At 58.6% G+C, this 55,820-nt stretch carries 59 protein-coding genes, 1 tRNA gene and 1 pseudogene (2 of these 61 cut by a window edge); 30 read left to right on the top strand and 31 right to left on the bottom strand.

What is annotated here, in order from left to right; all coding sequences use genetic code 11:
* The 7 genes and pseudogenes from HL45_RS21565 to HL45_RS05720 all read right to left on the bottom strand — a co-directional run.
* Nucleotides 1–330, bottom strand: partial view of a S8 family serine peptidase gene (locus HL45_RS21565; RefSeq protein WP_267879584.1) — the 5' portion only. The gene continues 327 nt to the left of window position 1, outside the view; 330 of the gene's 657 nt are visible here — the first part of the coding sequence; its start codon is at nt 328–330; the stop codon falls past the left edge of the window.
* Nucleotides 327–485 (bottom strand): hypothetical protein, encoded by a 159-nt coding sequence (locus HL45_RS21775; RefSeq protein ID WP_267879596.1) that lies wholly within the window; start codon nt 483–485, stop codon nt 327–329. The genes HL45_RS21565 and HL45_RS21775 overlap by 4 nt, the downstream gene beginning before the upstream one ends.
* A 636-nt stretch (nt 486–1,121) precedes the next feature.
* Nucleotides 1,122–2,576, bottom strand: coding sequence for a S8 family peptidase (locus HL45_RS05740; protein WP_144240017.1), 1,455 nt, complete (start codon nt 2,574–2,576; stop codon nt 1,122–1,124).
* Nucleotides 2,577–2,684: 108 nt separating this feature from the next.
* Entirely contained in the window at nt 2,685–3,314 is a 630-nt protein-coding gene (locus tag HL45_RS05735) for a S8 family serine peptidase (RefSeq protein WP_049970195.1), read from the bottom strand.
* Nucleotides 3,277–3,561, bottom strand: a pseudogene (locus HL45_RS21560) (hypothetical protein); the annotation flags it as partial. The gene HL45_RS05735 and the pseudogene HL45_RS21560, both read right to left, overlap by 38 nt.
* Nucleotides 3,562–3,813: 252 nt before the next feature.
* Nucleotides 3,814–4,167, bottom strand: coding sequence for a DUF7344 domain-containing protein (locus tag HL45_RS05725; protein WP_233274697.1), 354 nt, complete (start codon nt 4,165–4,167; stop codon nt 3,814–3,816).
* 69 nt (nt 4,168–4,236) lie between these two features.
* Entirely contained in the window at nt 4,237–5,391 is a 1,155-nt protein-coding gene (locus tag HL45_RS05720) for an acyl-CoA dehydrogenase family protein (RefSeq protein ID WP_049970193.1), read from the bottom strand.
* A gap of 115 nt (nt 5,392–5,506) precedes the next feature.
* Between HL45_RS05720 and HL45_RS05715 the strand changes: the two genes are divergently transcribed.
* The 5 genes from HL45_RS05715 (at nt 5,507) to HL45_RS05700 (ending at nt 9,960) form a co-directional block, all read left to right on the top strand.
* Nucleotides 5,507–7,471, top strand: coding sequence for a 3-hydroxyacyl-CoA dehydrogenase/enoyl-CoA hydratase family protein (locus tag HL45_RS05715; protein WP_049970192.1), 1,965 nt, complete (start codon nt 5,507–5,509; stop codon nt 7,469–7,471).
* A 134-nt stretch (nt 7,472–7,605) separates the two neighbouring features.
* Nucleotides 7,606–7,680: transfer RNA gene (locus HL45_RS05710), tRNA-Glu, on the top strand.
* A 264-nt stretch (nt 7,681–7,944) separates the two neighbouring features.
* The gene (locus HL45_RS05705; protein ID WP_049970191.1) at nt 7,945–8,325 is read left to right on the top strand and encodes a hypothetical protein; all 381 of its coding nucleotides are present in this window, start codon (nt 7,945–7,947) and stop codon (nt 8,323–8,325) included.
* A gap of 39 nt (nt 8,326–8,364) precedes the next feature.
* The gene (locus HL45_RS21135; RefSeq protein ID WP_162833853.1) at nt 8,365–8,535 is read left to right on the top strand and encodes a hypothetical protein; all 171 of its coding nucleotides are present in this window, start codon (nt 8,365–8,367) and stop codon (nt 8,533–8,535) included.
* A 228-nt stretch (nt 8,536–8,763) separates the two neighbouring features.
* Complete coding sequence (locus HL45_RS05700; protein WP_049970190.1) at nt 8,764–9,960, top strand: DUF7504 family protein; 1,197 nt, start codon at nt 8,764–8,766, stop codon at nt 9,958–9,960.
* Between the two features lie 6 nt (nt 9,961–9,966).
* Here the strand turns inward: HL45_RS05700 and HL45_RS05695 are convergent, their stop codons facing one another.
* The 4 genes from HL45_RS05695 to HL45_RS05680 are packed head-to-tail and all read right to left on the bottom strand — an operon-like array spanning nt 9,967 to nt 17,612.
* Nucleotides 9,967–11,955 (bottom strand): SpoVR family protein, encoded by a 1,989-nt coding sequence (locus HL45_RS05695; protein WP_049970189.1) that lies wholly within the window; start codon nt 11,953–11,955, stop codon nt 9,967–9,969.
* Nucleotides 11,952–13,259 (bottom strand): YeaH/YhbH family protein, encoded by a 1,308-nt coding sequence (locus HL45_RS05690; protein WP_049970188.1) that lies wholly within the window; start codon nt 13,257–13,259, stop codon nt 11,952–11,954. Before HL45_RS05690 ends, HL45_RS05695 begins: the two co-directional genes overlap by 4 nt.
* Entirely contained in the window at nt 13,250–15,535 is a 2,286-nt protein-coding gene (locus tag HL45_RS05685; protein ID WP_049970187.1) for a PrkA family serine protein kinase, read from the bottom strand. Before HL45_RS05685 ends, HL45_RS05690 begins: the two co-directional genes overlap by 10 nt.
* Nucleotides 15,536–15,539: 4 nt before the next feature.
* Nucleotides 15,540–17,612, bottom strand: coding sequence for a PrkA family serine protein kinase (locus HL45_RS05680; protein ID WP_049971914.1), 2,073 nt, complete (start codon nt 17,610–17,612; stop codon nt 15,540–15,542).
* A gap of 531 nt (nt 17,613–18,143) precedes the next feature.
* Here HL45_RS05680 and HL45_RS05675 point away from each other — a divergent pair.
* Together HL45_RS05675 and HL45_RS05670 are read left to right on the top strand one after the other, a co-directional pair.
* Nucleotides 18,144–18,527: a DUF5820 family protein gene (locus HL45_RS05675; RefSeq protein ID WP_049970186.1), complete on the top strand. Its 384-nt coding sequence runs from the start codon at nt 18,144–18,146 to the stop codon at nt 18,525–18,527.
* Nucleotides 18,528–18,622: 95 nt separating this feature from the next.
* Nucleotides 18,623–19,072, top strand: a complete 450-nt coding sequence (locus HL45_RS05670) for a UPF0179 family protein (protein WP_049970185.1) — start codon at nt 18,623–18,625, stop codon at nt 19,070–19,072.
* On the opposite strand, the gene HL45_RS05665 is transcribed toward HL45_RS05670, so the two are convergent.
* The 3 genes from HL45_RS05665 to HL45_RS21770 all read right to left on the bottom strand — a co-directional run bounded on the left by HL45_RS05665 (nt 19,073) and on the right by HL45_RS21770 (nt 20,893).
* Complete coding sequence (locus HL45_RS05665) at nt 19,073–19,879, bottom strand: M14 family metallopeptidase (protein ID WP_049970184.1); 807 nt, start codon at nt 19,877–19,879, stop codon at nt 19,073–19,075.
* Nucleotides 19,880–19,994: 115 nt separating this feature from the next.
* On the bottom strand, nt 19,995–20,690 hold the full coding sequence (locus HL45_RS05660) for a LolA family protein (RefSeq protein ID WP_084156809.1): 696 nt from the start codon (nt 20,688–20,690) through the stop codon (nt 19,995–19,997).
* Nucleotides 20,691–20,761: 71 nt separating this feature from the next.
* Nucleotides 20,762–20,893, bottom strand: a complete 132-nt coding sequence (locus HL45_RS21770) for a hypothetical protein (protein ID WP_267879583.1) — start codon at nt 20,891–20,893, stop codon at nt 20,762–20,764.
* Nucleotides 20,894–21,123: 230 nt separating this feature from the next.
* Between HL45_RS21770 and HL45_RS05655 the strand changes: the two genes are divergently transcribed.
* The gene (locus tag HL45_RS05655; protein ID WP_144240015.1) at nt 21,124–21,363 is read left to right on the top strand and encodes a HalOD1 output domain-containing protein; all 240 of its coding nucleotides are present in this window, start codon (nt 21,124–21,126) and stop codon (nt 21,361–21,363) included.
* A 51-nt stretch (nt 21,364–21,414) separates the two neighbouring features.
* On the opposite strand, the gene HL45_RS05650 is transcribed toward HL45_RS05655, so the two are convergent.
* From HL45_RS05650 to HL45_RS05635, 4 genes are all read right to left on the bottom strand, one after another.
* Nucleotides 21,415–21,903 (bottom strand): DUF309 domain-containing protein, encoded by a 489-nt coding sequence (locus tag HL45_RS05650; protein WP_049970181.1) that lies wholly within the window; start codon nt 21,901–21,903, stop codon nt 21,415–21,417.
* 125 nt (nt 21,904–22,028) lie between these two features.
* Nucleotides 22,029–22,322: a DUF7116 family protein gene (locus HL45_RS05645; protein ID WP_084156808.1), complete on the bottom strand. Its 294-nt coding sequence runs from the start codon at nt 22,320–22,322 to the stop codon at nt 22,029–22,031.
* A gap of 168 nt (nt 22,323–22,490) precedes the next feature.
* Nucleotides 22,491–23,042 (bottom strand): hypothetical protein, encoded by a 552-nt coding sequence (locus HL45_RS05640; protein ID WP_049970179.1) that lies wholly within the window; start codon nt 23,040–23,042, stop codon nt 22,491–22,493.
* A 42-nt stretch (nt 23,043–23,084) separates the two neighbouring features.
* Nucleotides 23,085–23,324: a DUF5816 domain-containing protein gene (locus HL45_RS05635; RefSeq protein WP_049970178.1), complete on the bottom strand. Its 240-nt coding sequence runs from the start codon at nt 23,322–23,324 to the stop codon at nt 23,085–23,087.
* Between the two features lie 77 nt (nt 23,325–23,401).
* Between HL45_RS05635 and HL45_RS05630 the strand changes: the two genes are divergently transcribed.
* Nucleotides 23,402–24,757, top strand: a complete 1,356-nt coding sequence (locus tag HL45_RS05630) for a bifunctional metallophosphatase/5'-nucleotidase (RefSeq protein WP_049970177.1) — start codon at nt 23,402–23,404, stop codon at nt 24,755–24,757.
* Nucleotides 24,758–24,798: 41 nt separating this feature from the next.
* The gene (locus HL45_RS05625; protein WP_049970176.1) at nt 24,799–25,197 is read left to right on the top strand and encodes a universal stress protein; all 399 of its coding nucleotides are present in this window, start codon (nt 24,799–24,801) and stop codon (nt 25,195–25,197) included.
* A gap of 23 nt (nt 25,198–25,220) precedes the next feature.
* Here HL45_RS05625 and HL45_RS05620 read toward each other — a convergent pair whose 3' ends face one another.
* Entirely contained in the window at nt 25,221–26,210 is a 990-nt protein-coding gene (locus tag HL45_RS05620) for a mechanosensitive ion channel family protein (protein ID WP_049970175.1), read from the bottom strand.
* Between the two features lie 130 nt (nt 26,211–26,340).
* On the opposite strand from HL45_RS05620, the gene HL45_RS05615 reads away from it, so the two are divergent.
* Both HL45_RS05615 and trmB read left to right on the top strand, forming a co-directional pair.
* On the top strand, nt 26,341–27,087 hold the full coding sequence (locus tag HL45_RS05615; RefSeq protein ID WP_049970174.1) for a proteasome assembly chaperone family protein: 747 nt from the start codon (nt 26,341–26,343) through the stop codon (nt 27,085–27,087).
* Nucleotides 27,088–27,595: 508 nt separating this feature from the next.
* Nucleotides 27,596–28,657 (top strand): HTH-type sugar sensing transcriptional regulator TrmB, encoded by a 1,062-nt coding sequence (trmB, locus tag HL45_RS05610; RefSeq protein ID WP_049970173.1) that lies wholly within the window; start codon nt 27,596–27,598, stop codon nt 28,655–28,657.
* Between the two features lie 15 nt (nt 28,658–28,672).
* On the opposite strand, the gene HL45_RS05605 is transcribed toward trmB, so the two are convergent.
* The gene (locus HL45_RS05605; protein WP_049970172.1) at nt 28,673–29,476 is read right to left on the bottom strand and encodes a hypothetical protein; all 804 of its coding nucleotides are present in this window, start codon (nt 29,474–29,476) and stop codon (nt 28,673–28,675) included.
* Nucleotides 29,477–30,229: 753 nt separating this feature from the next.
* On the opposite strand from HL45_RS05605, the gene HL45_RS05600 reads away from it, so the two are divergent.
* From HL45_RS05600 to HL45_RS05570, 7 genes are all read left to right on the top strand, one after another.
* Complete coding sequence (locus HL45_RS05600) at nt 30,230–31,216, top strand: aldo/keto reductase (RefSeq protein ID WP_049970171.1); 987 nt, start codon at nt 30,230–30,232, stop codon at nt 31,214–31,216.
* 258 nt (nt 31,217–31,474) lie between these two features.
* Complete coding sequence (locus HL45_RS05595; protein ID WP_049970170.1) at nt 31,475–32,944, top strand: extracellular solute-binding protein; 1,470 nt, start codon at nt 31,475–31,477, stop codon at nt 32,942–32,944.
* A 12-nt stretch (nt 32,945–32,956) separates the two neighbouring features.
* The gene (locus HL45_RS05590; RefSeq protein WP_049970169.1) at nt 32,957–33,937 is read left to right on the top strand and encodes a carbohydrate ABC transporter permease; all 981 of its coding nucleotides are present in this window, start codon (nt 32,957–32,959) and stop codon (nt 33,935–33,937) included.
* Entirely contained in the window at nt 33,938–34,885 is a 948-nt protein-coding gene (locus HL45_RS05585) for a carbohydrate ABC transporter permease (protein WP_049970168.1), read from the top strand.
* 6 nt (nt 34,886–34,891) lie between these two features.
* Nucleotides 34,892–36,079, top strand: a complete 1,188-nt coding sequence (locus tag HL45_RS05580; protein ID WP_049970167.1) for an ABC transporter ATP-binding protein — start codon at nt 34,892–34,894, stop codon at nt 36,077–36,079.
* 1 nt (nt 36,080) lies between these two features.
* The gene (locus HL45_RS05575; RefSeq protein ID WP_049970166.1) at nt 36,081–36,284 is read left to right on the top strand and encodes a hypothetical protein; all 204 of its coding nucleotides are present in this window, start codon (nt 36,081–36,083) and stop codon (nt 36,282–36,284) included.
* Nucleotides 36,285–36,412: 128 nt separating this feature from the next.
* On the top strand, nt 36,413–37,480 hold the full coding sequence (locus tag HL45_RS05570; RefSeq protein ID WP_049970165.1) for a Gfo/Idh/MocA family protein: 1,068 nt from the start codon (nt 36,413–36,415) through the stop codon (nt 37,478–37,480).
* A 1-nt stretch (nt 37,481) separates the two neighbouring features.
* On the opposite strand, the gene HL45_RS05565 is transcribed toward HL45_RS05570, so the two are convergent.
* Nucleotides 37,482–38,492: a DUF2332 domain-containing protein gene (locus tag HL45_RS05565; RefSeq protein ID WP_049970164.1), complete on the bottom strand. Its 1,011-nt coding sequence runs from the start codon at nt 38,490–38,492 to the stop codon at nt 37,482–37,484.
* Nucleotides 38,493–38,568: 76 nt separating this feature from the next.
* On the opposite strand from HL45_RS05565, the gene HL45_RS05560 reads away from it, so the two are divergent.
* Nucleotides 38,569–39,540 carry a sugar phosphate isomerase/epimerase family protein gene (locus HL45_RS05560; RefSeq protein ID WP_049970163.1) on the top strand — a complete coding sequence of 324 codons (972 nt, stop codon included), beginning with the start codon at nt 38,569–38,571 and terminating at the stop codon, nt 39,538–39,540.
* A 14-nt stretch (nt 39,541–39,554) separates the two neighbouring features.
* Here HL45_RS05560 and HL45_RS05555 read toward each other — a convergent pair whose 3' ends face one another.
* Nucleotides 39,555–39,986: an NUDIX hydrolase gene (locus HL45_RS05555; protein WP_049970162.1), complete on the bottom strand. Its 432-nt coding sequence runs from the start codon at nt 39,984–39,986 to the stop codon at nt 39,555–39,557.
* 71 nt (nt 39,987–40,057) lie between these two features.
* Between HL45_RS05555 and HL45_RS20750 the strand changes: the two genes are divergently transcribed.
* Nucleotides 40,058–40,276 carry a hypothetical protein gene (locus tag HL45_RS20750; RefSeq protein WP_158413665.1) on the top strand — a complete coding sequence of 73 codons (219 nt, stop codon included), beginning with the start codon at nt 40,058–40,060 and terminating at the stop codon, nt 40,274–40,276.
* A gap of 374 nt (nt 40,277–40,650) precedes the next feature.
* The gene (locus HL45_RS05545) at nt 40,651–41,751 is read left to right on the top strand and encodes a Gfo/Idh/MocA family protein (RefSeq protein ID WP_049970160.1); all 1,101 of its coding nucleotides are present in this window, start codon (nt 40,651–40,653) and stop codon (nt 41,749–41,751) included.
* A gap of 33 nt (nt 41,752–41,784) precedes the next feature.
* Here the strand turns inward: HL45_RS05545 and HL45_RS05540 are convergent, their stop codons facing one another.
* Nucleotides 41,785–42,636, bottom strand: coding sequence for a translation initiation factor eIF-2B (locus tag HL45_RS05540; RefSeq protein WP_049970159.1), 852 nt, complete (start codon nt 42,634–42,636; stop codon nt 41,785–41,787).
* A 129-nt stretch (nt 42,637–42,765) separates the two neighbouring features.
* Here HL45_RS05540 and HL45_RS05535 point away from each other — a divergent pair, with 129 nt between their 5' ends.
* Nucleotides 42,766–43,071 carry a hypothetical protein gene (locus tag HL45_RS05535; protein WP_049971913.1) on the top strand — a complete coding sequence of 102 codons (306 nt, stop codon included), beginning with the start codon at nt 42,766–42,768 and terminating at the stop codon, nt 43,069–43,071.
* Between the two features lie 24 nt (nt 43,072–43,095).
* On the opposite strand, the gene HL45_RS05530 is transcribed toward HL45_RS05535, so the two are convergent.
* From HL45_RS05530 to HL45_RS05520, 3 genes are all read right to left on the bottom strand, one after another.
* On the bottom strand, nt 43,096–43,635 hold the full coding sequence (locus HL45_RS05530; RefSeq protein ID WP_049970158.1) for a hypothetical protein: 540 nt from the start codon (nt 43,633–43,635) through the stop codon (nt 43,096–43,098).
* Nucleotides 43,636–43,706: 71 nt separating this feature from the next.
* Nucleotides 43,707–45,164: an RtcB family protein gene (locus HL45_RS05525; RefSeq protein WP_049970157.1), complete on the bottom strand. Its 1,458-nt coding sequence runs from the start codon at nt 45,162–45,164 to the stop codon at nt 43,707–43,709.
* A gap of 107 nt (nt 45,165–45,271) precedes the next feature.
* Nucleotides 45,272–45,682 carry an archease gene (locus HL45_RS05520; RefSeq protein ID WP_049970156.1) on the bottom strand — a complete coding sequence of 137 codons (411 nt, stop codon included), beginning with the start codon at nt 45,680–45,682 and terminating at the stop codon, nt 45,272–45,274.
* A 104-nt stretch (nt 45,683–45,786) separates the two neighbouring features.
* On the opposite strand from HL45_RS05520, the gene HL45_RS05515 reads away from it, so the two are divergent.
* From HL45_RS05515 to HL45_RS05505, 3 genes are all read left to right on the top strand, one after another.
* Nucleotides 45,787–46,275, top strand: coding sequence for a GNAT family N-acetyltransferase (locus tag HL45_RS05515; protein WP_049970155.1), 489 nt, complete (start codon nt 45,787–45,789; stop codon nt 46,273–46,275).
* A 252-nt stretch (nt 46,276–46,527) separates the two neighbouring features.
* Nucleotides 46,528–47,700: a DNA primase small subunit PriS gene (priS, locus tag HL45_RS05510; RefSeq protein WP_049970154.1), complete on the top strand. Its 1,173-nt coding sequence runs from the start codon at nt 46,528–46,530 to the stop codon at nt 47,698–47,700.
* Complete coding sequence (locus HL45_RS05505) at nt 47,697–48,584, top strand: DNA replication complex subunit Gins51 (RefSeq protein WP_049970153.1); 888 nt, start codon at nt 47,697–47,699, stop codon at nt 48,582–48,584. The genes priS and HL45_RS05505 overlap by 4 nt, the downstream gene beginning before the upstream one ends.
* Before the next feature lie 18 nt (nt 48,585–48,602).
* Here the strand turns inward: HL45_RS05505 and HL45_RS05500 are convergent, their stop codons facing one another.
* A complete protein-coding gene (locus HL45_RS05500) occupies nt 48,603–48,785 on the bottom strand; it encodes a hypothetical protein (RefSeq protein WP_049970152.1) in 183 nt (60 codons plus the stop codon).
* 89 nt (nt 48,786–48,874) lie between these two features.
* On the opposite strand from HL45_RS05500, the gene HL45_RS05495 reads away from it, so the two are divergent.
* Nucleotides 48,875–49,891, top strand: coding sequence for a sodium:calcium antiporter (locus HL45_RS05495; protein ID WP_049970151.1), 1,017 nt, complete (start codon nt 48,875–48,877; stop codon nt 49,889–49,891).
* Nucleotides 49,892–50,189: 298 nt separating this feature from the next.
* On the opposite strand, the gene HL45_RS05490 is transcribed toward HL45_RS05495, so the two are convergent.
* Entirely contained in the window at nt 50,190–52,454 is a 2,265-nt protein-coding gene (locus HL45_RS05490) for a CDC48 family AAA ATPase (protein WP_049970150.1), read from the bottom strand.
* Nucleotides 52,451–52,693: a DUF7127 family protein gene (locus HL45_RS05485; RefSeq protein WP_049970149.1), complete on the bottom strand. Its 243-nt coding sequence runs from the start codon at nt 52,691–52,693 to the stop codon at nt 52,451–52,453. Before HL45_RS05485 ends, HL45_RS05490 begins: the two co-directional genes overlap by 4 nt.
* A gap of 171 nt (nt 52,694–52,864) precedes the next feature.
* Here HL45_RS05485 and HL45_RS05480 point away from each other — a divergent pair, with 171 nt between their 5' ends.
* Nucleotides 52,865–53,641 carry an alpha/beta fold hydrolase gene (locus HL45_RS05480; RefSeq protein WP_049971912.1) on the top strand — a complete coding sequence of 259 codons (777 nt, stop codon included), beginning with the start codon at nt 52,865–52,867 and terminating at the stop codon, nt 53,639–53,641.
* 29 nt (nt 53,642–53,670) lie between these two features.
* Here the strand turns inward: HL45_RS05480 and panB are convergent, their stop codons facing one another.
* Nucleotides 53,671–54,480, bottom strand: coding sequence for a 3-methyl-2-oxobutanoate hydroxymethyltransferase (panB, locus tag HL45_RS05475; protein ID WP_049970148.1), 810 nt, complete (start codon nt 54,478–54,480; stop codon nt 53,671–53,673).
* A 130-nt stretch (nt 54,481–54,610) separates the two neighbouring features.
* Between panB and HL45_RS05470 the strand changes: the two genes are divergently transcribed.
* Both HL45_RS05470 and HL45_RS05465 read left to right on the top strand, forming a co-directional pair.
* Nucleotides 54,611–54,853: a DUF5822 domain-containing protein gene (locus tag HL45_RS05470; RefSeq protein ID WP_049970147.1), complete on the top strand. Its 243-nt coding sequence runs from the start codon at nt 54,611–54,613 to the stop codon at nt 54,851–54,853.
* A 249-nt stretch (nt 54,854–55,102) separates the two neighbouring features.
* Nucleotides 55,103–55,753 carry a helix-turn-helix domain-containing protein gene (locus tag HL45_RS05465; RefSeq protein ID WP_049970146.1) on the top strand — a complete coding sequence of 217 codons (651 nt, stop codon included), beginning with the start codon at nt 55,103–55,105 and terminating at the stop codon, nt 55,751–55,753.
* 41 nt (nt 55,754–55,794) lie between these two features.
* Here HL45_RS05465 and HL45_RS05460 read toward each other — a convergent pair whose 3' ends face one another.
* Nucleotides 55,795–55,820 carry the 3' end of an HAD family hydrolase gene (locus HL45_RS05460; protein ID WP_049970145.1) on the bottom strand. Its footprint extends 493 nt past the window's final position, so the window shows 26 of its 519 coding nt (coding positions 494–519); its start codon lies off the right edge, out of view — the gene reads right to left on this strand; its stop codon occupies nt 55,795–55,797.

Genomic DNA, 55,820 nt, shown 5'->3' with positions numbered 1-55,820 from the left:
CTCCTCGCCGTAGTTCGTGTAGGGCGCTGGCGTCGTCGTCGGTTCCTCAAGATGGTTGAACGCGGCGTGGTAGTTCCGAATCCGTCGTCCGTTGCCGGGGTCGTTCCAGCGGTAGCCGATTGAGCCAGTCGCGCTGATGCTCATGACGTTGTCCGCCTCGTTCGGCAGACTGATAACGTCGCCGTCGGTGTCGAGGTTGACGCCGTCGTTGCCCGCCGCCGCGACGATGAGCGTCCCCTGCTCGTTTGCGTAGCTCGATGCGCGCTCGATGGACTCCTGAAGCAGTTCGGTGTCGGTGCTGTCCGGCAGTGGATATGCGCCGAGACTCATGTTGGCCACGTCGGATTCGATATCCGCGCTAAACACCATCGCCGCGATGATGTCGCCGAAGGTGGCGAACGGCCGGTAAACACCCGAAGCGCGACGAGGTCGGTTCCGGGTGCGGTGCCGAAGATTCCACTCCCGTTAGTGTCGTCTCCCGCGATGATTCCGGAGACGTGGATGCCGTGGTCGCTGATAATCGGGTTGTAGTCCCCCCGTCGCCCGTGAAGTTCTTCGAAAGGTCGGTGTTGAGGACGCTAGCGAGGGCTGGGTGCGTTTCCAAGGCACCCGAGTCGATGACCGACACGCGGGTTCCCCCGCCACGCGTGGTACCGTGAACGCCGTCGGTTCCTTGGGCCTGTTTGTCCCACTGAAGTTGTGAAAGCTTGTGCGGGCCGGGTTCGTCGCCGTTCCCATTGTCCTCGACTTCTGCTTGATTGAGTTCCATCTCGACGTCTTTGGAGTAGCGCGTGCCACTCACCTGACTCTCTTCGCCTTCAACGACCGCGATGCCGATTTGGTCGAGTCGATGGACGACGGTGAGATCGGAAAGAACGTCGTCCGATGCGTCTTCGAGGTCGATGATATATCTGTTTTCCGTCGAACTCGCCGAAACCGACTGCGTCGTCAGTGCAAGACTGCTCAATGCCACCCCTGCGGATTTCAAGAAAGAACGTCGTGTGGTATCTTTTGACATCCACTTTCACATTTGTGTGGCACTATATCAGTGGTTACATATAACATGATTTATATAGAAACTGGACGAGAAATTTTATGCCAACGACGAACGACGAACCGAATCAGTCGTCGTCTTCCTCGTGGTTGTCGTCATCGTAGTCCTCGTCATCGTCTTCGTAGTCGTCCTCGTCATCGTCGGAATCCTCGATTTCTTCCTCGACTGCCTCTTCCGTGTCAAGGTGACCCTCGCCGCTGTAGGTCGGCTGGTCAACGTCCTCGGCGGTCGCTATGAGGTGTCTGCGGATTTGAGCGGGTGTCGCGTTCGGATTCTCACTTTTCACGAGTGCGGCAGTCGCCGCAACCTGCGGCGCGGCCATGCTGGTTCCGGATTTCCAGCCGTAGGCGGGAACCATTCCATTGTCGCCCCACTCGAAAATCGTACTGAGAACCATGTCGTACTGCCAGTTCTCCGTGTCCGGCGCGCTTTCGTCGTAGTTGCCGCCGGGTGCGCTCATGTCCACCGCCTTCTCACCGTAGTTTGTGTACGGTGCTGGCGTCGTCGTCGGCTTTCTCAGGTTTTCGAGCGCGTCATCGTCCTCGTCTTCGTCGTCTTCCTCCTCTTTCGGCACGTCGTCCCAGCGGTAGCCGATTGGGCCGGTCGCGCTGATACTCATGACGTTGTCCGCCTCGTTCGGCAGACTGATAACGTCGCCGTCGGTGTCGAGGTTGACGCCGTCGTTGCCCGCCGCCGCGACGATGAGCGTCCCCTGCTCGTTTGCGTAGCTGGATGCACGTTCGATGGAGTCTCGGAGTAGTGCCGTGTCAGCGTCCTTCGGGAGTGGGTACGCACCGAGACTCATGTTGGCCACGTCGGATTCGATGTCCGCGCTGAACACCATCGCCGCGATGATGTCGCCGAAGGTGGCGAACGGGCCGGTAAACACTCGAAGCGCGACGAGGTCGGTTTCCGGCGCAGTACCGAGGATACCGTCCTCGCTCGACCCATCTGCGGCGATGATTCCGGAGACGTGGGTGCCGTGGTCGCTGATAATCGGGTTGTAGTCCCCACCATCGCCCGTGAAGTTCTTCGAAAGGTCGGTGTTGAGGACGCCAGCGAGGTCTGGGTGCGTTTCCAAGGCACCCGAGTCGATGACCGAGACACGAGTTCCCTCGCCACGAGTTTCCTCGTGTGCTTCGAGCACTTCTTGGGCCTGCTTGTCCCATTGAAGGTCGAAGCGCGAGGGTTTGGACGAGCCATCTTCGTCGTCATCCTCATCATCGTCGTCATCGTCCTCGTCGTACTCCTTGTCCGCCTGACTGAGTTCCATCTCAACGTCTTTGGAGTAGCGCGTGCCCTGCACCTGACTTTCCTCGCCTTCGACCACTGCGATACCGATTTGGTCTAGTCGGTGGACGACGGTCAGACCATCGAGAACGCCGTCCGATGCGTCTTCAAGGTCGATGATATATCTGTCTTCCGTCGAACTTGCCGAAACCGACTGCGTCGTCAGTGCGAGGCCACCCAGTGCCATTCCTGCACCCTTCAAAAAGGAGCGTCGTGTGGTATCTTTTGACATCCACTTGTTGAATATGGCTTCATATATATCAGTGTTAATACTTCATATTGATTGAAATAGGAGAACGTTTACTGAAGTTTGTACTAAAAGCGACAGATCGTAAACTGATCAGTCGTCGCGGTCGTGACCGCCCCGATGGTGTCGTCCGCGGTCATCGTCATGGTCGTCTCTGATTTCCTTCCACACGGCGCGCACCGTATTGAGGTACCCCTCGCCGTGATAGGTCGGGTTGTCGAGGTCGCGCGCCGTCGATTCGAGGTGCGCTCTGATTTCTTTCGGCGTTGCAGACGGATTGACGCTTTTAACCAGTGCAGCCACTGCGGTCACCTGTGGGGCGGCCATGTTGGTTCCTGCCTTCCAGCCGTAATCGGCAACTCGTTCGCCATTTTCTTCGGAGAAAATGGTGTTTAGCACGAGGTCGTACTGCCAGTTCACGTCCGTACCGATAGCCGATTGGTCGGCGTTTCCGCCGGGCGCGCTGATGTCCACCGCTTCCGCCCCGTAGTTCGTGTAGAATGCCGGTTCGGTCGTCGGTTCGCGGAGGTGACGGAGTGCGGCACGATAGTTCCGATTCTCGCCGCTGTTGCCGGGGTCGTCCCAGCGGTAGCCGATTGAACCGGTCGCGCTGATACTCATGACGTTGTCCGCCTCGTTCGGGAGGCTGATGACGTCGCCGTCGGCGTCGAGGTTCGTGGAATCGTTACCCGCGGCCGTATCGTCCCCGGGCGTCGAACTCAACTTCGGGAAGCGTGTGCGCGACGTCCACGTCTTTCGAGTAGCGCGTACCCCGAACCTGTGCGTCCTCACCTTTGACGATGGCAATATCGATTTGGTCGAGTCGATGGACGATGTCGAGTCCGGCCAAATCGCTTTCCGTCGCCGATTGCAGGCCGATGATATACCGGTCTTCGGATGCGCTCGCCGAAACGGTCGGTGTCGTCAGTGCAAGTCCGCCTAGAGCGGCCCCTGCGCCCTTCAAAAAGGAACGTCTCGTTGGATTTTCCGATGTTTACTCTAATATAAATTTATATTAACTTTAATATTGTGATAGATGTTAGCGTCTAGATTAGTGCAGCGGTTCTACAGAAACGACACCAATAAGGGGATAAACGGCAGAGAAAACAGATAGAAAATAATTGTTTGGTGATATTTTATATTTTTGTGTGTATTAGGGCATTTTTCCGATTTATTCAGACACTTCCAGAATATTCTCCAACTACCACACGCGATAGAAAAATTACGGGAGTTCTTCGACCTCGCCAGCGAGGTCGAGATACCGGTCGATTGGGTCGTTTGCGTCCTCACGCCGTACTTCGTCGCCGTCTCGTTCGATAATGCCGACTTCTTCCATCTTCGGCAGATGTTTGTGTCGTAATTCGGTTAGGATGCGTTCTCTGTCATTCGCATCCGAATCCCACTCCGCGATTCGACCGGCGAGTTCGTCTATCTCGACCTCGGACTCCTGATTTTGAAGGTAGTAGAGCGCGTATCGACGGCGATGATCCGCGAGCAATTCCATCAAGGCGTCAAGGTCGTCTGACCCAATGCTGTTCGTGCCTGTACTCGGCAGGTCTGTCGAGTCAGAGCTCATCGTCTGCGTAGTCGTCACATACCATAAAAAGGGCAACGCCTAAGCACTTAGGCAATCGCTGGGCGCGAGTTAGAACCCTTTGCCGAGGAGTTCGCGCGCGATGATGTTTTTCTGGATTTCCGTCGTTCCCTCGTAAATCTGGGTGATCTTGGCGTCCCGGTAGAACCGCTCCGCGTCGAAGTCGTTGACGTAGCCCGACCCGCCGTGAATCTGCACTGCTTCGTCGGCGCATTCGACTGCGATGCGCGAGGAGAACTCTTTCGCCATCGACGCGAGTTGCGTCAGTTGGCCGTCCTCGTTCGCCACACTCCACGCGGACTTGTACGTGAGGTTGCGCGCCGCTTCCGTCTTCGTGTGCATGTCGGCGAGTTTGTGCTGAATGGCTTGGAAGTCGCTGATGGAGCGACCGAACTGCTCGCGTTCCTCTGCGTAGGAAAGCGCCTGTTCGCAGGCACCCTTGGCGATACCGACACCCTGCGCTGCGACTGCGGTTCGAGTTTCGTCGAAGAACTGCATAAGCTGAAGGAAGCCCATGCCGCGCGTGCCGACGAGATTTTCCTCAGGAACGCGCACGTCGTCGAAGATGAGTTCGGCAGTGTCGGAAGCCCGAATGCCGAGTTTGCCCGTAATCTTGTCGGCCTCGAAGCCGTCGCGGTCGGATTCCACGATGATTTGGGAGAAACCGGAGTAGCGGTCTTCGGCCTCGGGGTCGGTCTTGCACATCACGACGAAGAAGTCGCCGACGGTGCCGTTCGTAATCCACATTTTGTTACCGTTTACGACCCATTCGTCGCCATCTTTTTCGGCGGTCGTGGAGACGGACGACACGTCGGAACCGGTGTCGGGTTCGCTGATGGCGGTACCCATGACGGCTTCGCCTTCTGCAACTGGCGTGAGGTACTCGTTTTTCTGTTCTTCGGTTCCGAACTCCCGGATGGCGTCGCCACCGAACGCGGTGCTCGTGATACAGAGGCCGATACCTGCGTCAACGGCGAACAGTTCTTCTACGATGATTGCGACTTCGAGCGGCGAGTAGCCCGCGCCACCGTACTCGATTGGGATGTTCGCGCCGGTCAGGCCCATCTCGGCGGCTTTGTCGATGATTTCCCACGGATACTCCTCTTTCTGGTCGTACTCCTTGGCAACCGGGGCGACCTCGTTTTCCGCGAACTTGCGCACTTCGTCTCGAATGGCTTGCTGTTCTTTTGTCAGTTCGAAGTCCATGGCAACGAGTTACGGGGCCATGGATAAATCGTTTTGTAACCGGATATAAACTCATTCAAAGTTTATTGGTTCGGAGAGAGAAACGTTAAAACACCCTCATGTAGAGGGTATTTGCATGGAGCTAGAAGAAATCAACACTATCGCGGTTCTCGGTGCCGGAAACATGGGCCACGGAATCGCGGAAGTCGCCGCGCTCGCGGGGTACGACGTGAACCTGCGCGACATCAAAGAGGAGTTCGTCCAGAACGGCTACGACCAAATCGAATGGAGCCTCGGCAAACTCGCCGAGAAAGACCAACTCAGCGAGGCCGAGGCCGACGCCGCGCTGGAGCGGGTTACGCCAATCGTCGATTTCGGCGAGGCCGTCTCGGATGCGGACTTCGTCATCGAAGCAGTCCCCGAAAAGATGGATATCAAAAAGGACGTGTACTCCGAGATGGAAGAACACGCGCCCGACCACACCATCTTCGCCACGAACACCTCCAGCCTCTCGATTACGGAACTCTCCGAGGTGACGAACCGCCCCGAGCAGTTCTGTGGAATGCACTTTTTCAACCCACCAGTCCGGATGCAGTTGGTCGAAGTCATCACGGGCGCACACACGGAGGACGGCGTCCTCGACGTAACCGAGGAGTTAGCCGAGGAGATGGGCAAAACGCCCGTTCGCGTGCGCAAAGATAGTCCCGGCTTCATCGTCAACCGCGTCCTCGTCCCCCTGATGAACGAGGCGGCGTGGATGGTCGAATCCGGCGACGCAACCATCGAAGAAGTGGACAGCGCGACGAAGTTCGACATCGGCCTGCCGATGGGAAGCTTCGAACTCGCAGACCAAGTCGGCATCGACGTGGGCTACCACGTCTTAGAATACATGCACGACGTTCTCGGTGACGCCTACGAACCGTGCCCGCTCCTCGCCGGAAAAGTCGAAGAGGGCAACCTCGGCAAGAAGACCGACAAAGGCTTCTACGACTACGAAAACGGCGGCGTGGACGTGCCGACCGACGCCGGAAGCGAGGCGGTCGTTCACCGACTCCAAGCCGTGATGGCCAACGAAGTGGCGAAACTCGTCGGCAACGAGGTCGCGCCCGCGGACGAAATCGACGAAGCAGTCATGCTCGGCGCTGGCTTCCCCGAAGGCCCAGCACGAATGGCCGACGACGCAGGGCTGGACGTGCTCCTCGAAACCTTAGAAGACCTCCACGAGGAAACGGGTGCAGAGCGATACGAACCTGCGGAGTATCTCCGAGAGCGTGCCGACGTTGGATTCTACGAGCAGAGCGACGAGGACAGCGTCGAATTCGAAACCGTTCGCATCGAGAAACCCGGCGACATGGTGGGCAACATCGTCATCGACCGCCCACACCGGATGAACACGATTAGCTCGCAACTGCTCGGTGAACTGTCGGTCGCAATCGACCAAGTCGTCGAGGACGACGAGGTTCGCGCAATTCTGCTCACAGGCGAGGGCGACAAAGCGTTCTCCGCCGGAGCGGACGTACAGAGCATGGCCGCGGGCGGAGCAGACCCGATTCAGGCCATCGACCTCTCGCGCAAAGGTCAAGAGACGTTCGGCAAACTCGAATCCTGTCCGATGCCCGTGGTCGCCGGAATCGACGGCTACTGTCTCGGCGGCGGGATGGAACTCGCAACCTGTGCCGACCTCCGAATCGCCAGCGAGCGCTCGGAACTCGGCCAGCCAGAGCACGACCTCGGACTGCTTCCCGGCTGGGGAGGCACCCAGCGCCTCCAGCACATCGTCGGCGAAGGTCGCGCGAAGGAGATCATCTTCACCGCAGACCGATTCGACCCCGAGACGATGGCGGACTACGGCTTCGTGAACGAAGTCGTCTCGAACGACGAGTTCGAAGAGAAGGCGTTCGAACTCGCCAGCAAACTCGCTGGCGGCCCGCCAATCGCACAGGAGTACACGAAACGCGCCATGCTCAAGGGCTGGGAGAGCACCGACGCAGGCCTCGAAATCGAAGCTCAAGCCTTCGGCCACCTCATGAGCACTGACGATTTGATGGAGGGCGTCACGGCCTTCATGAGCAAGCGCGACCCCGAGTTCGAAGGGAAATAAGCGAACGCGACAGGAATCGAAATCGGCCTCCGGGGTGACACCGACTCCCCCGTGAAACACTGCCGCTGTCGGTCGATAACGCAAGGCTTAAACTAGTACGGCAGAAAGCAATGAGTGCGCAGGAAGCGCAACACGCTCGGTTGGTGTAGTCCGGCCAATCATCTTGGCCTTTCGAGCCGAGGACAGGGGTTCAAATCCCCTACCGAGCATTCTTCTGAGGAACAACGTGACGAAGAAGTAGCGCAGCGTACGGGATTTGAACTAGACCAGTCGCACGCCCGGGAAGCGGTAGCGACCCGGAACGTCTGGGCGTAGTTCAAATCCCCTACCGAGCATTTCTACGATTTCAATACCAATCAGCAACAGATTTCCTCTCATTCTCCGTTTCACCCGAGTGACGACGATTACCCACGTTTGAACAGCACGAACGATAGCCGCGGTTAAAGCCACTCCTCGTTGCGGTTCGAATAGCGATGAACCGAGGTGCAAAACTGCTTTTGGTAGTCACAGTTTTGGGTGTGATTTTCTCCGGCACTGTCGCGGCGGAGCAGACGGACAAAAAAGGGCAGTATGCGGAGGCGAATTTGAGCCATTTCGAATTCGACTCCCAGCCGGACGAAACAGTCGCGGGTGACCGCTTTGCGGTCGTCCGCGACAATAACGACAGGTCAACACCGGTTCTACGGTTCGTTACGGATGCTTCTCCGAGCGATAGACGGAACGAGGATACCGTCGTGTTCGACTCGGTGAACTTCGATGGTTCGAGCCACCAATCACAGACCCACGACCGAAACGAGCAAAATCCTGAGGAGAACAGCTCCATTGTGCCACTGCCATCACAATCGGCGATATAGCTACAAATCCATGACACCGTCACTTTCGAAGCCTTTCCCATGACCGACGAAGAAATCTTGGGGACGACGAAAATCGCCCAACGATGGCGAATCAGTCTCATCAAAGACGTGCGAGAAGCGTTCGACGAACAGGGCGTCGAGCTCGAAGAGGGAGATAGAGTCATGTTCGTTGAACGTGACGGCGAAATACTCATTAAATCTACAAAGTAGGATCGTTCTATCAGTAGCGTATTCTCAAAAATATCATTACTGTGCTAGCAATTCCTAATGACTAAGAGCGTTGAAAACTGGATAAAGACGCCCGAAAGGCGACGTACCTATTTCGACAGTTCAGTTTATCTAGTGAATATCTTTATTATTCTGGAACGCTTCTATTTGATATTGTCTGACGATGGCTACTCGTCAGTATGAACGAAACAAACCATCAGTACCAATGCTATGAAAACTGCCGCCGATTCGACCCCATCTCCCGGGAACGTTCTCGTTTTTAGCCCCGCTATCGGAAACCAAGCCGACGAGGAATGCGTTTCTCGACTGTCCACAGCCAACCCGAGCGCGACAAATGCCCTGTTCGTTTCTTACAGACAGTCCCCCGAGACACTACTCGAAGGCTGGCGAGAGCAGTTCGGCGACGACCCGGCGTCGTTCGGTATCATTGCCGTCGGAACGCAGGGTTCGGCGAGTCAGACGGAAAACGACCAGAACGTCGTCTCGCTCGCTCGCCCCGACTGTCTCGGACGGCTTCAAACCGCGATGTATATCTATCTCGAACAGTGGTCGGCGGCCGACGGGCAGTCGGTGCTCTGTTTCGATTCGATTACGTCGATGCTCCGCCACGTCAACCGAATGACCGCCTTTCGGTTCGTTCACTCGTTGACCGAGTCGCTTCACAGAATCGACGTAACCGCGCATTTTCACATGCACCCCGAGGCACACGATGTGGAGACGGTTGCCATGTTCCGCCCGCTGTTCGACACGGTCATCGACGGCCCACCGGACACTGGCTCAGAAATCTCACCGGAGGCGCTTTCGGTGCTTCTCGATTCTCCTCGTCGGCGTTCCGTCTGCCGATACCTCGCCGAAATCGCGGACACTGCGGACGTGTCCGCCATCGCTGACCAAATCGCAAAACGGGAATCCGAAACCATGCCGAGCGAGGACACGCAGGAGCGAATTCACATAACGCTTCGACACGTTCACCTACCGAAATTGGTCGAAACGGGCGTGGTCGAACTCGACGGCGAAACCGTCGTATCGAAAATAGGCACCGAAGAACTGGAACGATACTGCCGAATCGCAGGGCAGGGAGAATCCGATTCCGAGACGGAACCGACCATCTCGAACGGCGACGGATTGGCGGGGAGAATCCCCTCGAAGGACAAATCGGACGAAGCTTACTGGACGGTGTACGGCACCGACCGAGATTCGGTCGTCGTGACGCTAGCGCGGGCACTCGGAACCGTCTCGGACGTGCGTCCGACGAAACTCCAACCCGTGCTTTACGACGTCGTGGACATCGACGCCCTCCAGCGACTCGCCGAGCGCGAAGAAACCTCCGTCTACGCGACGTTTAACTACGACGAATATGAAGTGGTCGTGGACGGTGGGGAGATTCGCCTGTACGAATCGAACTAAAAAACCTCAGGCGAGCCACTCGTCCGGTTTCGTGTCGTAATCGACTTCCGTGGCCGTGATGTCTTCGACTTCGCTCCACGGGAGGTCGTGCATCTCGAACTCATCGCCGTCGTAACGCAGGAGCTTTCCTTTCTCTTCCGGTTCCGGTTCGCGGTCGCGTCGTCGGGCGATTTCCGCGTCCCGTTCGTCGATTTCCTTCACGATGGTTTTTAGGTTCACCGGACGACCCCACAGGTCGTAGATGCGCTCTAAGGTTCGCGTCGCCTGCCCGATGTCGAGCATGACGCCGTTGTAGTGGTGGCCCAGCAGTAGTTCGTTGCGGTTGTCGTAGTTGCCGTCGTACACCGCGATAGTGGGCTTGCCGAAGTTGGTGAACTGGAGCATCAACTTCTTTTTTACGTCCTCGTACTCCGAACTGGTCACGCGGTAGTCGCCCGTCGTCTGGCTGAACTCGTAGGTGAAGTAGTTGTTGTCGGTGACGAACTCCTTCGTCAGGAAGCCATCCAAGAACGTCACGTCGTTGTGGCTCGCCCGAACCTCGTACATCCGATTCCACCCGACGGCGAAGTCCACGTCCGCCATCGCCTCCGCGACGCTCTCGTATCGTTCGTCGTCCATCAGATAGCGGGCGTACTGTTCCAACGTCTGCTGTCCGATGGATTCCAAGAACCCGCGATTTTGGAGTTTGTTGAGCGAGAAATGACGCTCCGCGAGGCCTTCGTAGGAGAGCACCTTCCACGGATGGCGGTCGACGTCGATTTCGCCCGCCTTCGCTCGTTCTAATCCCTCCGAATCGACTTTCTCGGACGACACGGATTCGAGATCGGAGAGCGTCTCGGAGTTCACCGATTCGAGCGCCGGATGCGGTTCGATGAGTTCGTTCACTTCGTCGAAATCCACCACGTCGTGGAAGTTCCGCCACGTAATTCCTTTTACACGCATGAGTTTCCGCACGACTTCTCGACGGTTTTCGGTGTTCTCGATGTACTCCCACAACTGTTTGCCGAGTTTGTAGGGGTTCAGTCCCGGCGACCCGAGAACGCGCGCTTGGTGGTCTGCGTATTCGATGAACTCGTCCGTTCCCGCGAAGGATTCCTCGCCCATCATCATGGATTCCCAGTACGCGGCCCATCCCTCGTTCATCACCTTCGTCGTCTTCTGTGCCGCGAAGTAGTACGATTCGGTTCTGAGCATTTCGAGGACTTCTCTCTGCCAGTCTTCCATCTCGACGGCTTTGCCCTCTTCCGGGTCGTAGGCCCGACCGTGGTCGCGGAAGAACGCGAGCAAGTCCTTCTCGGGTTCTTCGAGTTTTCCGGCCTGTTTCTCGCGCTGTGCTTCCAACCACTCCTCGTCGAACACCTCGTCCCGTACCTCGTCGCTCAAGTTCATATCCGCGAGTTGGTCGGAAATTTCGTCCGTGTCGTGGTCATCCTCGTCCTCCCGAACCCGATGCTGGTTTTTGAACGCCTGATGCTGGTCGATGTTGTCCTGTAGACAGAGCACGTTGTCTATCCACTTTTCGACCGCCTCCCGGTCGATTTCCGCGTCGGCCATGATGGAGCGAACGCGGTCTGCGTGGCGGGAGAGAAGGGCCGCCGCATCGAGTTCGTCGGCGAACATCCGGTACCAGCGGTTGTTGGCGAAGAAATCCGAGTGGGCTTCGACGTGCGTGATGACCGCCTTCTGGTCGGCGAGGCTGTTCGATTGCTGTAAGAAGGCGTGGGCCGGGTCGTCGTTGATGACGATTTCGAACGCTTTCCCGCCCGCGTACTGGGTTTGTTTTTGCTGGCGGTCGTATTTCATCCCCCATCGCCAGTGTGGATACCGCTCTTGGAACCCGTCGTAGGCGATGAGTTCGTTCATCTCGTCGTAGTCGATTATCCAGTACTTCACCGGATACGGGTCGAGGCCGAGTTTTTTGGCGAGTTTCCGCGCTTCCACGACCGGTTCTTGCACCCGTTCCGCCTCGCGTTTGGTTTCGGTTCGTTCGTTCATTCTGCCTCCGTGCTCAGGATTTCGTAAATCGCCTTCGTCACGTCCTCCGGCCCGTTGACGTAACTGACCGCGACGTCGTTTGCTTCGGCGAAGTGACGCTCCACTTCCTCGGCGTGAGTCGCGTTGATGGCCTTGCCTTCCGGTTGCGTCTCCACGTAGGCGTGGAGGTTCGCCGGAATTTTCTCCATCATCGGGACGACGTTCTCCTCGGTGTCGTTCCGACTGTTTTCGCTGTCACCCGCAGCGAACACGTAGCGGTTCCAGTCCCCCCACGGGAACTCTTCTTCCAAAATCGCGGCGGCGAGTTCGTAGGCGGACGAGATTTTCGTCCCGCCGCCGGAACGAATGCCGAAGAACTCGCTTCGCTCGACTCGCCACGCCTCCGCATCGTGAGCGATGTAGACGAACTCCGCGTTGTCGTACTTGCCCGTCAGATACCAGTCGAGCGGCGTGAAGGTGCGCTCGACCAGTTCGCGCTTTTTCTCGCGCATCGACCCGGACACGTCGCGGATGTTGACGACGACGACGTTCTTTTCCCGCTCTTCGATGATTTCGGGGTAGCGATAGCGTTCGTCCTCGCGTCGGAATGGGACGTGGCGAATTCCTTCTTCCCGAATCTTCTGAGCCGTACTCATCGGCGTCACCCGATTTTCCATCTCCTCGATGCTCTCCCACTTGGTTCGTTCGTCCGCCGAAAGCGCATCGTAGTTCTCCTCGACCCAGCGTTTCGATACGGTGAGACTCTTCTCGCGCGCCCACTCGAACACCTCGTCAGGCCCCCAGCCTTCGACGCCCATCGCCTCTCGGACGTAGTTCGGGTCGAAGTCCATCGCCAGTTTGCGTTTTAGCCCTTCTTTGAACATGCGCTCGAAGTCGAGCGTGCTGTCGGGGCCGGTTTTCGTCACGTCGGTGAAATCGCCCTCGGTTTCCTCTACGACCTCTTTTCCTTTCGGTTCGAGTTCGAGGCCGAGTTCGTCGTCCAACTCTTGGGCGAACTCCTCCGGATCCATCTCGTAGTAATCGTGGTCGCCCGATTCGTCGCCGGGGTCGCCCTCTTCGCCGTCGTCGCCGGGTTGTGGCTGTGGCTGGCCGACCGGGTCGCCCACGTCCGGGTCGCCTTGTCCAACGCCACCTCTGTCGCGTTGGTCGTAGCGGAACTCCGGCAAATCCACGATTTTGATGGGAATGTGAATCTCGTCGGGGAGGCTCTGTCCGAGGTCGCCGTATTGGATGAACTCCGCGAGGTCTTCGCGGCGCTCCTCCCCGACTTCACGGTATCGTTCGAGGTCGTCTCTTAGTCCCATTTGTAGCTCACCTGATTCATGACGTGTTGGCTGGTCAGTTCTGCGGAGGCCGCGGAGTAGCCGAACATCTCCTGTAGGTTCTCTATCGTCTCCGATTTCACCTCGGCCGTCTCGGTGTTCGTCGGCGGATTCTCCCACTGGCTCGGGTTGAAATCCTCGTACACTCGTCGCACGTCCTCCCAGTCGTTACTCGCAAGTACGGTTTTGATTATCGGCACCTCCTTCGGGTCGATGTCGCTCACCTCGAAGTCCTCGTTTCGACTCTCCCACGCGTGACGGTTCAGTGCAGTGATGACCTTGTTTCGCCGGAACTCGGCCACCGCAGGGCCGGGTTCGTGGTTGACTTCGTAGGCGTCCGGTCCGAACCGGCCCAGATGCTCCGTCTCGAACACCTTCAGCTTCAGCGCGTCGGGTTCGATGCGCTCGCCGCGGTCGTTTTCGACGTCCTCGCCCGTCGCCCACGCGTAGACGTGTTCGATGTACTCGGCGACCGTCCCCTCGTCAACTCGGCGGTCGCGCATGATGGCGTCTAGCACGTCGCTCTCTTGCTGTTGGAAGATGTAGTTTTTCACCGGCACGAGTCGGTTTTCGTACTCGGTTCGCTCCGCCGTGGAAAACACGGGTGCGTCCCCGATTCCCTCGGCCATCGCGTTCAGGATGTCCCGCGGCATGATAACCTGTTCGACGGGATAGTCGGGGTGGTGGCGGTCGCGGACTTCGTGAAGCAGTCCGGCGATAACGTCTCGCGTGTACGTCACCGGGATTCCGCCCGACCCATCCGCCGCGTCGTCGTCGAAGTCGAAATCGTCCTTGTCGATTCGCTCGTCGCCGTCCAGCAGGTAGCCCCGGTCGAACAGCACGGCTTTGTCCACGAGGTCTAGTCCCGCGGGCAAATCGCTTCCGTCGAGGCGCGACACGACGCTGTAGAGCGCGGCGGCCTCGATGGCGTGCGGCGAGAGTTCTCGCTCTCCGACACCATCGTCGTCACGGACACGAATCGAAATTGGCTCTCGAATCCACGCTTCGAGTTCGTCGTACACGTCGGCCTCCCAGACGGGCGTCTCGTTCGTGAGTTCGCGCCGGATGAGTTCGGACTCCAAACTGAGGTTGGTCAGATACCCGAACTCGCGCCGGTCGAGTCGGCGCTTCAGCGCACGGAGGGGGTCGGCCCCACCTGCATCCGCGTGCTGATTCAACTGCGCTTCGAGGTCGGGATTCGAGATGATGACCAACTGCGTGTCGATGTCCATCTGAATCCCTTTGTCTAGCTTCACCGATTTTTCATCGGGGACGTTGAGCAGTTTCTGGAGCAAGTCGGCGTGTTGGGCCGCATCCTCCACGATGGTCAGCAGGCCGTTGCCCTGCGAGAGGACGCCGTCGTAGCTGAACGCCTGCGGATTTTTGCGTCCGCGCGAATCCAACTCCTGCAACATTCCCTGCATCCAACTGCCGACGAGTCGCTGTTTCGGCCTGCCGCTGTCCTCCGAGTGGAGGACGCCGATTCCCTCGCCGATGTCCACGACGTAGTTTTTCACTCGGAGGTGTGCCGGGTCGGTGATGGCCGAAAACAGTTCCTCCTCGCCGTTTCTGCGGTACTGCTCTTCCAGATAGTTGTACGCCTCTCGGCTGAATGGGTCGAGTTTGCCGTCCACCAGCACGTCGATGTGGTCGCCCAAGTTGCCGTTCAGTTGGGAGAGCAGTTCCTCGCGCACCGCTGGCGGAAAGACGAGCAGTGGATGCGACTGGACAGGACTCGCGTACCAGTTTTCCTCGCTCGTCGCCGTCACGTCGTCGCCGTAGCTGAGTCCCGGCGACTCTGTTGCGGTGGCGATGTTCCATTCGATGGTGTACCGCCGCCCTTCGGGTGTTTTCGAATATTCGCGCAGGCCGTTGACCAGACAGCGTTTGAGTTCGGATTTTCCGGTCGCGGTCGGCCCGGCGAACCAGATGATCTTCTCCTCTTTGCCGCGTCGTGCGGCAATCGAGCGCAGGTCATCAACGAAGGCGTTCAGCACCTCTGTGTTTCCGAGGATGGCGTGTTCGCCGTCGTTGTGCGGGTCGTCGAAAAATTTGTAGCGTTCTTTTTCGTCGCCTTCCTCGATGACCGTCCGGGTGCCCATCGACTCGATAGCCTCTAACAGGTACTTGCTCGCGTGCGAGGCAATCGTCGGGTTCTCGAACGCCGAATCCACGTACTCCGCGAGGCTCATCGGCTCCTCGTAGGTTTCGCGGAGTTCGTGGTCGGCATCCGTGATGTAGTCGTTTCCTTCGGACACTGTGTCAGTCCTCCATTTCCGCGCGGGCGACTTCCGCCCCGGCAAATTCGAGCACCTCCTTCGCACCGTCGCGCGAGTAGCCCTGTTCAATCAGCGCATCCACCCACGCGTTCTGTTCGTCGTTGTCCATTTCGTTGGCCGACACCAACGCCGAGAAGTTGATGTTGTGTTTCTTGTCCTCCCACAGTTTGCGCTCCAACGCGCGGCGCAGGCGCTCGTTGTCCTGCGGGTTGAACGGCGACCCCTCGCGGGCGCGCCGCGACACCCAGTTGGACACTTCCTGTCGGAAATCGTCCTTGCGGTCGCGGGGAACTTCCAACTTCTCCTCGACTGCGCGGAGGAAACTCTCGTCGGGTTCCTGCTCGCGCCCCGTCAGTTCGTCCTCCACGGTGGCGTTGTCGATGTACGCCATGACGTGGTCCATGTACTTCTCGCCCTGTCGCTGGATCTCGTCGATGTCGTAGGCCAGCGCGTGGCGCACGTCCTCGATGGCGCGTTCGCGGTACTCACCGCGAACGCTTTCGAGGTAGCGGTAGTAGGTCTCGAAGTTCTCTTCTGGAATCGAACCGTGATTTTCGAGGTTCTCCTCGAAGTGGTTGAACACCGACAGCGGACTCAAGAAGCCGCGACTGCGGTGCGTGGAGTTCATGATAGCCTCGGCGATTTCGTCGCCGATGAACCGGGCCGAAACGCCCTCCATGCCCTCGCCGATGTCGGCTTTCTCTTCGGCCTCCTCGCGGAGTTTCTTCACGTCGATGTCGTCGCCGTCCTCGGTTTCGCCGTTGTAGGCTTTTGCCTTCTGGAGCAGGTCAACCATCTCGGTGTCGGGTTCCTCGATGCGCGTCAGCACGCCGAAGAGGCCCGCCATTTCGAGGGTATGCGGTTCGATGTGTACGTCCGGAACGTCGGCGTTCCGGAGCATCTTCCGGTAGATGTCGGCTTCGGACTCGTATTCTAAGACGTAGGGGAAGTCGATGCGTTTCGTTCGGTCGTTGAACGCCTCCATCTTCTCGTCGCCCTTCTTGTCCCGGTATTCGGGCATGTTCGTCCGGCCGACGATGACCTGGTCGATGTCGATTCGCGGGTTGTTTTTCGGCTTAATCGTCTGTTCCTGCGTCGCGTGCAGGAAGTCGTAGAGGAACTCCCGTTGGAGTTTCAGCAGTTCCTCACCGCTGAAGATTCCCCGGTTCGCGTTACAGAACGCGCCGGAGTAGTCGAACGCTCGCGGGTCGGATTCGCCGTAGATGGCGATTTTCGAGTAGTTGACGTCGCCCGTGAGTTCGGTTTCGTCCTGATTTTTCTTGTCTTTCGGCTCGAACGTCTCGACGGCTTGGCGCTTGTTCTCGTCGGCGACGAGGCGGATGATTTCGATGTGATTTTCGAGTACTTGTTTGATGTCGTCGTCGTAGTACGCGAGCAGTTCGTCCATGTAGAACTCGCTCGCGGGGTCTAACGCCTGTTCGTTTTTGATGGAGTACGGCGCGTCTAACTCCTCGTTGATGTCGTCGATGACGGTCTGACGCTGTTCGTGGGGAACCAAGACGAGTGGGTCTTGGTTCATCGGGGAACGAACCACGTCGTCCGCCGGGTCTTGATCAACGATGACATCGCAGAGGTTCGTCCACCGGAAGGTGTACAGTCGCCCCTCGTCGCGGAGCGTGTAATCTTCGAAATATTTGCGAACCTGTCGGTCGAAGTCGGATTTACCCGAACCGACCGGCCCGAGCAGCAGTTTGATGCGCTTTTCGGGACCAAGTCCGCGGGCACCGCTTTTTACTTTGTTGACGAACTCGTGCATCGCGCGGTGAATCTCGCGTCCGTAAAACGTGTTCTCCCCGTCGTGCAGGGGGTCTTCGGACGCGAGTCGGTACTCGACGACGCCGGAGTCTTCGTCGTACTCCGTGCCGTAGTAATCGAACATATCGGCGACTCGCTGGTGGGCGTTTCGAGCGACTTTCGGATGCTCGTACACCTCTTTTAGGTACCAGTCGAACGATTTCGTTTCACGGAGGTCTTCCGGCATCGATTCCTGGTAGCTTCGACTGAGGTCGTCCAGCGTTTCCATGTCACCTTTCATTGTATCACGCATTGTTTGGGGCTATGAGATGGACCGGGGAAGTGAGAGAAACCGACCGGGCGGCCCGATACCGGCGGGAAATACGTAGTCGGCATACACTCACAAAGTAGTGTCGGTCGGAACACCCAGATGGCACTTACAGGGGGCGAACCGGGCAACGACGAGCGTGCCCAGAGAGACTCCTGCCTCTGTCGGGTAATCATGTGCGTGCCATCCACCACCTCTATGAACCAGTCAGCGTCGCCATCTCGTCTCGTCGTGAGAGGTGTGTGATTCTAGACCATGCATCGTGTGGGCAACTACCACCCGATACTGTTTAATAGATAGGACGAGGACATATATAACTGTTGCCCATAGACAAGATTCTTTTGATTTGGATTAACGAATCGAAATAACCAATTATGCACGATAGAGGCCCTACAAAGTCGGAATCGTCTGTTTCACAAATATAGCATTTAAATCCTCTTTATATAAAATCCTATTTTCGTCGGACTGAGAAGCCTTACCCACGTCCGTCACTAACCGTCGAATATGTCACTCGAAACCCTTCCAGAGTCATGGGTCGTCTGGAACGATGAACCCAACGGTCGGTGTATCCTCGCGTACCGCCCAGATGTATTCGACACGAAACAGTTCCCGCCGTCCTGTCTCCCCACGATTTACGTCACTCAAGGAACGCCGAACCGTCCCGCACAGGAACGCCGTGCGACCGATTCGTGGTATTTCGAGTTTTTCCTCGAACCGGACGTATCGCTTCCGAAGACACCTCGATTTCCGACCCGAGAGGAAGCGCTCGAAGCGGCGGTCGAACTCGCTCGCGAGTTCGACCGCGGTGAAATAGCGTATCGAGACGCCTATCAGATTCCTCGTGAGGAGTACCTCGACAAGCTAGACGAGTTGACTAGGAGTGAGTAGCTGAGGCGACTCGTCGGTAGTAGACGAGTTGGCAGGACGAGCAGACGGACTGCCGGGACGAGGGGCTTAACCGACCCCCCTTCCTAGACTCTCGTATGTCCACCATCACGCTCATCGGAACCCGACTCGCCGAACCCGGTCAAGAGTTCGTCTACGAAGGAGAAGCGAGCGCCTGCGAAGGCTGTCCGTACAGAAATCAGTGTCTCAACCTCACGGAGGGAATCAAATACGAGGTGACGGATGTCCGCTCGGGCGCACAGACGCTTCCCTGTGGCGTCCACGACGACGGCGTCACCGCCGTCGAAGTCGAACCCACGACGGTCACGGCGAACGTCTCCGCGCGGAACGCCTACGCCGGAAGCAAGTCGAAACTCGAAGGGCCGTGCCCCCACGTCGAATGCCCGAGCCACGAGTTCTGTGAACCCGCCGGAGCCGACTTCGACGAGGAGTACCAAATCGCCACAATCGTCGGCGACCCACCACACGACTATTGCATGTTAGACCGCGACCTGACGCTGGTCGAGTTCGCGGAGAAAAAAAAGTAATCAGTTTCCGAGAACGCCGATGTGTTCCGCGGTGTAGCCGAAGATGTCCTCGTAGCCGTAGGCCGACATCAGCACCGGGACGAACGTCTCTTCTGCGACTAACTCCTCTCCGTCGGTCGTGGCGAACTCCTCACCTTTCTCGACCGGTGTGAAGTTATCGACCAGCACCTCGAACTCCGACCCGCCGTTTTTGAGCACCGGTTGGTCCATCCGGTAAACTATCACTTCGTCGCGTTTGCCTGCCTCCACGGGGTTTTCTCCCTCGGGAAGCGGAAGTGCGCCGGTTCCGGCGAGGAACCCACGAATTAGGTCGTAGGCGTTTTCGGCGGCCTCGTCCGTTCCTTGGAGTCCACATTCGACTTCCAGCGTGTGCGGGTGCGAGATGAGTTTCCCCTTGGTGAAGCGGTCGGTTTCGACCAGTTCCGAGACGGGGAGATACGGACAGATGGAACGCGCGACGGCGTTCACTTTGTCCACGAGCGCGAACGGGCGCGCGTAGGACTGTGTAGAGTGAAGCGAGAGGACGGTACAGTCGCCGAGTTCGCCCAGCAGTTCGTGGGCCAACCGTCGTTCGTAGTTTTCTGCGTCCGGGTCGCCCGGGAACACACGGTTCAAATCCTCGTTGATGTACCGAACGCCGCGCTCCAGCGCGCGTTCGTTCACGATAACTAGCTTCACCGGTCGCTCTACGTCCGGATTTTCCTTCACTAATCGCTCGACAGCGCGCGGGCCGCACGGTTCGTCGCCGTGGATTCCGGCGACGACGGCGACTTCCGGCGTTCCGTCACCTAACTGCTCGATTCGCATTTAACGAAGGCAGGTGTCGAAGCCTGAAAGCGCTTTACACTCGTGCGCCCGGCAAAAAAAGTGTGACACGTTCGGCTGGCAGATTCAGCGGTCGAACGCGGATGGAGTGTGGCGCTTATGCGCCGTCGCTGTCGGAGTCGCCCTCTTTCGCGTCATCGTCGTTCATCTCCTCTTCACAGTCGTCCCACTCATCAGACTGGTCGGACTCGCCGCCGTCCCAGTTGTTTCCGTCGTCGGAGCTGCTGTCGTCGCTGTCCGAGTCGTCCTCGGTCATGTCAACGACTTCCGCGTCCTCGGGTGCTTCGAACGTGAACGTGTCGTCCGAAACGCAGTTGATGGCGATGTCCGAAAAGATGGTGGACGAGCTTATGGTTTCTCCATCGTAGGAGGTTTCACTCACGGATTTTCGCGGAATGTAGTTGTCCGCGTCGAGGTAAATCATCGAGGTCGCGTTATCCTCGGTTTCACCGTGAACTTCGAGGACGTGAGTCTCGTGGCCGTCCACAGTCGCCGTGCCCTCGTAGGTCAGGTTGGCTTCCTCAAGTCCAGTGCCGAGGGATTCGAAGAAGTTCATATCCATGCCCATGTCTTGGTCGTCAGACGAATCCATCTTGTAGACGGTGTTGGAAGATTCGTTGTAGACCGTGTACTCCGAACCGTCCCAAACCATCGTGGTTTCGTCTAAGTATTCCGACTCTTTGTACTCGATGCGGTACTTGTCGTCTTTCGCGTACCAGAGCGTTGCTTTCGTCTCGGTCGAGACTTCGCCCGCCGAGGACTGTGTCGTTAGTGTCGCTTTGAACGAGTCGATATTCTCGTAGGATTCAGTCGCCTCCTAGACGACTTCATCCGCCGTCATCTCGTCGCCGTCGGCGTCTTCGTCTACATCATCAGAAACGCTCGATACTGCGCCATCTGTGTCTTGGACATGACTGTCGTTGCAAATGCAACGCCACTCCCTGCTGTTAGCAGGAACACCGTCATGAGTACGACACTTCGTCTTCCAAACGTCATTGAAACACCTTGGACACAGGCCGTGTCCACTTCGATGTAAGCTGACTAACTGAATAATGGTTATTAGCCGAACAAACGGATAATATTCGAAACGTATCGTATTTGTTTGAGAACGAACTGCAAATAAACTTCTTTCACGGTGCCGTCCGGGGGTTTCATCTATATCAATATTTTGTCAAAACTACCGAGTTATTCAAGTGGGGGTTCGAATGTGTGATTGGGGAATGGTAATGGTGAGTGAGCATGGCGACGACCACGACCTCACGACGACAATTACCGCCGCGATTGCCGACTACGAGAGGGTTTCCCCGACCGAAATCACCCAACCATTTCTGTACGACGGTGTCGATATGGCCGCCCTCGAAGACGCCTTCTTCGGCCCGGAAGTCAGCGGAGAGAAACGAGATAGCGTCGGCACCGCCGGATTTCAGTACGGGGAATATCACATCGAAGTCGCAAGCAGCGGATAGGTTTCCATCTACAGCAGTCAGTGATTTTTCGCAGTATTCTGGCTTTCCGCACTATTCCAGCGATTCCGCGTAGCTGAAATCCTCCTCGCGCGCCGTCGGAAACTCGCCATCGAGAGGGATTTTCCATCCGTGAAGCACCGTCGGGTCGGACAGTGCGTTCGTCATCTTCGTCCGAACGTCCGTCACGTCAACGCCGTAGAAATCCCGCGGCACGCCGTGAAGATACTGGAGCGCGGTTCGAAAGAGCGAGCGCATGCCGTCGTCGTCCTCGAAGTCGAAGTGTTTGTACGCGCCTGCCGCGACCTGTACCATTCCGTGCAGGAACGCACTTTCCGTACTGCCGTTTCCGTAGTTGTACCACTCGTCTTCGAAGCAATCGTGGCTCTCGTGGAACTCCCCGGAGTTGAACAGACGAACGCCGTGAATCACCGCCCGACGAAGTGTTCCGTGTTCCCACAGTTCTTTTTCCGGGAGCCACCCTGCCGGAGTCAGCTGGGCTGGCGGCGGGTCTGCGGTCGGGTCACGCGTGTGATCGTCCATATTCAATGGTTCTGTTCGAAGTTGTGTAATTCCCTCGGTGTCGTAACTGTACAGGAGTTATCGTCCGATGGCCGACCGTCGGACGAAAAATCGGAGAAAATCACATCTCTTGTGAGACGCGACGGTTACACTGCGATCTTACTCGGCGGTACTCTTGCGACCTCGTAGTCGCCGCCTTCCCGAACTGCGATAACTGCCCATTCGTACTCGGGGTTCGATTCGCGTAACTGCTGGCTCAGTCGTGCCGCGTTCTCTTCCCACGCGACGAAACAACGAAGTTCTCCGCGTTTCGGTGCTGTCGTGGAGTCCGCGCATGCCGTAACCCGTACTTCTCGCCACTTCCGTTTGGCCCGGAATTCGTCACCATCATCAACGACCTCGTAACCGAGGTTGTTGAAAATCGACCTGGCCTCCTTCATGGGTGGTGTGCTAACAGGGGCCATCCAGTTGAACGTAATACACACCACATAATAAATGTTCTTGCGGATTTGGACGCAGATAGATTGACATTTGGAAAATTCGAAACGAATCTCGTTCGGGAATAAACGAATCGCTGGCGAGACATGGGCAGAAATGTACTACAAACGTCAGGAAAGCTGTACCCACGGGTTCGCGTGCTGGGACGGATACTCCTCTATTTTGCCCTCATCTCGGAGTTCCTTGAGTTGCGTTCTAGCATCTTGGCGTTCCATCCCACCGATTGCGACGGCGGCGTCCAAAAGCAACTGTTCGGCCACGCCGTTTTCCGTTATTTCGCTGTCTTCGTTGGTTCCATCGCCGTCGCCATCCGGCATATCCGCACAGATAACGCGGAGATATTCGTGCAAGTCTGTCGAGTCACGGAGTTCCTCGTGCCACCGTGCAGGGAACGCACTCAGCAGACCATCCTCCAGTTGGTAAATCGTCCGACCGCTTTGCCACGAATCCGATTTCGTCACCGACTCGTCGAACGACGATGGAAACGCCTCCATCCCGTATCCCGCTTCGTCGAGATAGGTTTCCAACACATCGCGTTCGACACCCGACGTATCGTCACGCCCGGTGTGTTTCATTTCGATGAGTCGCACCGCGTCGGGCAACAGTAGTGTGTCCATCCGCTCTTCCAATTCGGCGACGATTTCTCCGTCAGTCGAACTCATATCCGTACTCCGATTCGAACGTCCCTAAAAAGACTGGCCAACCTATTCGTGGGCCGCGTCCCACTCCGTCGCCTTTCGGAGGTTTCCACACTCGTTGCATTCGATTCGACCCATGGAATCCATCGCGTTGTCCAGCGTCTCGCAGTTCCCACAGAAATAGCCGTATCGTCGCTCACCCTCGGGGGTGCGATAGACGACGAAAAACGGCCCGTTCGACCCACGAGTTCCCTCCGACCGACTGATGTAGACCGTTTCACCGTTCGCTGTCGTCGTTTCGTCCATCGACAACGGGTTATCGGCCCACCGATTTATCAGTGTCCATCGAAGGAGTCATGTCCCCCGGCTGAGATTCCCCGTCGATGGCGCTCCGTCTGCTTCACTACTCTGACGTCGAAAACGCCTACGACGACCCCGACCATATCGGCCGACTCGCTGGCTGTATCCACTCTCTACGCGATGACAAAACCCTCGTTGTCGGGACGGGTGACAACACCGCACCGGGCGTCCTCTCGCTCGTAACCGAGGGTGGGCAGGCACTCGATTTCTTCGACGCGGTCGCCCCGGATTTCGACACCTTCGGAAACCACGATTTCGATTACGGCACCGACCGTGCCCGCGAACTCGTTCGAAACTCGCCGCAAACGTGGCTCACGGCGAACGTCCGCGAAAACGGCGACCGATTCGCGGTCGATGCCGGAACCGCCTCACACGAAATCCGTGAACTCGGTGGTGTGACGGTCGGGTTTTTCGGCCTGACGACGCCGAAAACGCCAGCACTGAACCCGAACGTGAACGACCTCGACTTTCTCGACCCGCTTCCAATCGCCCGAAAAGCTGTTTCGACGCTCCGCGACTTGGGTGCCGACTACGTCGTCGCCCTCTCGCACCTCGGACAGGGTGACCACGACCTCGCAAAACAACTCGACATCGACGTCATTCTCGGGGGACACGTCCACTCCGAGCGAGTCGAGCAAATCGAGGGAACGGTCGTCACCCGCCCCGGCGTAAACGGCCACGTTCTCCTCGAAATCGAACTGAATTCCGAACCGACCGTCAGTCGCCACCGAATCGTGGACGCTCCCGTGGACGACGAAATCGCGGACGCAATGGCGGACACGATGGCAACGACGGGACTCGACACGACCGTTGCGACCGTGGAAACCGCAATCGAACGAACCGAGACGACGATGTTTCACGGCGAAAGTCGTATCGGCAACTTCGTCGCGGACGCCTACCGCTGGGCGACCGAGGCGGACATCGGCTTGCAAAACAGCGGCGGCATCCGCGAAGGGAAACCGCTGGTCGGCGACGTGACCGTCGCCGACCTCGTGAGCGTCATTCCGTTTCAGGAAAACGTCGCAGTCGCGGAACTCTCCGGCGCGGGACTGTGCAACGTGTTCCGACAGGCCCACGACGCCACCATCGGGTTCGGCGAACCCGGCTGGTGGCACGCGCACGTGAGCGGTGTCGAACTCGTCTGGAACCGTGCCAAGCGCGACATCGAATCAGTCGCCGTCGGTGGCGAGCGAGTGTGCGAAGATGAAACCTACTCCGTCGCTACGACGGAGTACCTGCTACACACTGACGAGGAATTTCCCGCGCTCCACGAAGGTCACCGCGTCGAAACCGGCGACGTGCAGTACGAGGTGTTGGCCGACTACGCCCGCGAGTTCGGTATCGACCCGGAAATCGACGGGCGAATCACGCGCCAGTAGAAGGCGGAAGGTTCTCCCCCGCCGACCCCATTCGACTCCACATGACTCGCGTCCTCGTTCCAGTTCGATACCCGCTGTCAGAACACTCCCAACGGACGCTCTCCGAAGCCATTCGCGTGGCCGAAGAGCGTGGCGCAGACCTCACGATCCTTCACGTCAATCTCTATCATCGCGGAAACGAGACGAACCGAACCGACCTGAAGCGCACCGTCGAGCAGGCCTTTGGCGGCCTCGCAAACGCCCGGTACGTCGTCCGAAGTGGCTTTCTGGTCGAGGAGACTATCCTCGAAGAAGTTGCGGCGACGCGCGCCGACGTGGTCGTCATCGGTCGAAAACAGATGGGTCGCTGGCGGCGGGCGATTCGCCGACTCGTGGACGACCCGAACATCGAGAACTTCCTTCGCGAAAAAATCGACTGCGAACTGATTACGGTCGGATGAGGTGACCGGTTGTCGGCGCTTTGCTATCGTTCGTCGAACTCAACCGGACGAGACTGTTGCTGTTGCGCTTCGACCGACACCTGCGCGGTTCCGCTCGTATCGTCGAACACGAGGTGGGAGTGGGGATACGCCATTTCCACGTCCGCGTCCTCGATTTCGGCCCAGATACGCTCTCGAATTTTCGATTCGACTCTGCCCATGTAGTAGGGGTCTTTCACCCAGTAGCGCAGTTCGAGGAGGACGCCGTGGTCGGCGAAATCGCGGATTTGTGCGACTGGGGCGCTCGGATACCGGGCGCTTCCGATGCGAATATCCGGCCCGGACGCGACGACCTCCGGCGTTTCGCGGGCGGCCCGTTCCAGTATCGCTCGCGCCTTTTCGAGGTCGCCCTCGTAGGTCACCTGTAGTTTCAGCGACAGTCGAGAGCGAGTGTCCTCCGCGGAGTAATTTATCACGTCGCGCTCGCGCATGGTCGCGTTCGGAATAACGATGAACGTATTTTCCAGCGTAAAAATCTTCGTGTATCGCAGAGTCATATCTTCGACGTAGCCCCGGGTTCCGCCGTCCGGCCCGTTGCCGACCAGTTCTATCAGGTCGCCGATTTCGTAGGGTTGGTCTGCCAGCACGAACAAACCGTTGATGACGCTCCCGACGATTGGCGCGAGCACGAGGCCGATGACGGCGGAGAACACCGTCACCGACACGAAGATGTTCGACGTTCCGAGGCCGACCTGCGCCGCCGCGAACAATATCGCCACGAACAGAACGACCCCGCGCACGCTCCGCAGAATCGTCTTCGTCACGCTGGGTCTGCGGAACCGGCGGGCGACCTGCCGCCCGATGAGGCTGACGACTAACTGCGAGACGTACCACCCGAGGAGGAGATACAGCGCCGCGAGGACGAGTTCGGTGACGATAACGGGGTCGCCTTTCCCCCGTCCCAGCACCTCCCACCCGCCAATTTCTCCAAACCATTGGAGCACTCCGGCGAGTCTATCTTCGAGCGTCGGCATGACTTCCTCCTCTCACCCGGACAAGTAAAACCCGGCTATTTCCGGATTTGACGTATCTCTGGGGCGATGGAAGCCGGAGCGACCGGAGGACGGGAGTACGAACTAAGACCCACCGCGTCGAACAGGATGCATGTCTTGGGAATCGCGCTCGCCCCGTACATCGTTCGAAATTACCGCCGACGGGGAACCGAGTGAAACACTGCTCGTCGGGATTTCGGAGTTCGGACTCGCAGGACTGACCGCGGTCGAATATCTGGTCGAACACCTTTCCCTCGAAGAGACTGGTCACGTCACTGCCGAGCAGTTGCCCACAATCACGCCGTTCGAAAACGGCAGGCCGCGTCACCACACGAGGCTGTTTTCCCGGCCAGACCTCGACGTGACCGTCCTCGTCGGCGAACTGTTCGTTCCCGTTTGGGCCGCCGGGTCGTTCGCAAACGCAATCCTCGACTGGACGGGCGACAACGGCGTCGAGGAAATCGCCGTCCTCTCCGGCGTGCCCGTACCCCACGGCCCGGAGGAACACCGCGTATTCTACATCGCAACGGAAGATTATCACGAAAAGCGACTCGCCGGAACCGACGTTCCGGGCATGGGCCGTGGCTTCCTCGATGGCGTGAACGCCACGTTGGTCAGGCGCGGCATGGACACCCACCTCGAAACTGGCGTCTTCGTCACGCCGGTTCACGCCCAGACGCCGGACGTGGAGGCTGCCCTGCGACTCACCGAAACCATCGCCGACGTGTACGACCTGTCGGTCGATACCGGCCCGCTCGAAGCCTTCGCCGAAGAAGTCGGCGAATACTACTCCGAACTCGCCGCCCGCGTCGAATCCGCCCGCGAATCGGACAGACCGGACGACCGGATGTACATGTAGATACCACCTTTTTATTGCGAGGGTCGCGCGGTTTGCGACCCTCGATAAAAATCTGGACCAAAAGCACTCGTCGCTCCCTTCGGTCACTCCTCGGCCCGCTCGCTTCGCTCGCGGTGAACTGCTTGCTCCGGGCAGTTGTGTCAATTGCCGAATCCTGGTGTGTGGAGGTTGCTGATTTTGTGCGGTTGTGTCACCGGCCTATCGCTCGCTCCGTTCGCTGTCCGCGCCAGCGACCATCGGGAGCGGTAAGCTGGCTAAATTTGTAGTGACAAGCATACTCTCCGCGAGCGAAGTGAGCGGGCCGACAACTGAATGGAGTGAAGGAGGAGTGTCTTCGTGAGCGAAGCGAACGAATGGCTCGTCAGAGCTTGCCTCTGACGGTGCTTTTGATCCAGCTTTTACAGGGAGACAGAGCCAGCGCGATTCGCGCTGGCTTTGTCTCTCGACCGTCGTAAAAGGTGGAGGCGAAAAGGTGGTACTATAGGCCCTCGTTGATTTGCTTTGGGTAATGGCCTCCGACGACCTCTATCTGACGCTCGAACGAGTCGGAGAACGGTTCAATCTCGGGGAGTACGAAATCGACGCATACCTCACGGTACTCGAACACGGACGACTGACTGCGAGCCAAATCGCAGACAACACGGACATTCCGCAACCGCGGGTGTACGACACCGTCCGCAGTTTGAGCGACCGGGGATTGGTCGAACTTCGTGAATCCCGACCGATGAAAGTCATCGCAATCGACCCCGAAGAGGCGTTCTCCGACGTGCAGTCGTCGCTCGACGACATGATAACGAACCTCGAAGCGCGCTACACCGCGCCGACGCGGGACACGGAAGCCGTCTCCCTCGTCAAATCGCGCTCGACCATCCTTCGCTATCTCGAAGACGTTATCGACACTGCCGAGTACGAAGTCGCACTGTCGCTGACGCCCGACCTGCTCGTCCGGTTCAGAGACGACTTGAAAAACGCAATCGACTCCGGCGTGAGCATCGAACTGCTCGTCACGCCCGCCTCGGAAGCGCCTGACCCCGAGGAGTTCGATTACGAATCGGTGGCGACGACTGCCCGCGCTCGACGCGGAATCACGACGCCCGTCATCGCAGTCGCAGACGGCGAGTATTCGATGTACGCCACGCAGGACGCCCTGCGCGACGACCGCGACCGATACGGCGTCATCTTCAATCGCTCGGCACTCGGCTTCCTCGTCTCCGGCTTTTTCGGTACCGTGCTCTGGACGACTGCGGAACGCACCCTCTCGACCGACGGCGACGGGCGAACCTTCCCTCGCCGATACGCTTCGATTCGGCGCTGTGTGAAAGAGATTCAGGGAATGGAGGGTGACTTCTACGCGACCATCAAAGGCCGAGACATCGAAAGCGGCGCGGAACGAGTCATCCGCGGGAAAGTCGTCGGCTTCTCCTTCGAGGGCGGCGAGCGAGTTGCCGGGATGTCGGTCGAAACGGAGAACGGCGTCGTCACGGTCGGCGGGCAGGTCGCCGCACTGGAGGACATCGAAGCCCACGAGATTCGAATCGGAACCGACGAACCGCCCGCCTACGAGCGGTAGATGACAGAGTGAGAACTAAAAGGTAAAGACGTGCTGACGGCAGGCCGGACACGCAAGCACTTCGTCCGGCGGCGACAGCGGACTGGTACCCGTGCCACTGCCACAGCACCGACTGGCGGTGGTTTCTTCGAGTCGTTCGTCACAGTCCGGACAGTCGTAGAGGAACGCCCGCAGTGCCGACGCGGATTGCATTCGAACGTCTCGGTCGATATCATGGTCGGCCAGCGCACGCACCCCCGCGACCTCGGCGATTGCGACGGGTCGCGAAAGCCACTGTTCGCTTTCCGGGCCGCCCGCCGAGACGACGACCCAATCGCCGTCTTCGACCAGTTCCACCGCCGCGGTGTCGGGCACGACTTTCCGGACGTGTTTTTTGAGGTCGCCATCTCTTGCCCGTTCCATCTCCTGTCGCCAGTCCGCGCGGAAGTTTTCGTCCAGATGGAGCGTCTCGCCGACCGCGTGGATGACGCCCGAATCGAGGAGCGTTTCGACTGCGTGGTCGCCGGACACCTCGCTCGAATCGCTCGCGAGCGACCCGGCTTCGGTTGGCTGGCGCTTCGTTTTTTCGGGTTCGAAACCGAGACGCTCGGCCAGTCGGGGTGCGACGTGCGGCGTCCCCGGGATGAAGTAGCCACGGAGGGCGATTGCGAAACCGCCGACGAGGCCGAGCGCCGAGGCGAGGCCGAGGCGGCGAGTGCGCGTTTTCGGGAACACTGTTATCACTGCGCACGCGAGAAGAAGGAGGATGGTGTTCAGTACGGTACACGGCCAACATCGGTTTTCTCCGGTGTACTCCGACTTCCGGAGTCGTTCCAGCATTGTTGGCTGGTTGGTGGGCCGCTCGTTTCAGTGTTCGGGCAATGAGAAAGAGTTCGAACGATTGTCGGTGTGTTATTTTTCAAGCTGTTTGCTGTGTCCCTATCTGTCGCCGACTCCAATGAAAACAACCACGACGACGAAACGAGTAGTACAGGATTTATACGAGGGTAGTTGTCGGGAGCAAATCACGACTCCACTGATACCGCCACTGCCTCCGCACCGCAACGCAGTTTCCCCTTTCCTCCCCACCAGCGCGGAGATGCGCTTACGGTTCGCTTCGCTTACCGTTCGCGCGAACGCGCTGGCGCACCCTTCCGACTGAGTAAGCAAGCGATGTGGTGCGCGAAGGCGAACCGGAGGTTCGCCCGCGCGAAGTCTTCGTGAGCGGAGCGAACGAATGGCGCGTCGGAGCTTGTCTCCGACGATGGATAACCGAGGACTGCAGTGACGAAGGAATCGATTGGGGAGGCGTGTAGGCGGGTACGAGATTTCGGAGAAATCTCGATGGCGAACGGTGCAACCGTGAGCAGGCGGTGCGGTTGCGGTTTTCATTGGAGTCGGGAACTGCAATCAACTTGTTCGAAACCAGTTCGTCTCAGAAATAGTAATTTTTGTCGCGGTGCGGTTTCAGTGGTGTCGGCAACGTTGGCAGTGAACTCCCCCAACTCCCACCTGAAAAACGCTGACGACAAGCGATTCACGCCATCTGCCCACAGCCATTTACCGACCCCCAAAGAACCAATCTAGCGAACCATGACCGAAATGGAGTACACCAAACTCGGCGACACCGGCCTCGATGTCTCGCGCCTCTGTCTCGGCTGTATGAACTTCGGAAGCAGTCAGCCGTGGATGATGAACGACGAGGAGGCCAGTCTGGAATTGCTCGACGACGCGCTGGAGATGGGTATCAACTTCCTCGACACCGCAAACGTCTACTCGCGGGGGGAGAGCGAAGAAATCGTCGGCAAAGCAATCGAGGGGCGAAACCGCGACGAACTCGTGATTGCGACGAAGGTGTTCGGGAAGATGGGTGATTATCCAAACGGACAGGGCCTCTCCCGAAAGCATATTCTCGACCAAGCGGAAGCCAGCCTCGACCGACTGGGAACCGACTACATCGACCTCTACCAAATCCATCGCTGGGACGACGAAACCCCAATCGAGGAGACGCTGTCCACGCTGGATTACCTCGTAGAGTCGGGCAAAGTTCGCTACATCGGCGCGAGTTCGATGGCTGGCTGGCAGTTCTCGAAAGCCCTCTCCGAGAGCGACCTGCAAGACTACGAGCGATTCACCTGCATGCAACCGGAGTACAACCTCGTAGACCGCCACGAGGAAGAAAACGTTCTGCCCGTCTGCGAGTCGGAAGGCGTCGGCGTCATTCCGTGGTCGCCGCTCGCGGGCGGGTTTTTGACCGGGAAGTACAACCGTGACGAGGAACCGACCGAGGGGCGGGCGACGGAGGACGACCACACGGAGGCGCGGTTCACCGACGAAAACTGGGCCGTGTTGGACGAGGTTCGCGCCATTGCCGAGGAGAAAGGTGTGACGCCAGCGCAGGTGAGTCTGGCGTGGTTACTGCACAAACCCGTCGTTGATTCGCCGATTATCGGCCCGCGAACCGGAGAGCATCTTGCGGAGAACGTGTCGTCGCTCGATGTCGCACTCTCCGATTCCGAACTGGAACGGCTCGAATCGCCGAAATCACCGGTCTGGTCGCGGGAAATCGCCGGGTTGTAACGAAGAGGTTCTGCGATTCGAGGAAACGAAGCCGAGCGAAAGATGTACTAGCGCTTGACTGTACCAGAGACGGACAATACGACTACCGCCACTTTTTCGGGTAGTTATCCGCTGAAGTGATACTGTTCGGCCATAAATAGTTTTACTCATCATCTACTCAATCTGCACGAAAGTGATAGTTCGTGGTCGGAAAAGATAACAACGCAAGTAGTCAATCGCACCAAAGTTATAAATGCAATCCTTCCGTCCTACAACCGTATGGTTGGTGTTAGCGAGGGTGATGACCGTCGTCGGCGAGACGGCGTTTCACGACGGAAGTTCGTGAAAGCTGTCGGGGCATCCGGTGCCGCCGCGGGTCTTGCTGGCTGTACTGGACGGGGGAGCAGCAGTAACCCCAACGTAATACAGTGGGCCGCCGATGACGACGTCAGAACCAACAAAGACGCGATAGAAACTGCACTGCACGAAGCAGGACTCGACGAGAACATCAGGCTCGAAGTTCTCGCGGGAAACGAACAGACTGGTGCTCGCCAGTCCCAATACCAACGGTGGCTGTCCGCGAATCTCGAAGAACCCGACTTGTTGCTCGTGGACAGCGGGTGGGCGATTCCGTTCATCGCACGCCGTCAACTGCTCAATTTGAGCGACAACCTTGCGAGCGAGGCGCTCAATAAGGTCAACAACGATTATTTTCAGGGGAGCGTCACCACCGGTAAATCGAACGACGGCGACCTCTACGCAATCCCGCTGTTTTCCGACTTCGGAACGATACAGTATCGTAAGGATTTGGTACGGCAGTCAGGATTTAATCCGGATCAGGAAAACTGGGCGACGGAGGGGATTTCGTGGAAGAAGTTTTCGCAAGTTACGAAGAAAGTCCTCCAAGATAACCAGAACATCGATTACGGATTTACCTTCCAAGCGAGCGCCTACGAGGGACTGTCCTGCTGTGACTTCAACGAGTTCATGACCAGTTGGGGCGGGACGTACTTCGGCAGTGTCGATAACTTGCTCGGGCCGGTCGGAAACCGCCCCGTGACCTTGGACTCACAGCACGTTATCGACTCCATCAAGATGATTCGGACGTTCATCCACGGCAACAATGCGCCGAACACGTTGAACGATTTCGAGGGCGGTATCGCACCGCGGGCCGTCCTCAGCTGGATCGAAGAAACCTCACGCGCGCCGTTCAGCAACGGAAACGCGGTAATGCACCGCAACTGGCCCTACTCCATCAACATCAACGGTGCTCCGAAATCGGAAGGCGGATTCGGTGAAAACCTCGGCGTTATGCCGATTCCGTATGGCGTCGAAGCGGGACAGATAAACAAACAAGGACTCGGCGGCGTCGCGTCCGCCCTCGGCGGATGGAACGTCGCTATTAACCCGAACACGAGAAAGAAAGACAAGGCGTTACAAGTTCTCGAAGCGATGACGTCGGAGAGTTTCAAGCTCAAACTGTTCGAAATCATCGGGTGGATTCCGCCCGAGCCAGACCTGCTCGAAACACAACGAGCGAGAGACGTACCCATCATGGGTCGCTACGTCGATACGTTGAAAGTCGCGGGACAGAACGCGCTTCCGCGCCCCGTTTCGGTCGTCTGGCCGCAAGAATCCGGGAAGATTGCACAGAGCGTTTTCGCGTCCTATGCGGGCGATCAGTCCCCACAACAGGCGATGTCAACATTGAACAGGCAAATCACGGAAATCGAGGAGTACAACGAGTAGAGGTAGCGAAGAATGTCAACCGAACAAGCGACCGAAAAACCACAGGAAGAGTCAGGGGCGTACGCTGGCGCGGTCAGATGGATAGAGAATCTGAGCGAAACGCAGTTCGCCTACCTGCTGTTGACGCCCGCACTGTTACTGCTCGGCGTCATCGCGTTCTGGCCACTGCTAAGCACGTTCGAGATGTCCCTTCGTGCCGACAGCCTTCGCGGCGCATCACAAGTCGGGGAGTTCGTCGGCCTCCAGAACTACACCGACCTGTTGACCGGAAAGCTGGACACGGTGGCACTGCCACAACCGTTTATCGACTTCAGCCAACCGTTCAAAAGCGCGCTCATCGTGACGTTCATCTTCACGATAGCAAGCGTCCTCATCGAGACGATTATCGGCTTCGGACAGGCACTCGTTCTCGACCAAGACTTCCGTGGGCGACGCTGGGTGCGCGTGGCAATCATCATTCCGTGGGCGGTTCCCATCGTCATTCAGGGCATGATTTTCTACCTGATGTTCCAACCGGGCATCGGGTTCGGTGCGAATCTCACCGAGATGATAGGGTTAACCAGCACGCCGCTGGCCAACAGCAGTTCCGCGCTGGGTATCATTATTCTCGCGGACATCTGGAAGACGACGGCGTTCATGGCGTTGCTCATCCTCGCCGGACTCCAGAGCATCGACCGGAGTCTCTACGACGTGGCGAAGGTCGCAGGTGCGTCGAAATGGCAACAGTTCCGGATGATTACCTTACCGCTCGTACTTCCGACGGTGCTCGTTGCCCTACTGTTCCGCACCATCGCGGCGATGCGGGTGTACGGACTCATCGAAACCGTCTCCGGCTGTACGACGGTTCCGTCGCTGTCCTGTCTGGTCGTCACAACGTTCAGTACGCGACGATACGGCACTGCGGCGGCAGTCGCGTTCGTCACGGCGGCAATCATCGGAATCGTGGTGTCGATATACATCGTGAAATTCCGCGACTCGCAGGGAGGATTCTGAATGGCACAAACAGAACAAACACAAACCGACGGTCGGCAGCAGGCAGAGACGACGCAAGGGCCGTTCCAGCGATGGGTGCAGGGGTCGATTCAGGATCCGGAACGAACCTATCAGGCGATGTTCTACGTGGTGACGATTTTCTTCCTGTTCACCACACTGTTCCCATTCTACTGGCTCCTCGTGCTGGCGCTGACGCCGCGCGAGTCGATTATAAACGTCTGGTTCCTACCGAAAGGATTCAACCCCGGCGTGTTCGTAGAAATCTTCGAGCAGTTACCGTTCCATCTGTACATGTTCAACAGTTTCGTGCTCGCGCTCGTCACCACGGCAATCGTGTTGGTGTTAGCGAGCCTCGCTGGCTACGTCTTCGGGCGACTGTCGTTCCCGGGACGGGGTGCGTTGATGCTGCTCATCCTCGCCATCTCGTACTTCCCGCCAGCGGCGTTCCTACTGCCGTTGTTCCGGTTGTTCACGGGGAACGTCGAGATATTCGGCCTTAGCAGTCCGATGCTGTACAACACGCCGGGCGCGATGGTGCTCCCGTTCAGCGCGTTGTTCATGCCCCTCTCGATATTCATCCTGACGACGTTCTACGGCCAGATTCCGGACGGCTTGGAGGACGCCGCGCGAATCGAGGGGACGACCCGACTCGGCGCGCTGTTCCGAGTCATCATCCCGCTGTCCGCGCCGGGCGTGGCCACCGCAGGAGTGCTAACATTTATCTCGGTGTACAACGAGTTCTTCTTCTCGTTCCTCATGACCAACGGGGAGGTACAGAACTGGGCACCACTGCTGTGGGGGATTCTGGGGTACCAAGGCCAGTACGCGGAGTTCTACAACTTGATGGCGGCGGCGAGCATCGTGGGCGTCCTGCCCATCGCAATCCTCGTCGTCATCGCACAGGAAAAAATCGTCAGCGGTCTCACCGCTGGCGCGCTGAAGGAGTGATACACAATGGGTGAAGTCAACTTAGAACACGTTTCGAAACGGTACGACGATGTAACGGCAGTCGATGACATGAACCTCGATATTCGGGACGGCGAGTTCGTCACGCTCGTCGGGCCGTCGGGGTGTGGCAAATCCACGACGCTCGAAACCATCGCGGGGCTGACGATTCCGTCGGACGGGACGATTTCCATCGCGGGGCGAGAAGTAACCAAACTTCCGCCGAAAGACCGCGGCATTGCGATGGTGTTCCAAAACATCGCGTTGTTCCCGCACATGGACGTGTACGACAACATCAGTTTCGGGCTGAGACTCAGAAACTACGAGAAAGAAGAAGTCGACCGTCGCGTCGAGAACGCGGCGGAAATCGTCCAACTCGAAGGCATGCTCGACAGAATGCCCGACGAGATGTCCGGTGGTCAGCGCCAGCGTGTCGCCATTGCGCGTGCAATCGTGCGCGAACCCGACGTGTTCCTGATGGACGAACCGCTGGCGAATCTGGACGCAAAACTGCGCGTTCACATGCGCACCGAACTCCAGCGACTCCACAAGGAACTCGACGCGACCATCATCTACGTCACGCACGACCAGGCAGAGGCGATGACGATGTCCGACCGCGTCGCAGTCATCAACAAAGGTGAACTTCAGCAGTTCGACCCGCCGCTCGACTGCTACAACGAACCGAAGAACCTGTTCGTCGCGGGCTTCATCGGGTCGCCGAGCATGAACTTCGTGGAGGGCGTCGTCGATTCCAACGGACTCCAGACACCGGACTACCACGTCGAGTTCGACACCGGCCAACTCAACAGCGTGTCGGTGGACGACACGCTGACGATGGGTGTCCGCCCCGAAGACGTGTATCTCGTGGAGGACGCTGGCAACGTGTCGAACCCGACCAGTCGCGTCGACGCCCGGACGGACGTGCTGGAACCAATGGGCGACGAAATCTTCGTCTACATCCTCACCGGTGAGGGTGAGACGGTGGGAATGGACGCCGAGGCTGACGACGCTCATCAACTGCTGATGAGCGTCAACCCGGACAAAGACATCGATACGGACGAAGACGTGGAAATCGTCCTCGACAGGGAGCGGATTCACCTGTTCGACACCGAGACGGGCGATGCCATCGCACACGGCCTCGAATTTGCGCCCGTCGAAGCAGGACCTACCAGCACCGAGGCGGAGGGGGACGACTGAGATGGCGGTGGAGTTCGGAGTGGTGTATTTCGGGGCGGGGACGCTCCTGTTTTTCTTCTGGGCGTACGGTATCGTCTCGTTCGTCCTCGATTTGAAAAACAAAATCATCCCCGGCCTCCGAACACTCATCGAAAATCGGCGTGCACAGAAAGCGGAAGAGGAGCGGGAGCGCGAACGCGAAGACAAAAAACAGCAGTTGTACTGACGTGACTCCCCGCGACCATCAGAACTGTGTCGGACAATCGTTCCGTTTTCGAAGCGAAAGTACCAGCTCGGTAAAACCGAGCGAGCAAAAGGAAAAGAATAACACCGTCTCACAGGTGAGCCGTAAGTATGAGTGCCAGTGAGCCGGTTCGAGTTGGGTTCGTCGGTCTCGGAAATATTGGACATTATCACGCTGATAGAATCACTGATTTGCGTCACGAAATCGTCGGTGGCGTCGATATTAATCCCGACGCCCGTGCGCGGTTTGCCGAGAAATACGACACCCGCTCGTTCGAGAGCTACGAAGAACTGTACGAAGCAGACGTCGATTGTGTCATCGTCACGACACCGAACAAGTTTCACGAGGAGTACGCCGTCGCCGCGCTGAACGCGGGACTCGACGTGCTGCTCGAAAAACCGCTCGCGCACACGCTGGAGAGCGCGGAGCGAATCGCGGAAGCGGCCCGGAACGCCGACGGTTTCTGTATGGTCGGCTTCCATAACCGATTCCGCAACCCTGTCGAAGTCATCAAGGGCTACCAACACGAGGGACGATTCGGTAAGACGCGCCACGTCGAAGCGAACTACATCCGACGCCGAGGCATTCCGGGTCGCGGTTCGTGGTTCACGAACCGCGACGTGGCGGGTGGCGGCGCGCTCATCGACATCGGCGTCCACGCTATCGACCTCGCACTGCACCTTCATGACTTCCCGAACGTCAAAGAAGTCAGCGGCGAAGTTCGTTCTCAGTTCGGAAGCCGAGAGGATTACACCTACCTCGAAATGTGGGGCGACGACACCGAATCCGGCACGTTCACGGTTGACGACTCGGTGAGCGCGTTCATCCGCTGTGAAGGCGGGAAAACTATCGCACTCGAAGTCGCGTGGGCCGCGAACCGCGAATCCAGTGAAAAATACCACGTCCGCGGAACCGACGCCGGTGCGAGTTTCGACAAGAGCGACGACTCGCTCACGATGTACGAGACGAGCATGGTCGGTGCAGACCACTTCTCGGACACCAGCGTCAGAACCCGACAGGAAGACGCCCATAAAGCGGAACAGCGCGTCTTCTTCGAAGCTGTTCGTGACGGCGTCGCGCCGAAGATGAACACCATCGAGCAAGCGCTGACGGTTCAGCGCGTCATCGACGCTGTCTATCGTTCCTCGAAGAACGAACAGGCAGTGCAGTTGGAATAGATTACTGCAACCATCGAAGCCATTTTCCGTGTTGTTCGTAGGCGACGAGCGGCGTGTACTCCTCGCCGTCGAACCAGTCGAGCGTGAAGGCGTTATCCCACTCGTCAGTCGATTCGTGGCCCGACAACCAGTGCAGTTCTCGGCGTTCTGCCGCGGATTCGATATGTGCCCGGAGGCGGTCTTGGGTCGAGTCGGGCAGTTGATAGCGCATCTGCGTGTCGAAAACGCAGACCGGAACGTCGTTCGGAATCTCGGCAAGCACGTCCGGCAGTTCCTCGATTGCGTCACCCTGCCGGAGGTCGGGCGGATGCTGCTGTGCCACATCCGCGGCCTGCTGAAGCAGTCGGTGGCGGTCTTCGTGTTCCGGCCAGATGAGCGCGCGGAGCCAGCGAACGTCTTTTTCGTCCTGTACGGAAAGCGGATTCAGGTCGATTCCGATGCGGGAAGCGATTGCGGGAAAGTCGTCCGAGACGGGGAGGGTTTTCTCTCCCCGGAGTTCCGAATCGAGGACGCAGTCGCTCGTCCCGAACTGGCCAGCATCGCCGTAATCGTAGGCGTACTGGTTCCAGCAGAGGTTGAGTCCGCCGCTGGGGCCGAGTTCGATCAATGCGAGGGGTTCGCCGCCGACTTCGCGGGAGACACGAAAGAATGCCGGGAAGAGGGCGGTACAGCGCCGAACCGCGTTCGTCTGGGTTCTGCGGTTGCGCAGGAGGGGGAGTAGTTCAGTTTCGTATTCGAGACAGAACTCCCGAAATGCTGGAAACGGATTTCCCGATTTTGGGTCGTCCGTAAGAGTCGGATAGTACTCTGCGAGTTCGTGGTCAACACCACCGAGGAGGTGCCAGTGCACCGCCGCAAACAAAATGTTCGGCGTGCCGCGCTTCGGCGGGATTTCCTCCGCGAGCGCGAGCAGCTCCGGGTCGTCCGCGATTTCGCGCGAAATCCCCTCGTACAGGGGCGACGTTCCAACACACCAGTCAGCGAACCACTCGAACTGCTCGGCAAGGCTCATGTTCGGAGAATGGAAGACCGGGGGCGTAAGCGTTGCCACCGAAATTTTATTCCCGACCGAAGTAATGGTTCATGCTATGGACATCGGCGTTCACACTCCGCCACTGTACGGTGAATCGCTTTCCGACGCGCTCGCGTATCTCGATGATATCGGCGTGGACGCTATCGAACCCGGCGTCGGCGGCTATCCCGGCGACACCCACCTCCCGCGCGACGAATATCTGGACGATGACGACGCACAGGGAGAGTTGCACTCCCTGCTGGCCGAACACGACATGCACGTAAGCGCGCTGGCAACCCACAACAATCCACTTCATCCCGACGACGAGCAGGCAGAAGAAGCCGACACCGAACTCCGCGAGGCAATTCAGTTGGCCGACCAACTCAGTGTCGACACAGTAACCTGCTTCTCCGGACTCCCTGCTGGCGGCCCGAACGACGAGGTGCCGAACTGGATTACCGCCCCGTGGCCATCGGAACACGACGAGGCGCACACCTACCAGTGGGAAGAAGTCGCCATCCCCTACTGGCGCGATTTGGCGGAGCACGCGGCAGACCACGGCGTGGACGTGGCAATCGAGATGCACCCGAACATGCTCGTCCACGAACCCGTCGGGATGCTCGAACTTCGGAACGCGACGAACGAACGAATCGGGACGAACTTCGACCCGAGCCACCTCTACTGGCAAGGAATCGACGTCGTCGAAGCCATCCGCTTCCTCGGCGAACACGACGCAATCCACCACTTCCACGCCAAGGACACGAAAGTCTACGAGTCCCAAGCCCGCTACAAAGGCGTCCTCGACACGACGCCCTACGACGAGGAAGCGAACCGCTCGTGGCTGTTCCGCTCCGTCGGCTACGGCCACGGCGAAGAGCACTGGAAGGACATCGTCAGTGCGCTCAGGATGATTGAGTACGACGGCACCCTCTCCATCGAACACGAGGATTCGCTGACCAGTTCGAACGAAGGGTTGGAGAAGGCCGTCGAGATGGTAGAACGCGTGGTGTTCAGGACGACGCCTGGCGAAGCCTACTGGGCGGAATAGAGCGAATTAGAAGACTACAAATCTGGGAGAATCTGTTCGGGATAGAACGTCTCTTTCCCCTCCGAAAACTCGGTCGGGGATTTCCAGAAGCACTCGATTTCTTCGTCGAACTCGGCTTCGTAGCCGGAAAACTCGTCTTGCTCGTAGGGCCACGATTCCACGATGTTCGCTTCGTAGACGCGCCAAAGTTCGTGCGCGGGATTGCCGTCGAACGTGAACAGTCCTTCGTAGGTTTCGCGGTAGGTGACGTTCGTGAGTGAGACGCCCAATTCCTCCTTGAACTCCCTGCGAAGGGCGTCCTCACTGTATTCCCCGAACTCGACCGCGCCGCCGACAGGGTAGTAAAATGGCTTGTCCTCTCCCGGTTTCTCGTCCCGAGCGACGAGTAGTTCGTCGTCCCGCCAGACGAGTCCTCGGGCCGAGACGCGAATGTGATTTTCGAACATGGATTTCGTGAGGAACGACGATAATCGGACAAATGTCAAGAAGATTGTGATGTTTCGATTGGCGGAGACTGATGCCGACTCCAATGAAACTGCCGCCGCACCGCCTGCTCGCGGTTGCACCGTCGTCTCGCGGCTTCGCCGCTCGACTGTCCGCGGAACACAGTTCCGCGCTACTCGCGTTCGAGATTTCTTCGAAATCTCGTTCGCCACACGCCTCCCCAACCGATTCTTTCGTCACTGCGTTCCTCAGTCATCCCTCGCGCGGCTTTGGCTCACCTTCTCGGAGGTGAACTCCTCGATGCCACGCCAGCGCGCGCCATATCGCTTGATTGACTAACCACAAGGGTGCGCCAGCTCGATTCGCACGAATGCCGAACGACAGTGAGGCGTGAGTGCATTCCCGCGCTGGCGGGGAGGAGTGGGGATACTGACGGTGGCGGTATGATTGGAGTCGTGACTTGCTACCGACAAACAGACACTGACTCGAATCTAGTACTGCTATTCCGTCATGCGTGTAGTGTCATTGGAGTCAGCAACAACTAGCAAAATCGAACAAACAGAGGGTCGAAAAGCCGTTTTTACACCAACGAAACCAATCTACTCTCGACCACGAATTCATCGCGGGCCATCAAACACTAAGCGGTCGCACAAAGTACCCCAACCCATGAGTCTCAAAGTCGGAGTGTTAGGCTACCGATTCATGGGGAAAGCCCACGCGAACGCCCTCGCCCGCCTACCGATGTTCTTCCCGGACGCGCCGGACGTAGAGCGCCACGTTCTCGTCGGGAGAGACGAAAAAGCACTGACGGAGGCCGCAGACCGCCTCGGATTCGAAAACACCAGCACGGACTGGGAGGAAGTCGTAGCCGAGGTGGACGTGTTCTACAACCTTGGGCCAAATTTCGTCCACGCAGAACCCTCCATCGCCGCGCTGGAAGCAGGCACCCCGGTTCTCTCGGAAAAACCACTGGCCGCAAACCTCTCAGACGCGGAGCGAATGGCCGACGCGGCGGAATCGGCGGGGGTACCGACCGCGACTGCGTTCAACTATCGGTTCGTTCCGGCGATTCGGTACGCTAAGCAACTCATCGAGGACAGCGAACTCGGCGAGATTCACCAGTTCCGAGGAACGTACTTGCAGGACTGGCTGGTTGACCCCGAAGCTCCGTGGTCGTGGCGCAACGACGCGGAGTTGGCGGGCAGTGGCGCGCTCGGCGACCTCGGCGCGCACACCATCGACCTCGCGCAGTTCCTCGTGGGCGACGTAGAGCGCGTGTCGGGTCACCTCCGAACCTTCGTGGGCGAGCGCCCGGTAGAAGGAGAAGACGAAACTAAACCAGTCACGGTGGACGACGCCTACTCCGCGCAGGCTGAACTGGAAGGCGGCGTAATGGGAACGTTCGAAGCTTCCCGGTTCGCCACGGGACACAAAAACGACCACACAATCGAGGTTCACGGCTCGGAAGGAAGCCTGAAGTTCTCGCTCGAACGCCTCAATGAACTGGAACTCCTGCGGGACGACAACCGGGGCTATGAGACAATTCTCGTCACCGACGAATCCGACCCCTACATCGACCACTGGTGGCCGCCGGGCCACGTCATCGGGTGGGAACACACCTTCGTCCACGAGAATTACGAGTTCCTCTCCGCAGTCGATTCGGAGGAGGAATATCATCCGAACTTCGCGGACGGGCTAAAAGTGCAGAAGGTGTTGAATACGATTGAGAGAAGTGATGAAAACGGCGAGTGGGTGAACGTCGAGTAGGTAAACGTCGAGTAGAATAACGACCGTTTCAGTTCAGTATTCCCACGTTCCCTCGTCCGTCACGACGGAATCGAGCATGTTAGTGGGAGTTGCATCGTAGGCAGGATTCTCCACGGAAAACCCTTCGGCCGGTTCTCGAATGACTTCGCTGGCCGACCTGAAATCGTTCTCGAAGCGGAACGCCTCGCCGACGATTTTCGCGCTGGAACCGACGGTAGTGACGGGAACGTTCACCTCGTTCGCGGTGGCGACGAGCGGGAACGTCCCGACGCGGTTGTAGAGGGTTCCGTCAACGATACAGTCCATCCCGGTGAACACGCGGTCACACTTGGGCAGATAGTGGCCCGCCGCGCTGTCGATGATGAGCGTCACATCGACTTGGTCGATTTCGCCGAGGACGCGGGCGGTTTTGCGTCCGAGGTAGCGCGGTCTGGCTTCCAGCACGTACACGTCGAGATAGGAACCCTTGGTGACGGCGTTTTCGACCGCCTCAAGCACCGTCGAGGAGTAGTCGTGAGTCATGACGGTCATCCCGTCCTCGAACTGCGGGGTGGCGTTTTCGGCGGCCCGACGCTTTGCCGTGACGACCTGTTCGACCACGCTGTCGATGGCCTGTTGCATCTGGTCTTTTGACTGCTCGACCGATTCGCTTTCTGCGTCCGTAACCATCTTTACGATTGCCCTCTGTGTCGTGACGAGCGATGCATGAGAGGGATTCGCACGACGGAGGGCGTTGCTGTTGTGGTCGAGCGCTCGCTCGAACTCTTCGACCGTCTCGAAATCACGGCTAAGGAGGTCTTCTAACGCGCGGGCAGCCTTGACCGCGACGGTCGAGGAGCTGTGCGTTTGCATCTCCTGTATCTCCTCGACTGTCTCGTCTATCATGCACTAACGGTGTTCGCCGGGCTACAAGATTGTTCTGGGTTTGCGCTTTCTCGAATGGCGCGTCGGTTCGCCGGGACGAACCGACGCGCCGACGCACAGTTTACGTCCGTTCGTCACCAACCTCCAACGATGACTGTCCCTGTCCGCTACTACTGCCCTCACTGCGGCGCAATCGTCACACTGGAACGCGACGCCAACCTCGCCGACAAGTCGGTGACCGCAGACCCCTTAGATGGCTGGGAGTACGAAAACGCCTACGACGATTTCGAGGACGCGGACGGCGTGCAAATCGTTTGCGGAGCGAGTGAAACCGACGAAGATGGCTGTGGCGAACTGTACTACCTCAACTTCATCAAATTCGAAGACGGCGAGGAACTTGACCCACACGTTCCACTCAGGCCAGAAGACGCGCCGAACTTCGATTTCAGAACCTGAGAACGCAACACTCGTCCAGCAGATTCACCGTACTCGGAACCAGAATCCCCAACTGTACGTTTCGCCACCGACGCTGTACTGGTCTTCGAATCGGTAGCGACCGCTCGGAAAGCACGATTCGTTTTTCGCGTAACTAAGAACTGCCCATTCGACCTGTGATTTCTCGCCGGGTTCGAGCGTCTGTCGCTCGGTCGTTCCCCGCCCGCCGAGGTGGCCGCTTTGCCAGCATCCGTTACGTCTGTCGTTCGAATCGGGTTTGTACTGGAGGACGAGTCTCGACCCATCCGTGTCGGCGCTGACGACATCCGAAAACGGACTGGGGTAGCCGAATCGAATCGCCTGTTTGGATTCTGCGGTACATTCGAACGTTACGCGGAGCATCGGCGGATGCTCCGCAGTCGCACCCGAAACGAGCGTCGCGGAAAGCGTCGCTGGCAGTCCGTCCGGCACCGAATCGTTCTCGATGGTGAATCGAGAGTCGTCCGATGACAGTCCGAGAATCCCACCGATACAGCCAGCGGTGGTACCCGTGGCCAGCGTGCTGAGCACCGCTCGTCGTCGCATACTCTTCTTTCGTCACAAGAGGTATCAAAAGCTTTTGATTAGTGAAAGAAGTGTTTTACCTATCTCTTCATCTACCCCTTGATGTTGCAGACGGGATACGTCCGAACCACCTTGTCGCCGATTCCGAGCGCGTCGGATACTTTCACGACCTCGTCCACGTCCTTGTAGACGCCCGGCGCTTCCTCCGCGACTGTCGCGCCGCTTTGGGCTTTGACGTAGATGTGTTCTTGTTCCAGTTCGTCCTGCACGTCGCCGCCCCAGTAATCCTTTTTCGCCTGCGTCCGACTCATCACCCGGCCTGCTCCATGGGCAGTCGAACCGAAACTGAGGTTCATGGACTCCTCGCCGCCACAGAGGACGTAGCTTCCCGCGCCCATGCTTCCGGGGATGATGATTGGTTGCCCCACGTCGATGTATGCGCCGGGCACCTCGGGATGGCCTGCCGGGAATGCGCGTGTTGCACCTTTTCGGTGAACGAACAGTTCTTTTTCCTCGCCGTTCACGTCGTGGGTTTCCTTTTTCGCAATGTTGTGGGCCACGTCGTACAGCAGTTCCATCTCCATGGCCTCCCACGACTGGCCGAACACGCGCGAAAAGACCTGCCGCGTTCGGTGCATGATGAGTTGGCGGTTCACCCACGCGAAGTTGATTGCCGCGCCCATCGCCTGATAGTACTCCTCTGCGAGTTGGCTTCCCGCAGGGGCCGCGGCGAGTTCCTTGTCCGGGAGTTTCGATAGCAGGCCCGAGTGGGTTTTCTCGATTTTCCGCAGGTAGTCGTTACAGACCTGATGGCCCAATCCCCGACTACCACAGTGGATGAGGACGACGATTTGGTCTTCCGAGAGGCTGTAGGCCTCGGCGACATCCTCGCGGAACACGTCGGTCACGCGCTGGACTTCGAGGAAGTGGTTGCCACTGCCGAGGCTTCCCAACTGGTTTTTGCCGCGGTCTTTCGCCTTCTGTGAGATGGCAGCGGGGTCGCTTTCCTGTCGGACTCCTTCATCCTCGCAGTGAGCCAAATCAGCTTCCGTCGCGTAGCCTTCGTCCAGCGCCCACGCCATCCCCCGGTCGAGAACGTCGTTGACGGCGTCGATGTCGCCTTCCACGACGCCGCCGCCGCCGAGTCCCGACGGGATGTTGGCGAAGAGGGCGTCCACGAGTTCCTCTTCTTTTCCGTGCAAATCGTCGTAGGTGAGGTTCGTCCGCATCATCCGAACCCCGCAGTTGATGTCGTAGCCGACCGCGCCCGGCGAAATACAGCCGTTTTCGGCGTCGATTCCGGCGACCCCACCGACGGGGAACCCGTACCCCTGATGGCCGTCCGGCATGCAGAGGGCGTACTTCTGGACGCCCGGTAGGTGGGTCGTGTTTTTCAACTGTTCTAACGTCTTGTCGTCCGCGATTTGTTCCAGTAGCTCTTCGCTGGCGAACACCCGCGCTGGCGTCCCCATGTCCCCTTCTTGCGGGATTTCCCAGACGTACTCTCGAACCTGTTCGAGCGTGATGTCTCCCGCGGTGTACGTGTTCATACTCGAAGGTAGATGCCCGAACCCCGAAGACGTTTCGGGGTTCGGTTGGCGGTTACCGTCCCCGCAGGAAGGAAAATAAATCAGACATCGAAAACGACGTGAGTGGTTTACACGTCGAAAACGACGTAGGCGCGCCATCCATCTGCCGTTTCCTCGATTGCCATCTCGGAGTACGTCACGGCTTTGATTTCGCGTGCCCCGAGTCCAGAGAGGGGCACACCTCGCGCGCTTCCCGCGAGCGTCCACTCGCCGTTGGCGTCGTGGACGCTCGCCTCGTTTTCCACCGGGAGGACGGCCCGAACATCGCGTTCGTAGATAAGTTCGTCAAGATAATCGAACAGCAATGCCTCCCGATTTTCGGCGCTCACTTCGATGTCGAATCGCTCGCCTGCATCGGGTATGTCGTCGCACATCGCGGCGGCCAGTCCGTCGGCGACGGCGGCGAAAACGGCGGAAAGGGATTTTCCCGTGGCTTCGACCGCAACGTCGGCGGTATGCTCGCGGAGCGCGTAGGTCATTGGTGAAATCTCGGTCGCTGTGGGTATCAGGCTTGCCAAACGGAGTCTGGAAACCGCGAGCGATGCCGGTGGAATTATATTCACCTGTCTGCTACTCACTCTCAGTGAGTGTAAACATTGACACGCGCGTCGTCTCGCCGGGCGACAACCGCTACGTCGAGGAGGCGTGGCAGTTGAAGGAGAAAATCCGGCAGAGCGAGGACGTGCTGAAACAACGGCGAGGGTTCTTTACCGACGCATACCGCCGGTCGACCGTCTACTGCTACCTCACCGACGGCGAGGGGGGCGAACAAATCGTTGGATTTGCGGCGGTGCGCCGGGACGGCTACATCCTCTTTCTCGCGGTCAATCCCGACTTCCGCGGCGAGGGCTTCGGCCAGCGATTGGTCGCACGGGTTGCGAAAAACCACGCGACCGTCACCTGCCACGCGCGGAGTACGAACCAGAACGCACTCGACTTCTACCGGCATCTCGGCTTTTCCGTCGAACGCCGAATCGACAACTATTACGAAGACGGCGGTGACGCGTTCTACCTCCGACTGGGCGAAGAAGAGAGCATCACGAAGCGTCTTTCTGACTTCATGCGCGGATAAAACCGGACGACTGCGGTTTCGTTTTTCCGGACAGCTTCCGTCTGTGGTTTCACTTTTGGATTCGTTTTCTCACATCTGCGAGTAACGTCGCATTACTCCACGTTCTCGGGTCGACCGAATTTCGCCAGCAGAGCTATCTCGGAATTTGTCCAAAATCCGCCACTCTCCCGCAGCATCTCGATTTCCAAATCGAAACGGCTGCTTGAAGCGAAGAAACAACGCTTTAACCACTCGGTGTTTTTGCCACTGACGATGGAAGCGCGGACGCGAGCGTATCTTCGGGGACGGTTCCGCGACCACTACCGGACGGTAAAACCGGAACTCCCGCCCGCCGCGGACGAGCGCGAGTGGGGCTACATTCCGTGGACGTCCGGGACGGGAACGACGATGGTTCGCCACAACTCGCTGCTCGACCTCGGAACCCTTCGCGGGTTCCTCGAACGCGAGCGTCCGCGCCACGTGTATTTCTCCACCGGACAGTACAGAAATCCCGGTGCGGGAACGATGGACGGGAAGGGCTGGCGAAGCGCAGACCTCGTGTTCGATTTGGACGCAGACCACCTGCCCGGCGTCACTCCCGAGACACCCTACGCCGAGATGCTGGCGCGAGGGAAAGAGGAACTAGTAGACTTGATCGATTTGCTCGACCGGGATTTCGGCTTCGAGGATATGACGGTCGTCTTTTCAGGTGGTCGAGGCTACCACGTTCACGTTCGGGACGAGGGCGTTCTCGAATTAGACCGCGAGGCACGCCGCGAAATCGTAGACTACATTCGGGCGGCGGACGCGGATTTCGAGTCGCTCATCCAATCCGAAGCGGTCGCCGGAATCGGCCTCAAAAATCCGACGCAAAAGCGCACGCTTCCGACCGACAGCGGGTGGGGCGGGCGGGTTCACGACCACCTCTGTTCGTTCGTGGACGAACTGCTGGCGATGGACGAGGAGAACGCGCTCGAACGCCTCCAAGAGTTCGACGGCATCGGCGCGGGGAAGGCGGCGGGCGCGTACAAAGCCGCGAAAAACAACCACGCGGAAATCAAGCGCGGCAACGTGGACGTACATCCGGCGTTTTACGGTTTAGCGAAGATTCTCGCAGCGGACGTGTTCGAATCCGAAACCGCCGCGGTGGACGAACCCGTGACGACGGACACGCATCGACTCATCCGCCTTCCCGGCAGTCTCCACGGCGGAAGCAGTTTGGAAGTCACACGGATTCCGCACGACGAACTGGCCGACTTCGACCCGCTTCGGGATGCGGTTCCCGAGACGTTCACGCGACACGACGTGACGATTGAACTGGACGAAACAGCACAGGTCGAACTCGCTGGCGAAAGCTTTAGGCTTCCGGCGGGAGATGTATCAACTCCGGAATACGTGGCCAACTTTCTCATGGCCCGTGGCCGGGCAGAAAAAGGGAAAGAATGAATCTCGACGAACTCCGCAGTGTCCAGAGCAAGGAGCGCTCGAAGGATAGCCTACAGCATCTGCGCGAATCCTTCTACGAGGACGTGGGGAGCTACATCGGGAGTTTGCGCGACGAACGCGAGCGAGCCGCGGAGCGAGCGGACAACCCGTTCGATTCGAGCGAAGTCAACCGACTGACCGACGAAATCCAGACAGCAGAGGATGTCGTCGAAGCGATATACGAACGACGCGTCGGCAAAGTCGTCAAGCGCGCGAGCCTCTCCGCCGCCGGGATTCCGGCGGACGAAGAGGGGCTGACGAACGAGGAACAGGAACTATTTTCCGACCTCGTGGAACGAATCGAATCCAACAAATCGACCGTCCTCGACGTGTTGTCCGGTGAGGAACCGAACCAGTCCGATAGCAGTCCGACCGAAACGATGAGTTCCGAGCCAACTGGAACGGAACACGCCAACTCCACTCCGACCGGAGCGGAGTCGGCCGAATCGCGGACGGCGGAGACAAGTCCGGGAACGGAATCATCGAAAACGGAAACGACCGGTTCCGAACCGAACTCCGCATCCGACGACCACCGACCGTCTGCGGAAGCGGCGGCAATCGCGGGTGATTCCGAGGACGCCGCTTCTGCCGGAACTGCGTCCTCGACCGAAACCCCGGACGGGCCGGAAAGCGAGACGAGTGCCGAGGAAAGCGAAGCGGCGGCGGACGACTCGGAACCGTCGCTCTCCGACGAACGAACTACGGTTCGAATCACCCGCGACATCGGCGAAATCCTCGGCGTGGACGAGCGCGAGTACGACCTCGCAACCGAAGACGTGGTGACGCTTCCCGCGGAAAACGCCGGGCCGCTTATCGAGCGCGACGCTGCCGAAAAGTTGGAGTAGCAGTCCCGTCGAAGCGTCCTATCGAAGCCAGACTTGTATCGTGAGGACGACAGTTACGACGAGGCCAAACGCACCGAGCATCGTCGTTCCGGTGTCGTAAACACCGTCGGAGCGCACCCAACCGTGGACGGTGAAGCCAGCGAGAGCGACGACGAACGCGACCACGTCAGCGTACTCAAGCGGCCTCGATTGGGAGGACATGACAAGTTCTTTTCGGACGACCTGTAAAAATTCTGAGAAAGAACGAGACAGCCCCGTTTTATCGTGCGACACTGTAAACGTCCAGCCGAATGCTCGTCGAAGTCGCAGAGTACTCCATCCTCGCTGTCATCGCTACGGTCGCCATCTGGAAGGCAAGCAGTTGGCTCGAACAGTCGAGCAAGCGATTATCGGCCTATTACGGCCTGCCCGCAATCGTGCAGGGTGCTATCGTCGTCGCAATCGGGTCGAGTTTCCCGGAATTGGCGAGCGTCGTCATCTCGACGTGGCGTCACGGAACGTTCGATTTGGGGGTGAGCGCCATCGTCGGGTCGGCAATCTTCAACCTGCTCGTCATTCCAGCACTGTCGGGCATCTTCTCGGACGGCGTGAAAGCCGACCGCTCGGTCGTCTACAAGGAGGCGCAGTTCTACATGATTGCCGTTTCGGTGCTCATCATCACCTTCGCAATGGCGGTCATCTACTACCCAGTCGCGGATATGCGACTCGGTGGGACAGTGACGTGGCAACTCGCGCTCATCCCGATTGCCTTCTACGGGGTCTACGTCTTCACGCAGTATCAGGACACCCAAGACCACGACGCCGAGGACGCGCCCGAGGATATCAATCCCGCCCGCGAATGGCTCATGCTGCTCGCCAGTCTGATTCTCATCGCCGTGGCAGTCGAAGGACTCGTTGAGGCCGCCCTCGGCTTCGGGGAACTGTTCAACACCCCGAACTTCATTTGGGGTTTGACGGTCATCGCCGCCGGAACCAGTCTCCCCGACACGCTGGTCAGCGTTCGTGCCGCCCGCGAAAGCAACGGCGTGACGAGTCTCGCAAACGTGTTCGGAAGCAACGTTTTCGACCTCCTCGTGGCGGTTCCGGCGGGCGTGCTCATCGCCGGTTCCGCAGACATCGACTTCGCGGTGACGGTGCCGATGATGGGCTTTCTCACCCTCGCAACCGTCGTCGTGTTCGGCTTCCTTCGAACGGAACTCACGCTCACAAAGAACGAATCGTGGGGCCTGCTCGGCGTCTACGGACTGTTTTTGGTCTGGATGGTCTTCGAAACCGCAGGCGTGACGAACCTTGTTCCGGGGGCGTGACAACCGAACTGTCGCCAGCGATTCCGGCGCGAAGCGACGGGAAAGCGGTAGGCTAGTGACACAACCGCGAAAAACAGCATTTTTACTGACTATCAAAAACAGCAGTCTCCACGAACTACCAAAACGGCCCTCTGCACAAGCTATCAAAACAGCAATCGACGCAACCGCCGAGGGCCAGTTTATTCACCGGAAAATCTGCGATTTTCCGGGGCGACGACTGACCGTGGGGAAGGAGGAGGCTTTTGGTGCAGATTTTGCCAGTGAGCGCGGCGTTGCCGCGCTCACACAGCAAAAGGTGCTATTGGAAGGTGCGACCCAACTGCTCTTCCGTCTCGGGTTCGGCGCTGTCGAACCGTTCTTCGATTTCCTCGTAGCGTTCCTTGGTTTCCTCGGTGACGCTCGGCGTCACCTCGTCCAGCGCGTTCTCGAAGTGGTCGGCGGTGATGCGGACGTTGCCGACGCTTTCGCCGATGTCCTCGGGCGAGACGCTCTGGATGAACTCTCTGCTCGCGGCCATCGCCGCTTCCCGGCAGACGGCCTCGATGTCGGCACCGACGTAGCCGTCGGTTTTCCGCGCCAGCGAGTCCAAGTCAACGTCGTCGGCCAGCGGCTTGTTCCGGGTGTGAACCTCGAAGATGGCCAGGCGCGCATCCTCGTCAGGGACGGGCACGTGGACGTGTCTGTCGAGGCGACCCGGACGCAGGAGCGCCGAGTCGATGAGGTCGGGGCGGTTCGAGGTGGCGATGACCACCACGTCTTCGAGTTCTTCGAGGCCGTCGAGTTCGGTCAGCATCTGCGAGACGACGCGTTCGCTGACCTGTGAGCCACCGCCGCCGTCGCGGCCGCGCTCCGTGGCGATGGAGTCGATTTCATCGAAGAACACCACGGTCGGGGCGTTCTCGCGGGCTTTGCTGAACACTTCTCGGACGCCCTTCTCGGACTCGCCGACCCACTTCGACAGCAGTTCGGGGCCTTTAATCGAGATGAAGTTGCTGTCGCTTTCGTTGGCGACGGCTTTCGCCATGAGCGTTTTCCCGGTTCCGGGCGGCCCGTACATCAGGACGCCTTTCGCGGCCTGCATGTCCAGTGATTCGAACACCTCGGGGTAGTCGAGCGGCCACTGGATGGTTTCGCGGAGGCGTTCTTTCGTGTCCTCCAAACCGCCCACGTCCTGCCACGACACGTCGGGCACTTCCACAAAGACCTCGCGGAGCGCCGAGGGTTCGATACCTTTCAGCGCTTCCTTGAAGTCTCGTTCCGTGACCTTCAGTGCCTCCAACACGTCGGCTGGAATTTCCTCCGAATCGAGGTCGAGTTCGGGGCGGACGCGGCGGAGCGCGTTCATTGCGGATTCGCGAGCGAGCGATTCGAGGTCGGCACCGACGAACCCGTGGGTGTTGTCGGCGTACTCCTCCAAATCGATGCTGTCCGCGAGGGGCATCCCGCGCGTGTGAACCTGCATGATTTCGAGGCGACCGTCGCGGTCTGGCACGCCGATTTCAATTTCGCGGTCGAACCGACCGCCACGGCGGAGCGCGGGGTCAACCGCATCCACGCGGTTCGTGGCGGCGATAACCGTCACTTCACCGCGTTCTTCGAGTCCGTCCATCAGCGACAGGAGTTGCGCGACGACACGGCGTTCCACGTCGCCGCCTGCCTCCTCGCGTTTCGGCGCGATGGAGTCGATTTCGTCGATGAAGATGATGGCCGGGGAGTTCTGTTCTGCCTCCTCGAACACCTCTCTTAGTTGCTCTTCGGACTCGCCGTAGTATTTCGACATGATTTCCGGCCCCGAGATGGTTCGGAAGTAGGCGTCGATTTCGTTGGCGACGGCCTTCGCCATCAGGGTTTTCCCGGTTCCGGGCGGCCCGTGGAGCAACACACCTTTCGGCGGGTCGATGCCGAGGCGACTGAACAGTTCTGGGTGTCGCATCGGTAGTTCTATCATCTCCCGAACCTGTTCGAGTTCGCGCTCCAAGCCGCCGATGTCCTCGTAGGTCACGTCGGGTCGCGCCTGTCCACCGCCACCGCCTGCTCCGGCCGCGATTTCTTCGGCAGGGCGTTCGCTAATTTGGATTTCGGTGGAGTCCGTCACGACGACGGTTCCCTCGGGGTCGGTGCTGGCGACTTTGAGCGGGATGGATTGGCCGGAACCCATTCCCATCAGGCCGAAACCGAACGGAATCGCCTGTCCCTGCGTAATCGCCTGTCCGCTCAACTTGTCCCGGATGTGTGGCGCGATGTTCCCGCGAATCTGAAGGTTCTGCGGGAGCGCGATGGTGACCTTGTTCGCCGGTTTGACGTCGGCTTTCTCAATACTGACCTTGTCGTCGATGCCGACACCAGCCTCTTGTCGGAGCTTTCCGTCGATGCGGATGATACCGCGACCCTCGTCTTCGGGGTAGCCGGGCCAGACTCGCGCGACCGCACGATCCTGTCCGCGGCCCTCGATAACGATGTAGTCGCCGTTCTCGACGCCAAGTTCCTCCATAGAACGTCGGTCAACCGCCGCGAGTCCGCGGCCCGCGTCCTTCTGCTTCAACGGTTTGACAGTTAGTTTCATCGTCCCTCCGTTATGGTTAGGATTCCGTTGTTGATTAACACTTCTGCCCCTCCGGTTGGCAGGTCGATTTCCGTCTGGAACTCATCGTCATCTTCCTCGACGACGACGATTGCCACGTCTTCGAGCACGTCTACCGAAACGTCTGCAGTGCCGAAGTCGGCGACGACGACATCTCCATCGTCGTAGCTGTAGCGACGGGAGATGCTGCCACTCTGCTGTGTGATACGTTCGAGTGTCATGGTTAGCTAACCTCTGGTTAGGTTCGAAGACATTTAAGTCTTTCGCTGGAGAGGGTGCTACAGTACATCGATTACCGAACAAACGGTGGAAATGCGGTTCCATCGATTTGCGTCCGAAATCGCCGCGTATTCGTCCGGAACTTTATGCTCTACGCGCGTGAGACATACGACATGGAAACAGTCACACACCACGACCGGACGACAGCTTATCGCATCGTAGACCGTGGTGGTGAGGGCGACCCGGTGCTGTTCGTCCACGGAAGCGGCGGCACACACGAACTCTGGAAAGCTCAACTCGCCCGCCTCGCTTCTTCGTTCCCCGTCGTCGCACTTGATTTGAGTGGCCACGGCGACTCCGAAGACGTGGAGGCAGACCCCGGCTGGAGCACCATCTCGGCCTACTCCGACGACGTGCTGGCCGTCGCCGAGGAAACCGGAGCGAAAACCCTCGTCGGCAACTCGCTCGGCGGCGCAATCGTCATGCACCTCGTCCTCGACCGCGACTTCGAACCCGACGCCCTCGCACTCGTCGGAACCGGCGCAAAACTGGCCGTACTCGACGATTTACTCATCTGGCTCGAATCGGATTTCGACCGCGCCGTCGAATTTTTACACGACGGCGACCGCCTATTTCACGACCCAGACGACCGCTACGTCGAACTTTCGAAAGAGTCGATGTACGAAGTCGGACGGCGAGTGACGAGTCGTGATTTTCACTCCTGTCACACTTTCGACGTGCGCGACCAGTTGAACGGAATCGTCGCCCCGACGCTCGCCGTCGTCGGCGAGCACGACATGCTCACGCCGCCACGATATCACAAATATCTGGCCGACAACGTCATCGACGGCCAGTACGTCGAAATCGAAGGAACCGCGCATCTAACTATGCTCGAAACGCCGGAGGCGTTCAACGGAACGCTGACGCGGTTTTTGGAAGGCGTTCGGTAGAAGGGGAAAGTCAGAACGATTTCACCGAATCAGTACACGTCGTCCAGATTTTCTTCGACGTGCGAGTGTTCGTCCGCCGGGAACTCGCCGGATTCGACTTCGTCGCGGTACGCGGAAACCGCACGTTCCATTTCGCCTCGAACGTCGCCGAACTGCTTCGAGAACGATGGACTCCAGTCGCCCAATCCGACTGCGTCGGTGATGACGAGCACCTGCCCGTCCGTGTGTGGCCCGGCACCGATTCCGATGGTCGGGATGTCGAGTTCTTCCGTGATGGTTTCCGCCAGGTTCGCCGGAACGTGTTCGAGGACGAGCGAGAACGCGCCCGCTTCCTCGTGTTCTCTGGCGAGTTCGAGCATTCCCTCTGCGGACTCCTGCGACGTTCCCTGTCGGGCGTATCCCGACTGGTTGACGTGCTGTGGCGTCAGCCCGAGGTGGGCCATCACCGGAATACCGATTTGTGAGAGCGTTTCGGTTAGCTCCACGGTGTGGCTTCCGCTCTCGATTTTGACGGCGTTTGCACCTTCCTCTTTTACCATTCGACCTGCGTGTTCGACCGCCGTCTTCGTATCGAAGCCGAAACTCAAGAATGGCAAATCGGCGATGACCAGTGCATCTTCAACACCGCGGGCAACGGCCCCGGTTCGACTCGCAACCTCGTCAACCGTGACGGGAAGCGTGGAATCGTATCCCAACACTGCGTTGCCCATGCTGTCCCCGACGAGTATCATGTCGATGTCGGCGTCGTCCACGATTTCGGCTGTCGGCGCGTCGTAGGCCGTGAGCATCGTAATCGGCGCTTCGCCCGCCTTGGCGCGAATATCCCTCACCGTTGGCATACCTCGAACTCCTTGTTCGGAGGGCTTAACCTCCGCGGTCGGCCACGGATTAACCGGAAATTGGCCGCCTTACTCGGCCTGCTGACCAGACCTGATAACTCTTAAGCCCACCCGGTTCTCGCGTTTATCTGTGCCCGAACCAGTCGAAACCTACAGTCCGGACGGCGTCGATTACGGGTGGGTGATGCAGGTCACCTTCGTCACCACCATCGTCATCGGTGCGCCACTCGTCGCACTCATCGCGTTTTTCTCGGGTGTGTCGCTGCCGACGTGGGCGTCGCGCGTCTCCTTCGCGGTTCGCATCGGCGCAATCGTGTGGTTCGTCACCGCGATTTGCGTGTTTTTCTACGCTCGTCGCCAGCAGGCGGACTAAAACGCCGAAATCCGTCAGGAACGAAAAACACGACGAAGGGGCAGAAAACGACGAACCGGACTGAAATGGCCACATTCGACGATACGATACGCCACGGACTTGTTGGTTCGAGTGGGAATTCTCTATTAGCGCGTCCACGCCGCCACCCCCGAAAAAGTACCGTTGAATGGAATTTGATTCCACTATCGTACAGCTTATTTATCTGAAATCGGCCAATAACGGTATCAATGAGAACGCGTGAGAAGGGGTATGACGGGAACGATTGCTGAGGTGACGTTTCCCGCCGATACGTTCGCCCTCCAACGAACCCTTCAAAAGCTCGACACTACCCGGTTCGACATCGAACAGGTCGTGGCACACAGTCGAAATCGGCTGCTGCCGTTCGTCTGGGCAGGCACCAGCGACCATGAAGCCGTCGAATCCGCCCTCCTCACCGACGATAGCGTGAGAAATTTCCAACTCATCGCCGAGTTCGACACTGAATGTCTCTACCAGTTGGAGTGGGTCACCAAAATCGACGCCCTCGTGCAAATCCTCGTGGAAGAACAGGGAGCGATTCTCACCGCAACCGGAAAAAAAGATACGTGGAATCTCCGGATTTTGTTCGGTGACCACGACGCACTCGCTCGTACCTACGAACATTGTGAAACCCGAGGAATCGACCTCGAAATCAACACGATTCAGGAGTTCACACAGAAACGACCCGGCCAGTTCGGTCTGACCCAAAGTCAACGACAGACACTTCAACTCGCCCACGACCGGGGCTACTACTCCGTTCCGCGGGAAGTCTCCGCGAAAACGCTCGCTGGTGAACTCGGTGTGACACATCAATCCCTCTCGGAGCGACTACGCCGCGGTCACGAGAATCTCGTGAAAAATACGCTCGCTGGCGGTCAGTAGTCGAGCAGGAATCGAACGGAAAGCCGCTGGGCCGAACCCGCTTAGACGTATTCGAAGGCGATGCCAG

Source organism: Haladaptatus cibarius D43 (assembly GCF_000710615.1).
Taxonomy (GTDB): domain Archaea; phylum Halobacteriota; class Halobacteria; order Halobacteriales; family Haladaptataceae; genus Haladaptatus; species Haladaptatus cibarius.
Note: the sequence above shows the minus strand (reverse complement) of the source record. Positions and strands in the feature narration are given on the sequence as shown.

Coding starts and splice junctions, on each gene's coding strand:
- HL45_RS05740 (WP_144240017.1), bottom strand. CDS start 2,576: ATGTCAAAAGATACCACACGACGCTCCTTTTTGAAGGGTGCAGGAATG.
- HL45_RS05725 (WP_233274697.1), bottom strand. CDS start 4,167: ATGAGCTCTGACTCGACAGACCTGCCGAGTACAGGCACGAACAGCATT.
- HL45_RS05720 (WP_049970193.1), bottom strand. CDS start 5,391: ATGGACTTCGAACTGACAAAAGAACAGCAAGCCATTCGAGACGAAGTG.
- HL45_RS05715 (WP_049970192.1), top strand. CDS start 5,507: ATGGAGCTAGAAGAAATCAACACTATCGCGGTTCTCGGTGCCGGAAAC.
- HL45_RS05705 (WP_049970191.1), top strand. CDS start 7,945: ATGAACCGAGGTGCAAAACTGCTTTTGGTAGTCACAGTTTTGGGTGTG.
- HL45_RS21135 (WP_162833853.1), top strand. CDS start 8,365: ATGACCGACGAAGAAATCTTGGGGACGACGAAAATCGCCCAACGATGG.
- HL45_RS05700 (WP_049970190.1), top strand. CDS start 8,764: ATGAAAACTGCCGCCGATTCGACCCCATCTCCCGGGAACGTTCTCGTT.
- HL45_RS05695 (WP_049970189.1), bottom strand. CDS start 11,955: ATGAACGAACGAACCGAAACCAAACGCGAGGCGGAACGGGTGCAAGAA.
- HL45_RS05690 (WP_049970188.1), bottom strand. CDS start 13,259: ATGGGACTAAGAGACGACCTCGAACGATACCGTGAAGTCGGGGAGGAG.
- HL45_RS05680 (WP_049971914.1), bottom strand. CDS start 17,612: ATGAAAGGTGACATGGAAACGCTGGACGACCTCAGTCGAAGCTACCAG.
- HL45_RS05675 (WP_049970186.1), top strand. CDS start 18,144: ATGTCACTCGAAACCCTTCCAGAGTCATGGGTCGTCTGGAACGATGAA.
- HL45_RS05670 (WP_049970185.1), top strand. CDS start 18,623: ATGTCCACCATCACGCTCATCGGAACCCGACTCGCCGAACCCGGTCAA.
- HL45_RS05665 (WP_049970184.1), bottom strand. CDS start 19,879: ATGCGAATCGAGCAGTTAGGTGACGGAACGCCGGAAGTCGCCGTCGTC.
- HL45_RS21770 (WP_267879583.1), bottom strand. CDS start 20,893: ATGACGTTTGGAAGACGAAGTGTCGTACTCATGACGGTGTTCCTGCTA.
- HL45_RS05655 (WP_144240015.1), top strand. CDS start 21,124: ATGGTGAGTGAGCATGGCGACGACCACGACCTCACGACGACAATTACC.
- HL45_RS05650 (WP_049970181.1), bottom strand. CDS start 21,903: ATGGACGATCACACGCGTGACCCGACCGCAGACCCGCCGCCAGCCCAG.
- HL45_RS05645 (WP_084156808.1), bottom strand. CDS start 22,322: ATGAAGGAGGCCAGGTCGATTTTCAACAACCTCGGTTACGAGGTCGTT.
- HL45_RS05640 (WP_049970179.1), bottom strand. CDS start 23,042: ATGAGTTCGACTGACGGAGAAATCGTCGCCGAATTGGAAGAGCGGATG.
- HL45_RS05635 (WP_049970178.1), bottom strand. CDS start 23,324: ATGGACGAAACGACGACAGCGAACGGTGAAACGGTCTACATCAGTCGG.
- HL45_RS05630 (WP_049970177.1), top strand. CDS start 23,402: ATGGCGCTCCGTCTGCTTCACTACTCTGACGTCGAAAACGCCTACGAC.
- HL45_RS05625 (WP_049970176.1), top strand. CDS start 24,799: ATGACTCGCGTCCTCGTTCCAGTTCGATACCCGCTGTCAGAACACTCC.
- HL45_RS05620 (WP_049970175.1), bottom strand. CDS start 26,210: ATGCCGACGCTCGAAGATAGACTCGCCGGAGTGCTCCAATGGTTTGGA.
- HL45_RS05615 (WP_049970174.1), top strand. CDS start 26,341: ATGTCTTGGGAATCGCGCTCGCCCCGTACATCGTTCGAAATTACCGCC.
- trmB (WP_049970173.1), top strand. CDS start 27,596: ATGGCCTCCGACGACCTCTATCTGACGCTCGAACGAGTCGGAGAACGG.
- HL45_RS05605 (WP_049970172.1), bottom strand. CDS start 29,476: ATGCTGGAACGACTCCGGAAGTCGGAGTACACCGGAGAAAACCGATGT.
- HL45_RS05600 (WP_049970171.1), top strand. CDS start 30,230: ATGACCGAAATGGAGTACACCAAACTCGGCGACACCGGCCTCGATGTC.
- HL45_RS05595 (WP_049970170.1), top strand. CDS start 31,475: ATGGTTGGTGTTAGCGAGGGTGATGACCGTCGTCGGCGAGACGGCGTT.
- HL45_RS05590 (WP_049970169.1), top strand. CDS start 32,957: ATGTCAACCGAACAAGCGACCGAAAAACCACAGGAAGAGTCAGGGGCG.
- HL45_RS05585 (WP_049970168.1), top strand. CDS start 33,938: ATGGCACAAACAGAACAAACACAAACCGACGGTCGGCAGCAGGCAGAG.
- HL45_RS05580 (WP_049970167.1), top strand. CDS start 34,892: ATGGGTGAAGTCAACTTAGAACACGTTTCGAAACGGTACGACGATGTA.
- HL45_RS05575 (WP_049970166.1), top strand. CDS start 36,081: ATGGCGGTGGAGTTCGGAGTGGTGTATTTCGGGGCGGGGACGCTCCTG.
- HL45_RS05570 (WP_049970165.1), top strand. CDS start 36,413: ATGAGTGCCAGTGAGCCGGTTCGAGTTGGGTTCGTCGGTCTCGGAAAT.
- HL45_RS05565 (WP_049970164.1), bottom strand. CDS start 38,492: ATGAGCCTTGCCGAGCAGTTCGAGTGGTTCGCTGACTGGTGTGTTGGA.
- HL45_RS05560 (WP_049970163.1), top strand. CDS start 38,569: ATGGACATCGGCGTTCACACTCCGCCACTGTACGGTGAATCGCTTTCC.
- HL45_RS05555 (WP_049970162.1), bottom strand. CDS start 39,986: ATGTTCGAAAATCACATTCGCGTCTCGGCCCGAGGACTCGTCTGGCGG.
- HL45_RS20750 (WP_158413665.1), top strand. CDS start 40,058: ATGCCGACTCCAATGAAACTGCCGCCGCACCGCCTGCTCGCGGTTGCA.
- HL45_RS05545 (WP_049970160.1), top strand. CDS start 40,651: ATGAGTCTCAAAGTCGGAGTGTTAGGCTACCGATTCATGGGGAAAGCC.
- HL45_RS05540 (WP_049970159.1), bottom strand. CDS start 42,636: ATGATAGACGAGACAGTCGAGGAGATACAGGAGATGCAAACGCACAGC.
- HL45_RS05535 (WP_049971913.1), top strand. CDS start 42,766: ATGACTGTCCCTGTCCGCTACTACTGCCCTCACTGCGGCGCAATCGTC.
- HL45_RS05530 (WP_049970158.1), bottom strand. CDS start 43,635: ATGCGACGACGAGCGGTGCTCAGCACGCTGGCCACGGGTACCACCGCT.
- HL45_RS05525 (WP_049970157.1), bottom strand. CDS start 45,164: ATGAACACGTACACCGCGGGAGACATCACGCTCGAACAGGTTCGAGAG.
- HL45_RS05520 (WP_049970156.1), bottom strand. CDS start 45,682: ATGACCTACGCGCTCCGCGAGCATACCGCCGACGTTGCGGTCGAAGCC.
- priS (WP_049970154.1), top strand. CDS start 46,528: ATGGAAGCGCGGACGCGAGCGTATCTTCGGGGACGGTTCCGCGACCAC.
- HL45_RS05505 (WP_049970153.1), top strand. CDS start 47,697: ATGAATCTCGACGAACTCCGCAGTGTCCAGAGCAAGGAGCGCTCGAAG.
- HL45_RS05500 (WP_049970152.1), bottom strand. CDS start 48,785: ATGTCCTCCCAATCGAGGCCGCTTGAGTACGCTGACGTGGTCGCGTTC.
- HL45_RS05495 (WP_049970151.1), top strand. CDS start 48,875: ATGCTCGTCGAAGTCGCAGAGTACTCCATCCTCGCTGTCATCGCTACG.
- HL45_RS05490 (WP_049970150.1), bottom strand. CDS start 52,454: ATGAAACTAACTGTCAAACCGTTGAAGCAGAAGGACGCGGGCCGCGGA.
- HL45_RS05485 (WP_049970149.1), bottom strand. CDS start 52,693: ATGACACTCGAACGTATCACACAGCAGAGTGGCAGCATCTCCCGTCGC.
- HL45_RS05480 (WP_049971912.1), top strand. CDS start 52,865: ATGGAAACAGTCACACACCACGACCGGACGACAGCTTATCGCATCGTA.
- panB (WP_049970148.1), bottom strand. CDS start 54,480: ATGCCAACGGTGAGGGATATTCGCGCCAAGGCGGGCGAAGCGCCGATT.
- HL45_RS05465 (WP_049970146.1), top strand. CDS start 55,103: ATGACGGGAACGATTGCTGAGGTGACGTTTCCCGCCGATACGTTCGCC.